This window comes from Halomonas salsilacus, assembly GCF_051216275.1.
Classification (GTDB): Bacteria; Pseudomonadota; Gammaproteobacteria; order Pseudomonadales; family Halomonadaceae; genus Halomonas.
On sequence record NZ_JBPKAQ010000005.1, the window covers coordinates 1 to 55,080 of the forward strand.

Genomic DNA, 55,080 nt, shown 5'->3' on the forward strand with positions numbered 1-55,080 from the left:
AAACGTGTCACTACAAAGGGTTCGGCCAAAATTGGCTAAGTGGCTGAATTCTCAGACCACGGGTGCCAATTTCGGGCCGAAATCGGGCTGGAAGTGTCGAACTCGGGGGATCACGATGGCATCGCGCAGCGGACCCCGTAATCCTTTGCCAAACCACGACACCACGCGACCAAGTAGAAGCAGGGGCCAGCCGACCGCGAGCGCGATCAAAACCTGCCCGACCGGGGTCAGCCCGTAACCGATCAGCACCAGCAGCTTGCGATGCCCCAGTTTGTCCGCGATGTAACCCGACACTATCTTGGTGAAAGCGGCGATGGCATCGGCAATGCCCTCGATGAGGCCCAGCACGGCGGCCGGAATGCCCAGCACAGCTAACAAGCCGGGCAGGATAACGGTCGTGGTTTCGTAGCAGAAATCCCCTAACGCACTGGTGATGCCCGCACCTATTACGGGACGGTTCAGCCAACGTTTTTCCGGTGATGCCGTTTTTTTCGATTCGCTGACGACAGCATCACTTGTGTCCAACTGGGGGTCGGAATCCGGGCGTTGGCCGCTCATTTCCTACATGTCCTCTCATGATGTCCCAACTGGCGTCATGAGTGTGGGCTTGGACGCCGAACAGAGTGACGCGATGTCCCGTCGGCGCTGGCGCCGGCCGGCTCTCTCCCGGCAGGAGAGAGCCTACGAGCGCATTCACCAGGGCACGACAGCACCGTCGGTGCGCGGTTCGGTGCCACCGGAGAGCACGCCGGTATCGCGATCACGCAGGATGATCTGGCCACGACCGAAGCTGATCGAGTCGGCGACCTTGACGATGTCGTGGCCACGCCGAGCCAGGGCAAGGGCGAGGTGGTCGGGAAAGTGCGGCTCGACCTCCACGGTCCTGCCCTTGGTCCACTTCCAGCGCGGCATGTCGAGAACCGCCTGGGGGTTGAGGTGGTCCTCGAGCATGCCGGTCACCACCTGCACATGGCCCTGGGGCTGCATGAAGCCACCCATTACCCCGAAGGGTCCCACCGCCTCACCGTCCCTGGTGATGAAGCCGGGGATGATGGTGTGATAGGTGCGCTTGCCCGGCGCAAGGGCGTTGGGGTGCGTCGGGTCCATCGAGAATGACCAGCCACGGTTCTGCAGGCTGATACCGGTGCCGGGTACCACGATCCCCGAGCCAAAGCCTTTAAAGTTGCTCTGGATGAACGACACCATGTTGCCGTCGCCATCGGCGGTGGCCAGGTAGACGGTGCCGCCGGTAAGTGGGTTGCCATGCACCGGGTCAAGGGCCTCATGGCCGATCAGCCCGGCCCGGGCCTGCAGGTAGTCGTCGGCCAGCAGCTGATCGACGCTCGGCCGCATGGCGCTGCCCTCGGTGATATGGGCGAAGCCGTCCACATAGGCCAGCTTGGTGGCTTCGATGCGCCGGTGCAGGGTCTCCACCGGATCGCGCCCCTCGGGCCCAAGGCGCTCCAGCATGCCCAGCGCCTGCAGCACGATCAGCCCGCTGCCGTTGGGCGGAATCTCCCAGATGTCGTGACCCTTGTAGCGCACGCTGATCGGGTCGACCCATTCCGGTTCGAAACGGGCCAGGTCCTCCTTGCACAGCAAGCCGCCATGCTCGCGGAAGAAGGCGTCGATGCGCTCGGCCAGTTCGCCTTCGTAGAAGTCGCGGCCTTGAGTCTCGGCGATGCGGCGCAGGGTGCTGGCATGGTCGGGCGAGGACCACAGCTCGCCGGGGTGCGGGGCCCGGCCCTCGGGGGCGAAGGTCTCGAACCACGGCTTGAAGGCGGCATCGTCGTAGGCGGAGTAGCCGTGGAAGGCGTCGTTCCACATCTGGTGAATGACCGGCGATACCGGAAAGCCCTCCTCGGCCAACGCCACGGCCGGCGCCAGGAGGTCGGCGAAGGGCAGCTTGCCGAAGCGCTCGGCGAGCACGGCCCAGGCGGCCGGGGCGCCCGGCACGGTGACCGGCAGCACCCCGTGGTTGGGCACGCTGTCATGGCCGAGCGCCCGCATGGCCTCGATGTTCGCTGCCTGGGGGGCCGGGCCGCTGGCGTTGAGGCCATGCAGCTTCCCATCCACCCAGACGATGGCAAAGACATCGCTGCCGATGCCGTTGGAGGTGGGTTCCACCACCGTCAGGGCGGCGGCGGCGGCGATGGCGGCATCCACGGCGTTGCCGCCCTTCTGGAGGATGCTCATGCCCACCTGGGCGGCCAGCGGCTGGGAGGTTGCCACCATTCCTTTATGTCCATATGTTACTACCCTTTTTGAAGGGGTCGGATAATAAAGGGAATCACTCTTCATTTTTTTGCATCCTTTGGGGTTTTTTAAACGTCATTATCTTTTGTTAAAATAGGGATTTTTTTCTTTACCTTTTTGCCTTGATAAATGGAAAACAATATCGAAGCAACTGTAAGCAACAGAAACGTAGCAGAAAGCGGTCTTGTAAAGAATGTTAACAAACTACTATCCAGCTCTAATGCACGAAACAACTGGTTTTCAAGGGTTTCACCTAGAACAACTCCAAGGATTAGCGGTGGTAGGGGAACTCCACTTTTCAACAAAAGGTATCCAAGAATACCGAAAAGGAATAGGACCCATACGTCAAAAAGGTTATTATTGAGTGCGAAGGCGCCAACAGCACATAATGTCAAAACTAATGGTATTAGTATCGGCTGTGGGATTGAAGATATTTTGGTGAACCAACGACAGAGAAAAATTTGGCTAATTAAAGTCATGAAGGCAGCAATCATCAAAGCTACATAAATAGAGCTTACGAGCACAGGATTTTGCTCAAACATTAATGGCCCTGGCTGTATTCCGTGCAATATAAAAATCCCCATCATAATAGCCATAGTCAAATCGCCCGGAATACCTAGTGCCAATGTAGGAATAAAAGCTCCTCCTGGAGAAGCGCTATTTGATGCTTCAGACGCCACAATACCGTCAGAGATTCCTGTGCCGAATTTCTCCGGATGCTTGGATGCTTTTTTAGCCTGATCATAACTAATGAAGTTTGCGACTGTGCCGCCTGTACCTGGCAGGGCACCTATAAGACTTCCTATAACCGATGACCTCACAATATTTATTTTTTGGAGTGAAATATCTTTTATTACAGACCTAATTGGAAAAGATAAGCTTGAAGCCGTTAATCCTTTGTTACTTTTTGATCCCCTTTTATCTTCAATGTTGCTCATTAACTGGGTAAATGCAAACACACCAATCATGACTGGCAGCATTTCAAATCCTGAAGAGAGAGATGGGATATCAAAATCAAATCTAGTATTACTATTTCTATCGTACCCTACTGTGGTAATAAAAATACCTATTGCAGCAGCCAATAACCCCTTTAAAATTTGTCCATTGGAAAGCCCAGACACAAGCGTTAGTGCAAATATTATTAATCCTGTTATCTCCCAAGGCCTGAAATTCATACTATATCGAGCAATAATAGGCCCAAACATTATAAGTATGATGCAGCCAATGATTGCTCCGAAAAATGATGCTAGCATTCCAATGCCCAAAGCGCGCCCAGGCTCACCTTTTTGCGCCATTGGGTAACCATCATAAACAGTCGTAATTGAAGACGGAGTTCCTGGTATCCCAAGCATAACGCCAGAAACTATCCCCCCCGAATAACCACCAACTAATACAGCGGTCATAAGTGCAATAGCATCCACCGGATTCATTGCAAAAGTAAAAGGAAACACCACCAATATTGCCATGGTTATTGTGAATCCCGGTATACTTCCCCCTATGATGCCGAAGATTACACCAATTAGTATCAATGACAGTGTGTAAAGATTACCAATTTCTGCTATAGATAGTGATAGCGAATTCAGCATTTATTGATTCCTTCTCATGGGAGCCATATTTTTAGTCCATGCCGGAATATTAAGTAAATTGTCGGCACGACGCCGAACGTGGTTAATAAAATAGTTATTATTTTGTTTAACGTGTTAAATCCCATCAAAAGCGCTTGAGAAGCAGCCATAAAGCACAATGTAGCAAGCAGGTATCCTGCGTGAGGAAGCAATAACGCATAGGTACCAAATAATACGAAAAGCCCAATGCTTTTCGATTTTTCATTAATCTTTACTAAAAAAGATTTAACATTAAACTGGGTTTCAAAACCATCTTTAACCATAGATTTAATAAATATTATTACTGACAAAATAGCAATGATGCCTAACAGAATCCTCGGAAATAGAGCCGAACCGTGTGGTTGCCAGCTTGTCCTTTGCGGTATATTACCTGATTCATAAAAAAGCATTGCCACAATTAACATCATTACTACGGAAAAAAAACGATCTTTAGTAATCATGGGTATTCTCACAAAAAAACCGCGGCCAGCTTTTTTATCTATAAAAAAGTTAACCGCGGCAATAATTACTTGTTAAAACCTATTGTTTCAGCAGCTGCTGACAAGTCTTCTTGGCTCTGATTAAGGTAGTCAATATAATCTACCCGAGGAATGAAATTGACAAGCGAACCAAGCTCGCTCTCTATGCGTAATTGCAACTCTTCGTTCGCCATCGCTGATTCGAAAGCACTTTCCAAGATAGCAAGGGCTTCCTCAGGTGTGCCTTTCGGAGCGAAGAGCCCGCGATTTGTATAGTGAACCATATCAATTTCCAACTCGCCAAAAGTTGGTGTATCTGGGAGATTATTTAACCTTTCATGATGAGCAACACCAAGTGGTTTCAAGTTTCCAGATTCGAAGAAAGAGGCAGCCGTAGGCATATCTAACATTGCAAAATCAATTTCTTTTGCAAGGAGTGCTTCGACTTGATCGCTGGTACCCGGATAACCCACAAGCCTGACATCCTCCATTGAAATGCCTACAGTGTTAAAAAATTGTGCCCAGAAGAAATGATCTGTCGAGCTTGGAGTCATGCTAAAAGTCACTTCCCCAGCGTTGTCAGCGACATATTGAGCAATTTCGTCAGCACTACTAACTGGATGTTCCGAATAAGTACCAGCCATATTGATTGTCTGTGTCAGAAGCGCTATGGGCTCAAAAGCATCATACGAATAGTCAACAGCTCCTGAAAGATAAGAAGTAGCTATTGTGTCGTGACTGCCCAAAATGGTATGTCCGTCGGGATTGGCATCTTTTACATGACGGGAACCAAGCGTGGCCCCAGCCCCTGCCATATTGACTGGAAGAATTGATTCAGAAAGCTGCTTTTCTGCTTCTTGTCCAGCTAGACGAAAAATGACATCTGTGGCACCACCAGGGCTATATGGGATAATGACACGAATCTCCCTTTCTGGGAAAGGTTCAGCTGCCTGAACATTGGTCGTCAATGCTAGAGCAGATGCAATGCCTGTCATCCCCACGGTTACTGCTAACTTTACGAATGTGTTATTTATGCGCTTCATATTTATTCACCTTAGGTTTTATGATTGTCGAAAGCCCTCGCTTGGTTGAGAAGGCTTTCAGTGAGAGCGCGCTCCATAAACAATATATTTATAATTATATTTAATCCTTAAGGATTATTTTACCCTAAAACTATTCCTCCATAGACGAGCGCCCCCAGCACCACGAAGGCGGGGTGGGTGCGGAAACGCAGCAGGGCGATGGCGGCGGCGGTGCCGATCACCAGGGTGTGGAGCAGGCCGGCACCGCCAATCCCTTCCAGGAAGAAGCCGAGGGTCAGCCAGCCCATCATCAGGGCGATGACCGGGCGGACCCACTGGCTCATGCGCTTGACCCGGGGGGATTCCCGGTGGCGATAGAGCAGCCCCAGGGCGCCCAGCATCAGCAGCAGCGACGGCACCACCGTGGCCAGCACGGCCACCAGGGCGCCGCCGGCGCCCGCCACCTCAAAGCCGACCTGGCCGGCCATCTTGGTGGCGATGGGGCTCGGCAGGGCGTTGCCGAGCGCCAGAGTCTCGGCGAATGCCTGAGCGCTCATCCAGCCGTAGCGCCCGACCACCTCCGCCTCGATCAGCGGGATGATGGCCGGCCCACCGCCGTAGCCGATGATGTTGGGGATGAAGAAGGCCAGGAACAGCTCCCAGTAGATCACGGGTTGGCCTCCGCGGCCTTGCGGCCCGGGCGAAGCAGGGCCGCGGCCAGCAGGGCGCCGATCACCCAGCCCGGATGCAGGCCCAGGCCATAGATCAGGCCACCGGCGACGACCACCATGGCCAGGCTGATGGCCCAGCCCAGCGCCAAGCACGACTTGTTCCAGAAATCCAGGGTCAGCTGGGCGAGCATGACCATCACCACCGGGACCACCGCCTGCCCCATGCCATGGATCCAGGCGACGTCGCGGTAGCGACTGAAGACGCCAAGCAGCAGGATCATGGCCAGGATCATGGGCACGATCACCGCGCCGACGGCGATGGCGCAGCCGGGGATTCCGGCGACCCGATATCCGATGTAGCCAGGCATCTTGGTGGCGATGGGGCCGGGCAGGGTGTTGGCGATGGCCAGGACGTCGGCAAATTCCTCGTCGCTCATCCAGGCGTGGCGCTTGACCACCTCCTGCTGCACCAGGGGGATCATCGCGGGGCCGCCGCCGAAGCCGAGAAGGCCGATGCGGGTAAAGGCCCAGAGGAGGTCGCCCCGTGGCGCCTTGCGCTGGGCGGTCATGGGCGTCGAAGCTCCGGGTCGGCGACGGCATCAACCATGGATTAAAGCCTCATTAATCGTGCTGGATTTAAAAAATCGATTATAGTTTCGACTATAGGTCGACGATCGAGACGGCGTCAACTCGGGATGTCGCCGTCATTCACGGAGCGAGACACGGGAGGGGGTATGGGAGCACCCAAGCGCAAGGGCGGGGCAACGCGGGCCAGTCTCATCTACGACACCCTGCGCCAGGACCTCGTCAACGGACGTTTCCGGGCCGGGGAAAAGGTCGCAATCAGTGCCCTGAAGGCGCACTACGATGTGGGGTTGAGCCCGCTGCGCGAGGCGCTCAACCGCCTGGCGGCCTACGGGCTGCTGATCCAGGAGAACCAGCGCGGCTTTCGCGTGCCGGTCATGAACCGCGAAGAGCTGGATGATATCGCCGAGATGCGTCGCCAATTGGAGGGCATGGCCCTCAAACGGGCCATCGAGCGAGGCGATGCGGAGTGGGAATCCGAGCTGCTGGCCGCCGCCCATCGGCTCAAGCGTGCCGATGAGGCCCCGGAGCCGGTCGACGAATGGGAGCGGTTGCACGGGCGCTTCCATCGCACCCTGCTGGCCCCCTGTGGATCTGCCTGGCTGCTGCGCTTCATCGAGCAGCTTTATGACCAGTTTGATCGTTACCGGCGCCTGGCGCCTCCTGCCCCTCAGATGCGCGAGCACCTCAACCGGCAGCATGACCAACTGGTGGCCCTGGCACTGGCCGGGAAGGTAACCGAAGCCCAGGAAGTGATGCAAGACCACATCCACCGCTCCTATCTGGTGGCGCTGGGGGCCTGCCAATAGGACCAGGAAATTACCGAACAAGATGAGATTCCCTGTGTTCCACGGCCATCACACCGCCGCCCTCCTTCGGGAACGCCGGGCTGTGGCTCAGTCCAGGGCACCAATGGCGTCGCCCAGGACATTTACCAGCCGATCGATTTCCTCGCATTCGACGATGAACGGCAGGCCGAGCTGGATGGTGTCGCCGCCGTAGCGCACGTAGACGCCCTTCTCCCAGCACTTCATGGCGATCTCGAAGGGGCGCCGCGCCGGCTCGCCGGGGTAGGGCTCGATCTGCAGGGCGCCGGCCAGGCCGTAGTTGCGAATATCGCTGATGTAGCGGGCGCCCTTGAGGCCGTGCAGGGCCTCCTCGAAGACCGGGCTCATCTGCCGGACCCGCTCGATGAGACGCTCGTTCTCCAGCACGTCGAGAGCCGCCAGGGCCGCGGCGCAGGCCACCGGGTGGCCGGAGTAGGTGTAGCCATGGGGCAGCTCGAGCAGGTAGTCGGGGCCGCCCTGCTCCATGAAGGTCTGGTAGATCTCGCCCTGGACGATCACCCCGCCCATGGGCACGGCGCCGTTGGTGAGCTGCTTGGCGACATTCATGATATCGGGCGTGACGCCAAACGCCTCGGCGCCGGTCATGGCGCCCATGCGCCCGAAGCCGGTGATCACCTCGTCGAAAATCAGCAGAATCTCATGCTGATCGCAGATCTCGCGCAGGCGCTTGAGGTAGCCCACAGGGGGCGGAATCACCCCGGCGGAGCCGGCCAGAGGCTCGACGATCACCGCGGCGATGTTGGAAGCGTCGTGCAGGGCAATCAGCTCGAGCAACTCCTCGGCCTTCTCGGCGCCGCGCTCCGGCATACCGCGGGTGAAGGCGTTCTCGGCCAGCAGGGTGTGGGGCAGATGGTCGGCGTCGATGCCCTGGCCGAACAGCGCGCGGTTGGCACCGATGCCGCCCAGGCTGATGCCGCCGAAGTTGACGCCGTGATAGCCCTTGGCGCGACCGATCAGCTTGGTCTTCGTCGATATGCCCTTCTTGCGCCAGTAGGCGCGAGCGATCTTCAGCGAGGTGTCCGCACTCTCGGAGCCGGAGCCGGTGAAGAAGACGTGGTCGAGCCCCTCCGGGGTCAGCGCGCGGAGGCGGTGGGCGAGTTCGAAGGCCCCGGGATGGCCGAACTGGAAGGCCGGCGCGTAGTCGAGCTGGGCGAGCTGTCGGCTGACGGCCTCGGTGATCTCCCGGCGACCGTGGCCGGCACCGCAGGTCCATAGCCCCGACAGGCCATCGAAGATGCGCCGGCCCCGGTCGTCGGTGAAGTAGCTGCCCTGGGCACCGACGATGATGCGCGGATCGCGCTTGAACTGGCGGTTGCCGGTGTAGGGCATCCAGTAGGCGTCGAGCTGCTCGGCGGAGAGCCCGTCGGCGTGGGGAAACACTTGTGCGGTCATGGCGCGGCCTCGCGGAACGGTGTCGCTGTGGGTCGAAGTATGGTGTCGTCCCTTCAGACTAGGCCGCTCAGCGAGTCAATTAAATTCAGGAATACTTGATTTCATGTAAGCTTCTGGTTGACACAGCGTCGCGGAAACACCGCATGAGAAAGCAAGCCCCCATGGGCCCGCCGGGAGATGCCGACCTGCGTCTGCTGCGCATCTATCGCAAGGTGGTGGAGTGCGGTGGTTTCTCCGCCGCCGAGGTGGAGCTGGGCATCAGCCGTGCAGCGATCAGCATGGCCATGAAGGACCTGGAGACGCGGCTGGGGCTGCGGCTCTGCCAGCGCGGGCGCAGTGGCTTTGCGCTGACCGATGAGGGCGCCGAGGTGTACGAGGCGAGCCTGCAGCTGCTCGCGTCGGCGGAGGGCTTTCGCACTCGAGTCAATGGGTTGCACGCCTGGCTGAAGGGAGAGCTCAATATCGGCATCACCGACAACCTGGTGAGCATGCCGGAGATGCATATCACCCATGCACTGAGCGCCCTCAAGGAGCGAGGGCCGGACGTGCAGATCAATATCCGCATGATTTCGCCCAGCGAGATCGAGCTGGCGGTTCTCGACGGTCGCCTGCACGCGGGGGTGGTGCCGGCACTCAAGCCACTGCCGGGAGTGACCTATCTGCCGCTGTACGAGGAGACCTCGCGACTCTACTGCGCAGCGGGGCATCCGCTCTTCTCCGCCCGGGACATCTCCGTCGAGCAGCTGGCGGACTTCGACGCCGTGGTGCCGGCCTACGCCCAGGCGCCATCGATCAAGACCCACCACGAGAGGCTCAAGCCCACCGCCTCGGCCACCGACCGGGAAGGCATCGCCTTCCTGATCCTCTCCCGGCGCTATATCGGTTATTTGCCGACGCACTTCGCCGAACGCTGGGTCCTCAAGCATCAGATGCGCGCCTTGAACCCCGAGGATTGGCACTATGTCACCCGTTACAGCGCCATCACTCGCAAGGGTGGGCCGCCAAACCTGGTATTGGAGGCGTATCGGGAAGAGCTCAACCGCTTGATCGAGAAGCCGAAAGTCCAGAACACCGAGTAGGCCTGCAGCGCCGCGCAGATTCGTGCGATACTGCGCGCTTTGCTTCGGCCCATGCCGCCTCATCCAGCTGTCACACAGGGATGCCGACCATGCCCCAGGGTACCCTCTTCATCGTTTCCGCCCCCTCAGGCGCCGGCAAGACCAGCCTGGTGCGCGAGCTGATCGAGAGCCTCGACGGCATCCAGGTGTCGGTGTCGCATACCACCCGCGAGCGCCGCAATGGCGAAGTGGACGGCGTGAACTATCACTTCGTGGACGTACCGACCTTCGAGGCGATGATCGAGCGCGGCGAGTTCTTCGAGCACGCCCGGGTCTTCGACAACTACTACGGCACCTCGCGCCCCGCGGTGCAGGCCGCCCTGGCCGCCGGTCGGGATGTGATCCTGGAGATCGACTGGCAGGGCGCCCGCCAGGTGCGCAGCCAGCTGCCCGATGCGGTGTCGATCTTCATCCTGCCCCCCTCCCGGGAGGAGCTGGAGCACCGCCTGGCCAGCCGCGGCACCGACGAGCACGCGGTGATCGAGCGGCGCATGCGCGATGCGGTGAGCGAGATGTCCCACCACGACGAGTACGACTACCTGGTGATCAATGACGACTTCACCACCGCCCTGCGCGAGCTGCAGGCGCTGGTGATCGCCCAGCGACTGGGTCGCGACCGGGCGGTCCAGGCCCACGCCCCGCTGCTGCAGGCACTGCTCTCCTGAGCCACACGGGCGCTGCACTGCAGCGCTTGTCACGGCAACCGGGCGTCGAGTAACCTATCGGGTCTACCCATATGTGGAATCCGTCCACCCGCGCACCGCCGCGCGTGCTCCGCCGGGTTCCCGCAAGCATTCAGGAAGGCATCCCCATGGCGCGAGTCACAGTTGAAGATTGTCTGGAAAATGTCGAGAACCGCTTCCAGCTGGTGATGATTTCTACCGCGAGAGCGCGCCAGCTGGCCCGCGGCTCCCGCGACGCCCTGGTGCCCTGGGAAAACGACAAGCCCACCGTGGTCGCCCTGCGCGAGATCGCCGCCGGCCTGGTCGATGCGAGCGTTCTCGACGAGCCGGTAGAAGCCGCGGTGCGTCCGGTGCGCGAGCCCTACTACGGCGGCGCCGGCGAGGAGTGATCCGCGACGGCGCCTCGGCGCCGTCATCCTTCCCGGGAGACTCACGCAGGAATCAGGGCGCGCCGCATGTTCACCATCGATGACCTGGCCGACCGTCTCGGCGGCTACCTCCCCCAGAGCGAGATCCAGCAGGTCAAGCGCGCCTTCTACTATGCCGAGCAGGCCCACGACGGCCAGCGCCGACGCTCCGGCGAGCCCTACGTCACCCACCCGCTCGCCGTCGCCAACATCCTCGCCAACATGCACATGGACCATCAGAGCCTGATGGCCGCCATGCTGCATGACGTGATCGAGGACACCGGGGTCGGCAAGGAAGCGCTGGCCGAGCAGTTCGGCAAGCCGGTGGCGGAGCTGGTCGACGGGGTCTCCAAGCTGACCCAGATCGCCTTCGAGGACAAGGCGGTCGCCCAGGCCGAGAACTTCCAGAAGATGGTGCTGGCGATGTCCCGCGACATCCGTGTGATCATCGTCAAGCTCGCCGACCGCCTGCACAACATGCGCACCCTTGGCGCCCTGCGCCCCGAGAAAAAGCGCCGCATCGCCCGCGAGACCCTGGAGATCTACGCCCGCATCGCCAGCCGACTGGGCATCAACACCATCCGCGTGGAGCTGGAGGACCTCTCCTTCCAGGCGCTGCACCCGATGCGCGCCGAGCGCATCAAGCGCGCCGTCTCCAGCGCCCGGGGACACCGCCGCTCGGCGATCCGCCAGATCCAGAACACCCTGCAGCAGAGCCTCGACGACGAGGCGCTGTCCGGCACGGTGATCGGCCGCCAGAAGCATCTGCTGTCGATCTACAAGAAGATGCGCGACCAGCGCAAGTCGTTCGCCGAGATCATGGACGTCTTCGGCTTTCGCATCATCTGCGAGGACGTCGACAGCTGCTACCGCATCCTCGGTGTGGTGCACAATCTCTACAAGCCGGTACCCGGGCGCTTCAAGGACTACATCGCCATCCCCAAGGCCAACGGCTATCAGAGCCTGCACACCTCCCTGTTCGGCTCCAACGGCATGCCCATCGAGGTGCAGATCCGCACCCGCGAGATGGAGGCCATGGCCAACAACGGCATCGCCGCGCATTGGCTCTACAAGGCGGGCCAGACCCAGCACCCCATCGCCGAGGGCAGCCATGCCCGGGCCCGCTCCTGGATCAAGGGCCTGCTGGAGATGCAGCGCTACGCCGGCGACTCGCTGGAGTTCATCGAGCACGTCAAGAACGACCTCTTCCCCGACGATATCTATGTGTTCACCCCCAAGGGCGACATCATGGAGCTGCCCCAGGGCGCCACGGTGATCGACTTCGCCTATGCGGTGCATACCGATATCGGCAACGGCACCATCGCCTGCCGCATCGACCGCCACCTGGCCCCGCTCTCCACCCGCCTGGAGAGCGGCCAGACCCTGGACATCATCACCGCCCCGGGGGCAAGGCCCAACCTGGCCTGGCTCAACTTCGTAACCACCGCCAAGGCGCGCTCGGCGATTCGCCACGCGCTCAAGCACCAGCAGCATACCGAGGCGGTTCAGCTCGGCCGGCGGCTGCTCAACAAGTCCCTGGCGCAGTTCGAGACCAGCCTGGAGGAGCTGCCTGAAGGGCCGCTGGCCGGACTGCTGGTCGAGCTCGGCCTGAAGAACAATGAGGCCCTGCTGGAGTCCATTGGCCTCGGCACCCGGGTCGCCCATGTGGTGGCGCGCCGTCTGCTCGACCTGCAGCAGGGCGAGTCGCCCGCGGGCAAGGGCGAGCAGCGCGCCCATGGCCCCATCCTGATCAGCGGTGCCGAAGGCATGGTGATCAAGTTCGCCCGCTGCTGCCACCCGCTACCCGGCGACCCGGTCATCGGCCACCTCTCGGTGGGCAAGGGCATCGTGGTGCACCGCGCCGAGTGCCGCAATCTGGGCGAACACAGGAGCGACCCGGACAAGCTCTTCGCCTTGGAGTGGTCCGACGACATCGCCGAGGACTTTCCGGTGGCGCTGCGTCTGGAGGTGGAGAGCCGCCGCGGCCTGGTGGCCGAACTGGCCGGCCTGGTCACCGATGCCGAGGCCAACATCGAGCGCATCGGCATCGAGGAGCGCGATGCCCGCCTGGTCACCGTGAATCTGACCCTCTCGGTGCGCAACCGCGTCCATCTGGCGCGCATCATCAAGCGCCTGCGCAACCTCCCCCACGTCGAGCGCATCACCCGACTCGGCAACTGAACCTCGCCCGCCGGTCCGACAGCTCGCCAGGGCGGCCGGGCCGTTTTCCTTTTTCCCGAGCAGCACCCCATCCAACGGAGCACACCATGAGCAACAAGGCCGTGATCAACACCGACCAGGCGCCCGCCGCCATCGGCCCCTACTCCCAGGCCATCAAGGCCGGCAACACCGTCTACCTCTCCGGCCAGATCCCCCTGGACCCGGCCACCATGGAGCTGGTCTCCGACGACTTCGAGGCTCAGGCCCGCCAGGTCTTCACCAACCTCAAGGCCGTCTGCGAGGAGGCCGCCGGCTCGCTGGGCGAGATCGTCAAGCTCAACCTCTACCTGGTCGACCTGGGCAACTTCGCCGTGGTCAACCAAGTGATGGAGGAGGTCTTCGAGAAGCCCTACCCGGCCCGTGCCGCGGTGGGCGTCAAGGCGCTGCCCAAGGGCGCCCAGTTCGAGGCGGAAGCCGTGATGGTCATCGGCGACTGACAGGCCAATGAGGCTCTTCCTGGCGCTGATACCGCCGCCCGCGCTGCGTGAGCGGCTCGGTGAACTGGCCGATGCCGCCCATTCCCGCTGCGGCGGGCGGCGCACACCGGACGAAAACCTGCACCTGACCCTGGCCTTTCTCGGCAAGGTGAGCGAGGAGAGGGCTGCCGCGCTGGTGGACTGGATGCACGGCCTGGCGGTGCCGCCCGGTAAGTGGCAGCTGGATGCCTGGGGCCACTTCAGGGGGCCGGGCATCGTCTGGGTGGGTGGCAGCCGGCCGGATCCGGCGCTCCAACGGCTGCACGAGACGCTGTGGGACCGCCTGGAAGCCCACGGCATCCCGGGCCGCCCCTCACGCTATGTGCCCCATATCACCCTGCTGCGCCGCGCCGGGCGGCTGGATGCCGATGGACTGCCTGCCCCGGCGCTGGCATGGCGCTATAATCGACTCGAGCTGATCCATTCGATCAACAATGGGCAGGACGTCCGCTACACCCCTCTGGCGCGCTCGCAGGCGACCTGAGCCATCACTGACATGCGGGGAGAAGGGAATGTCTCTCGAATCGAGCCGGGCGGCGGCCGCCCTGGCACTGCTGCTGGCCGGGGGGCCGGCCATAGCTGACCTTCAGGTCGCCGTTGGCGCCACCAGTGAATCCACGGTCGCCCTCAAGGTGGAGATCGACCGGGCCTTTCCCCTGGCGAGCCTGCCTCCCGGGCTGGACCTGCGGCTGGCCACCGGCCTGCTGCTGCTCTCCAGCGAGGAGCAGGAGGGCAACGCCGCGCTGCTGCTGTCGCCGGCGCTGCGCTGGACCTTCGCCGGCGACCGGGAGTTGTTCCTGGAGGGGGGGATCGGCGCCGCGCTCTTCCTCAAGACCCGGGTGGAGGCGCGCAACCTCTCTACCGCCTTCCAGTTCGAGGATCGCCTGGCGGTGGGGATGCCCTGGGCCAACGGTGAGCTGTCGCTGGCGCTGACCCACTACTCCAATGCCGGCATCAAACGGCCGAATGATGGCTTCGAGACGCTGACGCTGGGCTACCGGTTCCCGCTCTGAGCCCGAATCGCCGCCAAGGGCATCAAGCGACCGCTCTCGCCCCTGATCACGTAATGGCGATCAGGCCTTCTCGGGCAGGAAGCCGCCCTCCTTGAGCACCTGGGCGTAGCCCTCGCGGTAGCTGGGATAACGGAACGCATAGCCACTGGCGAGCAGGCGGGCATTGCTGCAGCGCTTGCTGGCGCGGCGACGCAGCGGCGACTGGATGGTCTCGGTGGCTTCTACCTTGAGCTGCCTTGCCAGCCAGCTCATCACCTCGTGGAGCGGGGCCGGCTCGCAATCGCTGGCCAGGTAGAGGTCGTCAACCGCCTCACCGGCCAGGCTGCGCTCGATCAGGTGGGCCAGTACCCCGGCGCAGTCGTCGCGATGGATGCGGTTGGTGTACATGGCGGGACTCGCCGGGGCGATGCGGCCTTCGCTCACCTGGCGAATCAGGCGGTCGCGGCCGGGGCCGTAGATGCCCGAGAAACGCACGGCGGTGCCGGGCAGCTCATGGTCGAGCAGCACCTGCTCCGCCTCGCGCATCAGCGCCCCGGCGAAGCCCGTGGGCTCGGCGGGGCTCGCCTCGTCGACTTCCTCGCCGGCCTGCTGGAGATAGACGCTGGTGGAGGAGACGAAGAAGACCCGCTTCGGCACCCGCTTGCGCGCGCCGAACTCGGCCAGCGCCGCCTTGAGCCCCTCTGGGTAGGCGGCGCGGTAGGCCTCCTCCTCAAAGCGGTCGGCGCTGGCCACGTAGACCAGCACGTCGGCGTCCGGCAGGGCGGCGAGGCTGGCGGGATCGGTGAGGTCCGCGCCGACGGCAACAAGGCCGCTGTCGGCCAGCGCCGCCGCATTCCGGCGCACGCCCACCACCCGCTGGCCGGCCGCCTTGAGGCGCTGGCCCAGCCCAATCCCGATATCCCCACAGCCCAGAATCAGCGTTGTTGTCTTCACCTTTTCCCTGCCCCCTGATAAAAAGTCCCTATTGGAATTTCAAGAGGATGCCTGCAAGGCAACCCCAATGACTCTAACAGAACTTCGCTACATCGTGACACTCGCCCAGGAGCGCCACTTCGGACGCGCCGCCGAGCGCTGCTTCGTCTCCCAGCCGACCCTCTCCGTGGCGGTCAAGAAGCTCGAGGAGGAGCTCGGCATTGCGCTGTTCGAACGTTCCAAGTCCACCGTCCAGGTCACGCCGCTGGGCGAGAAGATCGTCGAGCAGGCCCAGCGGGTGCTCGAACAGACCAGCGTGATCAAGGAGCTGGCCAACGCCGGCAAGGACCAGCTGGCGAGCCCGCTGCGCCTCGGCGCCATCTACACCATCGGTCCCTACCTGTATCCCCACCTGGTGCCCGAGCTGCGCCGAGGCGCCCCGCAGATGCCGCTCTACCTCGAGGAGGGCTTCACCGGCAACCTGCGCCGCAAGCTGAGAAGCGGTGAGCTGGACGCCATCATCATCGCGCTGCCCTTCACCGAGACCGATGTGGTCACCAAGGCCCTGTACGAGGAGGAGTTCGAGGTGCTGATGCCCGCCGACCATCCCTGGGCCGAGCGCGAGGTCATCCGCAAGGAGGAGTTGCTCGAGGAGCGACTGCTGCTGCTCGGCGAGGGCCACTGCTTCCGGGACCAGATCCTCGAGGCCTGTCCGGCCATCAGCCAGAAGCTCGCCAGCCCCAACAACACCCTCACCGCCGAGGGGGGATCGCTTGAGACCATCCGCCACATGGTGGCCTCCAAGCTGGGCATCACCGTGCTGCCACGCTCGGCCATCGGCACCGTCCACTACGAGAGCGGCCTGCTGGTCAGCCGCCCCTTCGCCCCACCCGCCCCGGCTCGCACCGTAGCCATCGCCTGGCGGGCCAGCTTCCCGCGGCCCAAGGCGATCGACGCCGTGACCGAGGCCGTTGCCCGCTGCCGCGAGGCCGACCCCGTGACCACATGAGCGCACTCGACGCGCCGGTCACGTCGCTCAAGGGGGTCGGCGAGGCGCTGGCGCTGAAGCTGGCCCGGCTGCGCATCGAGAGCGTGGCCGACCTGCTCTTCCATCTGCCCCTGCGCTACCAGGACCGCACCCGCATCACCCCCATCCGCACCCTGCGCGCCGGCCACGAGGCGGTGGTGGAGGGCGAGGTGGTGGCCGCCGAAGTGGTGCGCGGTCGTCGCCGCAGCCTGCTGGTGCGGCTGCGCGACGGCTCGGGCCTGCTCAGCCTGCGCTTCTTCCACTTCTCGCCGGCCCAGCAGCAGCAGTTCCAGCCCGGCACCTGGCTGCGCGGCTTCGGCGAGGCCCGCGCTGGCGCCACCGGGCTCGAGATCTACCACCCCGAGTATCGACTGCTCAAGGCCGACGCCCCGCCGGTGGAGGACCACCTGACGCCCATCTACCCCGCCACCGAGGGGTTGCACCAGACCCGCCTGAGGGCCCTGATCGAACAGGCCCTGGCGCTGCTGGAGGCCCACCCCGAGGCGCTGCCGGACTGGATCAGCGAGGACCTGCGCGCCCGCTTTCGCCTGCCCGAGCTGCACCACTGCTTGCATGTGCTGCACCAGCCACCGCCGGAGGTGAACCCCGAACAGCTGGCCAGCGGTCGTCATCCGGCCAGCCGTCGCCTGGCCCTGGAGGAACTGCTGGCCCACCGCCTCAGCCTCCAGGCAGTTCGCCAGCGCATCCAGGAGGATGGCGCCCCGGCGCTGCCCTCCGGGCGCGGCCTGCAGGCACGCTTCCTCACCCAGCTGCCCTTCTCGCTGACCGGCGCCCAGCTCCGGGTACTGGACGAGATCGGCGCCGACCTGGCCCGGGAGGTGCCCACGCTGCGCCTGGTACAGGGCGACGTGGGCTCCGGCAAGACGGTGGTGGCCGCCATGGCGGCGCTCTCCGCCATCGCCGGAGACTGCCAGGCGGCAATGATGGCGCCCACCGAGATCCTCGCCGAGCAGCACTACAGCGCCTTCCGGGCCTGGTTCGAACCGCTCGGCATCGAGGTGGCCTGGCTCTCCGGCAAGCTCAAGGGCAAGACGCGCCTGGACACCAAGGCGGCCATCCGGGACGGCCGCGCGCGCATGGTGGTGGGCACCCACGCCCTGTTCCAGGGCGACGTCCACTTCCAGCGTCTGGGCCTGGCCATCATCGACGAACAGCATCGCTTCGGCGTGCACCAGCGCCTGGCGCTACGTGAGAAAGGCAAAAAGGGCGAGAAGGGCGAGGCCGGCGGCCTGACGCCTCACCAGCTGGTAATGACCGCCACCCCCATTCCCCGCACCCTGGCGATGAGCGCCTACGCCGACCTGGACGTCTCGGTGATCGACGAGCTCCCCCCCGGACGCACTCCCGTGAAGACGGTGGCAATGCCCGACGAGAGGCGTCCCGAGGTGGTGGCGCGAATTCGCCACGCCTGCGTCGAAGGCCGCCAGGCCTACTGGGTCTGCACCCTGATCGAGGAGTCCGAGGTGCTGGAGTGCCAGGCCGCCGAGGCGACCCGCGACGAGCTCACCGAGGCCCTGCCGGAACTCACCATCGGCCTGGTCCATGGGCGCATGAAGGCGACCGAGAAGGCCGCGGTGATGGACGCCTTCAAGGCCGGCGAACTGGATCTGCTGGTGGCCACCACGGTGATCGAGGTGGGGGTCGATGTGCCCAACGCCAGCCTGATGATCATCGAGAATCCGGAGCGGCTCGGACTCTCTCAACTGCATCAGCTGCGCGGGCGCGTGGGGCGCGGTTCCACGGTGAGCTTCTGCGTGCTGCTCTATCATCCGCCGCTGTCGGCCCACTCCAAGGAGCGCCTGGCGGTGATGCGCGAGACCAACGACGGCTTTCGCATCGCCGAGAAGGACCTGGAGCTGCGCGGTCCCGGCGAGGTGCTGGGCACCCGCCAGACGGGCCTGGCCCAGATGAAGATCGCCGACCTGGAGCGCGACGCCGACCTGCTGGAACGGGTCGCTCCCCTGGCCGCGGCGCTGCTGGCCACGCACCCGGAGGCGAGCCGGCCGCTGATCAGGCGCTGGCTGGGCGAGGAAGCGGGCCGCTATGGGCAGGTGTGACAGGGCCAAGGGCCAAGGGCCAAGGGCCAAGGGCCAAGGGCCAAGGGCCAAGGGCCAAGGGCCAAGGTCTTAAGGATAAGCCGGTCAGGTACCGGGCGATCAAGGGCAATCCACGACATCACTCAAGCGTCAGCGTCATCTAGCCGCTGGTTCCTGGGTCCTTCATAGATGTTTCAGCAACCGCTGCAGTTTCTGCAGGTCGGCGGAATCGCCGACCAGGCGCACGGTGCCTTCCATCATGCCGTCGAGGAAGGCCTGCTGGGTGGGCTTCTTGAGCACCTTGAGCGCGGTGGCCTCATCCTCGAAGCGCAGTTCGAGGTCGAGGTCCACCGGCAAGCCGCGCCCGCTCTGGACACCGCCGGGGGACATGCGGTAATGGCGGGCGATGGCGAGGTCCTCGGTGGCGATCCCCCAGTCCAGCCCACGCATCTCGGAAAGGAGCTCGCGGAAACGGGCCTTGCGGCGCAGGGCGCGCTTGAGCAGGAAGGCCAGTAGCCAGAGCATCAGTCGCAGCTTCATGTCGTCTCGCCACCGGAACCAGGGAGGGGTAAGCCACCGCGGCCCACCGGAGCGGGCCGCCTGGCGCATTGCGTCGCTTTACTTGGCCACGGCGTCCTTGAGGCCCTTGCCCGGCTTGAAGGCCACGGTCTTGCTGGCCGGGATGGTCAGCGGTTGGCCGGTCTGGGGGTTCTTGCCGGTCCGCGCCGCCCGCTCACGCACGGTGAAGGTGCCGAAGCCGATCAAGGACACGTCCTGCCCCTGGGCCACGCTCCCGGTGATCTCGTCGAGGATCACGTTGAGCACCTGGCTCGCCTTGTCCTTGGAAAGATCGGCACGATCGGCAATCGCCGCGGCGAGTTCTGGCTTACGCATACTGCCCTCCTGGTATTGGCATCCTCCCCGGGCGCCTGTCGCCGGGGTCTTGTTGTCGAGACCTAGCCTAGCAACGGCGGCGCAACCCGCGCCAGTTCAACTTTCCGACGGACACAGGCCCCTGTCAACGCAAAACCGATCAAACGTCCGTCTTCCGATTCTGCCAGGGCGGCGAGGTCGCCGGCCTTGCCCTCGATGCGCCAGCGTGCCGGCGGTCGGGCCGGCGGCAGGGCCACCACCGGCAGCAGCGGCGTCTTGACCACCACCGGCCAGGGCCCGTAATGGACCGGCGTAGGCGTACCGGTGAGGGTGCGCGCCAGTGCCTTGGCGCCGGCCTGCAGGGGCTGCACGTACATGGCGTTCACCCCGTCGACACAGGCCGCATCGCCCAGGGCATGAACGCCGGGCGCCGCGGTCGCCAGGTGACGATCGGTAGGGATGCCCGCGGCGCTGACCGCCAGGCCCGCCGCCTCGGCCAGGGCCGTACGCGGCTTGAGGCCGGTGGCCACCAGTATCAGGTCGGCCTCGCACCGGTTGCCGTCGCCCAGGGCCAGGGCCACCTTGGCGCCGGCCGTCTCAATCGCCCTGACCCCGACACCCATCGCCAGCCGCATGCCGGCCTCCTGGAAGGCCTCGCCCAGGGCGCGCCCCAGGGGCTCCGGCAGGAGGCGCACCAGGGGGGCGGCCTCCGGCGCCATGAGGCTCACCTCGTGGCCGCCGGCGAGCAGATCGTTGGCAAACTCGCAGCCCACCAGGCCGGCGCCGACGATGGCCACCCGGCCCGGCCGCCCCAGCGCCGCCAACGCACCATGGAAGGCGCGGTAGTCGTCCAGGTCATTGACGGTGAAGACCCGGCCAGCCAGCGTGTCAGGGACCGAAAAGGGCACGGCCGGCGCCGCGCCGGTGGCCAGCACCAGCTCGCTCCAGGGCAGCTCCTCGGCGCCGATCTGCAGGGTGCGCGCCGCGAGGTCGATGGCCTCGACCCGAGTGTGGGTGCGCACCACGGCGCCCAGTTCCTCGGCTACCCGCAGGGCGCTGCGCGCCGCCAGGCGATCCGGCGGAAGGCGCTTGGCGAAACCGGCGGAGAGCAGAGGCTTCGAGTAGTCGTCGCCGCCGTCGGCGGTGATCAGGGTGACGGGGCGCCCGGCATCGAGGGCGCGCAGGGCGCGCAGCAGGCCGAGGCCCGCCATGCCGGAGCCGATAATGGTCAGCGGAGCGCTCATGGGCCTTCTCGGTCAGGGTGGGAATGACACCACATGTTACACTACCCGCCCCTGAATCGACGCGGAGCCCGACGGTGTCCGACCTGCCGCCTGCCGACACCCGCGCCCCGGCGCATTGGATTCCCCTGGCCGCCGCCCGGCCCGCCATGAGCCCCGCCTGGCGACGCTGGGTCGGCTCCCGGGACTCCCTGACCCTGCGCCTCACCGAGGCCGGCGCCCCGCGCCCCTTCCGCGTTCAACTGCTCGACCAGCGCCTCGGCACCCCGCGACGCGACGAGGCCCGGGCGCTGGGCGTCGCCCCCAGCCAGCGCGCCTGGCTGCGCGAGGTGGCGCTCTGCCTGGGGGAGTGCCCCTGGGTGGTGGCGCGCTCGGTAGCCCCTCTGACGGGCCTGCCCGAGCATGAACTGGCCCACCTCGGCGAGTGCTCCCTGGGCAGCTGGCTGTTTCGCCAGCCGGATCTCGAGCGCGGCGATATCGAGGTGACCTCGGCTCCTGCGGGCTTCCACGACGCCCGCGGCCCCTGGGGGCGCCGCTCGGTGTTTCGCCACGGCGGCTTCCGGGTGCTGGTCCAGGAGTGGTTCCTGGACGCCATGGCGGATGACCTCGGGCTTCCTTCGCGCTAGGCTCTGGGCCAGTTCCTGAAACCAGCAGCAGGGGGCGCCGGAGACAAGCCGAAGAGGAGGTCCTACGCCAGGGATGGCGTCGGTAGCGCACAGGGAGGTATTCACAGTGTCTCCTTGCAAGCTTGTCACCGGAACAGCCCCTCTCCAGCGAAATGCCTGCCGATAAGTCAATTTTCACGAGGTAGAGATGGACCGTTCCCTGATGCGCCCCACGGGACTCGCCCGGGTGCCCGATTTCCTGCAGCTGATGCGCCTTAACCGCCCCATCGGCACCTGGCTGCTGATGTGGCCCACCCTGTGGGCGCTGTGGGTCGCCGCCGAGGGAATTCCCGGCCGCAACGTGCTGCTGATCTTCATCGCCGGGGTCTACCTGATGCGCGCCGCCGGCTGCGTGGTCAACGACTACGCCGATCGCCACTTCGACGGCCACGTCAAGCGCACGAAGAACCGCCCCCTGGCCACTGGCCGCATCGGCGAAGGCGAGGCCCAGGCGCTGTTCCTGATCCTGGTGATGGCCGCCTTCGGGCTGGTCTGGTTTACCAACCTGTTCACCGTGATGCTCTCCCTGGTGGGCGTGGTGCTGGCCTTCATCTACCCGTTCATGAAGCGCTACACCCACCTGCCCCAGCTCTTCCTGGGCGCCGCCTTCTCCTGGGCGATCCCCATGGCCTTCGGTGCGGTGCTAGGCCATGTGCCCTTCGAGGCCTGGCTGCTGTTCCTGGCCAACGTGGCCTGGACGGTGGCCTACGATACCGAGTACGCCATGGTCGACCGCGACGACGACCTCAAGATCGGCATCAAGTCCACCGCGGTGCTGTTCGGCCGCGCCGACCGGTTGATGATCGGCCTGCTGCAGGGGCTCACCCTGCTGCTGCTGGCCTGGGCCGGGCTGCGCCTGGGGTTCGGCGGTTTCTTCTGGCTGGGCCTCGCCGCCATGGCGGCCACCTTCGTGCACCAGCAGTTCCTGATCCGCGAGCGCGGGCGCGACCCCTGCTTCCAGGCCTTCCTCAACAACCACTGGTCGGGGCTGCTGGTGTTCGCCGGCATCGCCCTGAGCCTATGGCCGCCGTCTTGAGATTCATCGGGCGACGCGGGGTTGGAGCTTCCCGACCGTCGTAATCACCCACGCCAAGCATCGATACACCGGGCACGGAGACAGAGATGCGTCGACCTTCACTCTGGTATGGGATGGCCCTGTGGCTTCTGGGCATGACCTCGTCGGTTGCCGATACCCTGCTCACGCAGATGCAGGAGGCGCAGGAGCCCCAGGCCAACCTGCAGGCACGCATCGATGCCGCCGACGACGGGGTACGTCAACAACTCGAAGCGCTACGGCGATGGGAACGCGAGACACGCAGGCTCGATGCCGAGAGCGATCTGCTGTCACCCTACCTGGCCAGCCAGGAAGAGCGCCTGGACCAGCAGGAAGCGGCACTTGCCACCCGCGACGAGACCCAGGCGGCACTTCCGGACCTGCAGCGCCGCCTGGTGGCGCGCCTGGCCGAGTGGATCGATCGGGATCTGCCCTTCCTCGGCGATGAACGTCGGGCCCGGGTCGCCAGCCTGGAGGCGACGATCGTCGATCGAGACATGCCCATCGATAAGCGACTGGAGCGGATCTTCGCCGCCTGGCGCGCCGAGTTCGACTACGGACGCGAGTTCGATACCTGGCGGGGCTATCTCGAGGCGGGCGACACGCGCCGCGAGGTGGAATTCCTCCGTCTCGGCCGGGTCGCGCTCTACTACCTGACCTTGGATGGCCGCGCAGGGGGGGTATGGCGCGCCGGGGAGTCGCGCTGGGCAGCCCTCGATGAGGAAGAACGCCGTGAGGTTCAGCGTGGCCTGTTGATCGCCCGCGACCAGCGCACGCCCCAGCTGCTTCGCCTGCCGATGTCCCGTGACCTGGTCTCCCAACGGACATGGGACCAAGAGGTCCAGCCATGATGCTCTCGGCCGGCTGGTACAGGCTTCTGCTCGGCACTCTGTTGCTGCTCCTGACGGGTCTTGCCTGGGCCCAGGGTAACCCCCTCGACACGTTGCGCGCCGAACGTCTGGCCGCCGAAGCGCGCGACGTGGCACGCCTGCAGGCACTGCTCGATGACACCCAGGCCCTGGAGACTGCCCTGGCCGAGGCCCGGGAGGCCAATGCCCTGGCGCAGGCTCGGCACGCGGCCCTGCAGGTTCGTGACGCCGAGTTGACCGAGCGTCGTGCCATCCTGGCTCGGCGCCATGACGAGCAGGACGGTGAGTTGGCGGCGGCGCTCGGCGTGCTGGCCAGGCACAGCGGCGAATTGCGCAATGTGCTGGCCGGACGCTGGGTGACGGCAGGCGGCGCCTCGCCGCCGCCACGGCTCGACGATGTCGAGACCCTGACCCGGGAGCATCTGGAAACCTTCGCTGATGCGCTGATGGCGGTGACCGCCGAAAGCGGGCGCATTGTGCGCTTCACCGCCCCGGTGGCCGATGGCAGTGGAGCCCTCGCCCCCCGCGAGGTTGTTCGCCTGGGGGATCTGGCGGCCTTTAGCGATGGCGCCCTGCTTCGGCATGGCGCCGGAGAGGGCACCCTGGCCACCCTGGAACGGACCCCTCGCCGAGTGGCGCAGAGCCTGCTGGCCTTCCAGGCCGGCGAAGACGCGACCCTGATGGTGGACCCCACCGGCGGGCAGGTCATCGAGGCGCTGGCTCAGCGTCCCACCCTGGTGGAGCGCTTCCATCAGGGGGGGGGCGTGGGCTATGTGGTGGTGGGCCTGGGAAGCCTGGGGCTACTGGTGGCGCTGACCCAGTACGCCTACCTCCTCAAGGTGAGCGGGAAGATGCGTCGCCAACGACGCCACCTCGACCAGCTGCGCACTGACAACCCCCTGGGTCGCGTGCTGACGCGCTTCCAATCCTTGCCGGATGACCCGGTACCCGAGGCACTGGAGGCGCGCCTCGATGAAGCGGTGCTCGCTGAACTGCCGAGACTGGAACGTGGCCAGTCACTGGTCAAGCTGACCGCCGCGGTCGCCCCCCTGCTGGGGCTGCTGGGGACTGTGACCGGCATGATCGCCACCTTCCAGGCGATCACCTTCCATGGGACCGGCGATCCCCAGCTGATGGCCGGCGGCATCAGCCAGGCGCTGGTCACTACCGTACTTGGGCTGATGACCGCCGTGCCGCTGCTGTTCGCCCATACCGCCCTGGTGGCGCGAAGTCGACAGCTGACCGGTGTGGTGGAAGGGCGCGCCACGGCAGCATTGGCCCAACGACTCGAAGAGCACGCCGCTCCCGGCGCCGCCACAAGGGGTTGATCACCATGAAACCGCCGTGGATCGAGCCCCTGGAACAGCTGATGGAGGCGGGCGGCGCCCTGCTGGTCATCATCGCCATGGTGGCAGCGCTGCTGTTCAGCCTGGCCCTGGAGCGGGGGCTGTTCTTCCACATTACCTATCAGCGCGCCCGAAGGCGGCTGATCAACCGCTGGGTAGCACACCCCGATCACCACAGCTGGAGCGCCCTGACCCTGCGTGAGGTGTGGACACAGGCGCTGATCAATCGGCTTAGACGCCCGTTACCCTGGCTCAAGCTGCTGGTAGCGCTCTGCCCGCTGCTGGGGCTGTTGGGTACCGTGACCGGCATGATCACCGTTTTCGACAGCCTGGCACTGAGCGACACCAGCCAGGCTCGGGCCATGGCCGACGGTGTCGCCCGGGCGACGCTCCCGACGCTGGCCGGCATGGCCGTCGCCGTGGTGGGCCTGCTGTTCATCAGCCGTCTCGAACAGGTCATTCGGCGCGAAGACCAATGGCTGCACGACCAACTGGCCAAGGCCCTGGAGGATAGGCATGCGCAAGCGCCGTCGTCCCGGTCCCCTTGAGGGGGATGCCAGTGAGATCAATCTGACCCCGATGCTGGACGTGGTCTTCATCATGTTGATCTTCTTCATCGTCACCACCAGCTTCATCAAGGAGAGCGGTGTCGAGATACAGCGCCCGGAGTCCAGTGCCGCCACCCCCCAGCTGGAGACTCAACTGCTGGTGGCGATTACCCGTGACGGCGCCGTCTGGCTGGATGGCCAGGCGGTCGACGCCCATCGGGTGGGCGAACGCGTCGCTGCCCTGATCAGCGATGACGGCGGGGTAGTAATCCAGGCGGATCGCGAGACCACCACGGGCCTGCTGATCGAGGTGATGGACCGTATCCGCGAGGCCGGGATCGAGGAGATTGCGGTGGCCGCAACCCGGAGAGAACCGTGATTCGCGGACTCACCGCGGCGCTGGCCGGCACGCTCATGGCACTGCTGCTGTTCTGGCTACTGGCGCTGATCGTGTCGCCTCAAGAGGCGGGTCATGATGCGGCCGACGAGCCCATCAGGCTGAGCATCGTCGAGACGCCTGTCACGGCGGAGGAGCCAGCGCCGGCACCCGCCGACACCCTCGCGTTGGATACCATGCTGCCGGAGCTCGCCGAGGCGATACCGGAGCCCACACCGGAGCCAGTGCCCGAGCCCGCGCCGGAGCCAGTGCCGGAGCCAGTGCCGGAGCCAGCGCCGGAGCCAGCGCCGGAGCCGGAGCCAGCGCCGGAGCCAGCGCCGGAGCCAGCGCCGGAGCCAGCGCCGGAGCCAGCACCGGAGCCTGACCTACCGTCACCACCCGACCCTGTCGCCCCCCCCGCCGAGTCAGCGCCAGAGCCGGCAAGAGAGGCTCCTTCCACGACGGCCTCACCCATCGCATCAGCCTCCTCATCGGCTGTCAGCCAAGCCGATACCGGGTCGACCGAGTCGGCCGGCCGCGGACCCGTGGATGTCGGAGCACTGGCACCGACCCACCTGGTCCCACCCGAGTATCCGGCACGGGCCCGGCGCCGGCGCATCGAGGGTCACGTAACGCTGGAGTTCCTGATCCTGGCCGATGGCGGCGTCGACCCGCAAAGCCTGCGAGTGACCGCTTCCCAGCCTCCCGATGTCTTCGATGAGGCCGCTCTGCGTGCCGTGGCGCGCTGGCGCTTCGAGCCGGCCGAGGGACGACGGCGCGCCTTTCAGCATCTGGAATTCCAGTTGAGGTGATCCCATGTCATGGACCGATAGTGGGGAGGACTGGCTGCCTCTCGGGCGTCTCGCCCATGTCTGGGCACGCCCCCTGCCGCGGTCGCCAGGCGTGATTGTCATGCGAGTGTCATACTGACGTGGTGATATCGTCATCGATTCATCACTGCTCCGAGGCTTCCGGATGACCGCCAAGACCGTTCTGATCGTCGATGATGAGGCGCCGATCCGCGAGATGATCGCGGTGGCACTGGAGATGGCCGACTACCGCGTGCTCGAGGCGGACAGCGCCCAGGACGCCCACGCCATGATCGTCGACCACCAGCCCGACCTGGTGCTGCTTGACTGGATGATGCCGGGCACCAGCGGCATCGAACTGGCCCGCCGCCTGAAGCGCGAACCGACCACCGCCGAGCTGCCGATCATCATGCTCACCGCCAAGGGCGAGGAGGACAACAAGATCCAGGGACTCGAGGCCGGTGCCGACGACTACATTACCAAGCCCTTCTCGCCCCGCGAGTTGGTCGCCCGCCTCAAGGCGGTGCTGCGACGCGCCACGCCCCAGGGCATCGAGGAGGCCGTGGAGGTGGACGGCCTGCTTCTCGACCCGGTAAGCCACCGGGTCAGCGCCAGCGGCAAGGCCGTGGAGATGGGCCCCACCGAGTATCGCCTGCTGCAGTTCTTCATGACCCACCAGGAACGCGCCTACACCCGCAGCCAGTTGCTGGATCAGGTCTGGGGGGGCAATGTCTACGTGGAGGAGCGCACCGTGGACGTCCATATCCGTCGCCTGCGCAAGGCGCTGGGTGACCGTCACCAGCACCTGGTACAGACGGTGCGTGGCACCGGCTACCGGTTCTCCGCCAAGGGCTGACGTGGGCCTCTGGAAGCGGGAACTGTGGCGTTTCATCCTGCTGGCCGGCAGTGGCCTGCTGATCGGCTGGCTGGTTTCCCATACCTGGGAGGGTCTGGCCGTCGGCCTGGCCGCTTGTCTGGCCTTTCATCTGCGCCAGCTCTACCGCCTCCACCGCTGGCTGACCCTCACGCCCCAGGACGCTCCGCCTGCCACCACGGGCGTGTGGGGCGAGCTGTTCGACCGCCTCTACCGCTACCAGAAGGGGCAGCGCCACACCCAGGAGCGGCTGCTGGGCATCATCAAGCGCATCCAGGAGTCCTCCGAGGCGATGCGCGACAGCGTGGTGATGCTCGACCGCCACGGTGACCTGGAGTGGTGGAACAGCGCCGCGGAACGCATGCTGGGACTGCGCACCGCCCATGATCGCGGCCACCACATCACCAACCTGCTGCGCGACCCACGCTTCATCGACTATTTCCACGCCCGCGACTACCGCGAACCGTTGACCCTGCCCTCGCCCATCGACGAGCAGATGGTGCTGCAGTTCCAGATCACCCTCTACGGCGACGATGAGCGGCTGCTGATGGCTCGCGACATCACCCGCCTGCACCGCCTGGAGGAGATGCGCCGCGACTTCGTGGCCAATGTCTCCCACGAGCTGCGGACCCCCCTCACCGTGCTGGCCGGCTACCTCGAGACCTACGCCACCTACGCCGACCAGCTGCCGCAGCGCTTCGCCCGGGGGCTGCCCCGGATGCAGGAGCAGACCAGCCGCATGCAGAACCTGGTGAGCGATCTGCTGCTGCTGTCGCGGTTGGAGATCGACCGAGGCGGCCAGGACCACGCTCCCCTGGCCATGGATACCCTGCTGGCGAGCGTGCACCGCGACGCCACGGCACTCTCCGCCGGCCGCCACACCATCGAGGTGGAACTGGTGGAGCCCAAGGCGCTGCTCGGCAGCGAACAGGAGATCCGCAGCGCCCTCTCCAACCTGGCCTTCAACGCGGTGCGCTACACCCCCGAGGGCAGCCGTATCGTACTGCGCTGGCTACCCAGGGGAGACGGCGCCAGCCTGGAGGTGGAGGATAACGGCATGGGCATCGACCCGGTGCACCTGCCACGGCTCACCGAGCGCTTCTATCGGGTCGACAAGGGGCGCAGCGCCGCCACTGGCGGCACAGGGCTCGGCCTGGCCATCGTCAAGCACGTGCTGCTGCGCCACGACGCCCGCCTGGAGATCGACTCCCACCCCGGCCGGGGCGCCCGCTTCCGCTGCCTGTTTCCCGCCGAGCGACTCAGGGCTGAGACCGCCGAGAAGGCCTCAGCGGGGCGCTGAGACCGCCAGCTCCCGGTAGTGCTGGTTCCACATCAGCACCGCCGCGGAAACGGCACCCGGCAGCAGAAAGAGGTTGGCCAGCGGGATCCAGGTCACCAGGGTCACGCAGCCACCGAAGGTGAGGCTCTGCCACCAGCGGGCGCGCAGGCGCCTTCGCATGTCGGCGAAGCTCACCTTGTTATTGTCCATGGGATAGTCCAGGTAGGCGATGGCCATCACCCACGCGGAGAACAGTGCCCAGAGCAGCGGGGCGAGGAGGTTGAGGCCGGGAATCCAGCTCACCACCAGCAGCAGCAGGGCCCGGGGCGCGATATAGGCCAGCTTGACCAGCTCGCGCCCCAGGGCATCCACCGCCGTCTTCATGAAACCGCGATCGTCCAGGGGGGGGCGCCCGGTCGCCGCCACCTCCACCCTGGCCGCCAGGAAGCCGTAGAAGGGCGCGGCGATCAGGTGGGTCACCAGGGTGAAGGTGAAGAAGACGATGATCACCAGGCTGATCACGAACAGCGGCCAGATCAGCCACTCCAGCCAGGCAAGCCACTCGGGCACCAGCGCCATCCAGCCCTCCAGCCAGCCGCCGAAGTTGGCCAACACCACGCGCAGTACGACGATGTAGACCAGCAGATTGACGACGATGGGCGCGAAGACATAGCGGCGCAGGCCAGGGGAGTAGGCCAGGCGGGTACCCCGGGTCAGGGCGGTCACGGCATCGAGCATGGTGATTCCTTCAGACGATACGACACAGGCCGCCGCCGAGGGCGGTGGCCTGCGTCATTGACGGCCAATCCCCGCGTCAGGTCAATCCTTGCGGGTGAGTGCCTGTTCGTCGAGGTCGTCCGGATCGGTGTGGCGGATATCGAGGCCCTTGACCAGGTAGACCACGTACTCGGCCAGGTTGTTGGCATGATCGCCGATGCGCTCCAGGGCCCGCAGGATCCACATCAGGTTGAGAATCGGCGAGATCAAGCGGGCGTCCTCCATCATGAAGGTCATCAGCGAGCGCATGGCGCTGCGGTACTCCTCGTCCACCTTCTCGTCCTCATGGACCAGCTCCAGCGCCAGCTCGATGTCGAAGCGCGCGAAGGAGGTCAGCGCATCGCGTACCATGCGGCGGACGTGCTCGCTGATCATGCGCACCTCGACGAAGCCGCGAGTACCGTTGTCGGCTTCGATCAGGTCGCCGGCGTTGCGGGCAATCTTGCTCGCCTCGTCGCCGATGCGCTCCAGGTCGGAGGCGGCGCGGATCACCGCCAGCACCAGGCGCAGATCGGAGGCCGCCGGCTGGCGGCGCGCCAGCACCTGGGTGCACTCCTCGTCGATCTTGATCTGCATGTCGTTGACCGCGCGGTCGTTCTCCACTACCCGGCGGGCCAGCTCGGAATCCCCTTCGAGGAGCGCCTCCACGGCCTCCTGGATCTGCTTCTCCACCAGACCACCCATGGCCATCAGGTGGGTCTTGAGCTCCTCGAGCTCCTGATTGAACTGCCGCGAGATATGGCGGCTGTGGATATCGCTGGTAATGTCCATGGTGCTCTCCTCCTGGGGATGGGCCTGGGGCACGCCATCAGGCCATGCGCCCGGTGATGTAGTTCTCGGTTCGCGCGAGGCGCGGATTGGTGAACAGGGTGTCGGTGGCGCCGTACTCCACCAGCTCGCCCTCGTGCAGGAAGGCGGTGTAGTCGGAAACCCGCGCCGCCTGCTGCATGTTGTGGGTGACCAGCACCAGGGTCAGCTGCGACTTCAGGTTGCGGATCAGCTCCTCGATCTTCAGCGTCGAGATCGGGTCCAGCGCCGAGGCCGGCTCGTCGAGCAGCAGCACTTCGGGGCCCACCGCCAGGGTGCGGGCGATCACCAGGCGTTGCTGCTGGCCACCGGAGAGCGCCCAGGCCGAACCCTTAAGGCGGTCCTTGACCTCGCCCCACAGGGCCGCCGACCGCAGCGCCCACTCGACGACGTCGTCCAGCTGCCGCTTGCGAATCCCGCCCTGCAGGCGCAGCCCGAAGGCCACGTTGTCGTAGATCGACATCGGAAACGGGTTCGGGACCTGGAAGACCATCCCCACCCGCCGGCGCAGTTCCGCCACCTCCACCTCCGGGGCGCGGATATCCTGCCCTTCGAGGCGAATCCTTCCGCTCAGCTGCACCTCATCGTTGAGGTCGTGTAGCCGGTTCAAGGCGCGCAGCAGCGTCGACTTTCCGCATCCCGAGGGCCCGATGAAGGCGGTGACCCGATGACGCGGAACACGCAGCGTCAGCTCACGCAGCGCCGGCGTCTCGCCGTAGGCCAGGCTCAGCCCTTCAATCTCCAGGCAGCAGGCGGCCGGGTCGAAGTCGATGATCGGGCCGCCGTCGGCCGACCGCGGCGAGAAGACGGGCATCGGGTTCACACTCCTCGGACGGTGCCACTAACCGCGCGGCAGCGCTCCATGACGCGCCCTGAGATGATGGCGCAGAAATATTGCAGTCAGGTTAAGCACCAGGATCACCAGCACCAGCAGCAGGGCGGTGGCGTAGACCAGCGGCAGGGCCGCCTGGACATCGCCGCCGTGGAAGGCCACGTCGTAGATGTGGTAGCCCAGGTGCATGAACTTCCGCTCAAGATGCAGGAAGGGGAAGTCACCGTCCACCGGCACCTGGGGCGCCAGCTTGGCGACCCCCACCAGCATCAGCGGCGCCACCTCGCCGGCCGCCCGGGCCACGGCCAGGATGACCCCGGTGAGCATGGCCGGCGCGGTCATCGGCAGCACTACCCGTGTCAGCATCTCCACTCGGGTAGCGCCCAGCGCCAGGGCCCCCTCGCGCTGGTGGTTCGGTACCCGGGCCAGCCCCTCCTCGGTGGCCACGATCACCACCGGCAGCGTCAGCAGGGCCAGGGTCAGCGAGGCCCACAGCAGCCCCCCGGTACCGAAGGTGGGCGAAGGCAGCTGGTCGGTGAAGAACCACTCGTCCAGGCTGCCGCCGATGCCGTAGACGAACACCCCCAGCCCGAACACGCCATAGACGATAGAGGGCACCCCGGCCAGGTTGCGCACCGCGATACGCACCAAATGAGTCAGGCGTCCCTGGTGGGCGACCTCGTTGAGATAGATGCCCGCCAGCACACCGAAGGGCGTTACCACCACCGACATCAGCAGCACCATCAGCACGGTGCCGAAGATCGCCGGCCACACCCCGCCGGCGCTGTTGGCGGCGCGGGGCCCCTCGGCGAGGAAGCGCCATACGCCGACTCCCCAGGCGGCGACCTTCGCCGGGGGCGACATGGCGTTGGGCCGCCAGGCACGCAGCACCTGCTCCAGTGGCTGCTCGAGGCGGCGGCCATCGACGCTTTCCAGCAGCAGCCTGCCGCCAGTGATGGCCGCCTGCAGCTCGAGGATCCGCGCAGTGGCGCGCGCCAGCTCGGCCTCGGCCTCGGCCCCGGGGTCCTGCTCCAGGCGTCTGACCAGCGGCACCACTCTCTCGTCGCGCAGGCGATCACGCTCGGACCTGAGCCCCGAGAGCGCTTCCAGGCGTGCCTGCAGCGCCGTCCAGGCGGCCTCGCCCTGGACACGCTCGCCGCCCTCCTCCAGCGCCAGCAGGCGGCCCTGAAAGGTTCCCCAGCGGGTGCGCTCCAGCACCATCAGGTCGTGGGGATGGCTCTCGGCGGCGATCTCGTCCACGGCCACCCAGCGCCAGATCTCGCCGTCCAGGTCACGGTTGCCGGTCAGGTAGAGCCGTTCGCGACCCACTGTGTTCGGGTGGCGCTCCTCGCGCACCGCCTGGCCGGCCAGCTGGCGGCCGTCTTCCAGGGTCACCAGAGTAAGGGGCGACGGCCAGAAATGCCCCATTCCCCGTACCGCCAGCAGGGACAGCAGCCCCGCGAGCATCAACAGCGAGAGGGCCACGCTGCCGGCGGTGAGCCAGGGCCAGGCCCCCTCGCCGCGGGGCAGCCGGGCGAAACCGCGACCGATCATGACCTGCCCCCCAGGCGCCGGTAGCGACTGCGCAGCCGCGCGTGGACCAGCTCCGCCAGGGTATTGACCAGGAAGGTGAAGACGAACAGCGCCAGCGCCACCAGGAACAGCAGGCGGTAGTGGATCCCGCCCGGCATCGCCTCGGGCAGCTCGATGGCGATGGTGGCGGCCATTGAGCGCATCCCCTCCAGGGGGCTAAGGGTCATCAGACCCGTGTTGCCACTGGCCATCAGCACGATCATGGTCTCGCCCAGGGCACGGCCGGCGCCAATCATCACCGCGCTGAGCACGCCGGGAGCCGCGGCCGGCAGCACCACCTTCCACAGGCTCTGCCAGCGGGTCGCGCCCAGCGCCTGGGCCCCCTCACCGAGATTCGCCGGCACGCCGGCGAGCGCGTCCTCGGCCAGGGCATAGATGCCGGGAATGACCGCGAAACCCATGGCCAGGCCGACGATCAGCGCATTGCGTGAGGCGTAGCCGAGACCGAAGTGCGCCTCCAGCCAGCCGCGCAGGTCACCGCCGAACAGCAGCGCCTCGAGCCAGGGGGAGAGCCACAACACCGACCCCACCAGCAGCGCCAGCCAGGGCATCAGCCACAGGCCTGCCCAGCCCTGGGGGAGTCGACGACGCCAGGTTGCCGGCAGCCGCCGCCAGGCCAGGCCGGCCAGCAGCATGCCCACCGGCAGGCAGATCAGTAGCGCCAGGGCACCGGTCAGGTGACGGTCCACCCAGGGCGCCAGCACCAGGCCGGCCACGAAACCCACCACCACGCCGGGCATCGCCTCCATCAGCTCCAGGGTCGGCTTGAGACGGCTGCGCAGCCTGGCCGGCATGTAGAGAGCCGAGTGGATGGCGGCTCCCAGCGCCAGCGGCACGGCGAACAGCAGCGCCCAGAAGGCGGCCTTGAGGGTGCCCCAAGCCAAGGGCTGCAGCCCGTAGTAGGGGGTCTCACCGGCCAGGGTGCCGGGCTGCCAGCGGGGCTGCCACAACTCCCGCCAGCCGACGCCCTGGCCCACCTCGAGAAACAGCGGTACCACTTCCAGGGCCAGGAAGACGCCGATGGCCAGCACCGCCACGACCACGCCGATACCACCGGCCGTGATCAGCAGGGTCGCCAGCCGGTTCCGCAGGTGCCGCCACCCCTGGTGGCGCGGCGGGTCCCTGGGCGGCAGGGGGTCGATCATGGCCACTCCAGGTCGATCATCGGCAAGGGGGATGGCAGCACGTTACGACATCCTGATGACAGTTGGGTGACAACTTCAGCGACCACCATGGCCTTCTAGCCGGTGCCACTGGCGCTCACGCTCGGCCGGAGTCAGGGGGACGAAGCCGACCTCCTCCACCACCGTCTGGCCCGCCTCGGAGAGCACCAGCTCGAGGAAGGCGCGCTCAGGCCCCGGTAGCGCCATCCCCGGCGGCCGATTCACGTAGAGGTAGAGGCTGCGCGACAGCGGATAGTCGCCGCTGCTCACCATGGCGGCACTCGGCGGGTGGAGTTCCCCGGTCTCGCTATCGCGCCGGGCGACCGCGCGCACCGCCGGCGTCAGGTGATTGAGGCCGACGTAACCGATGGCGGCGGGCTCCGCCGCCACCGCCGCCACCACCGCGGCCGAGCCGGGATGCTCGCTGACGTCGAGACGGAAGCGACCGCCACAGAGTCCTCGCAGGCGGAAGAAATCATGGGTGCCCGAGGCCACGTTGCGGCCATGCAGCGACACGCTCCCCCCCGGCAGCTCGACGCCGAGCTGTGACCACCGCTCGATGGGGCTCGCGGCGCCGCAGCGCAAGCTATTCGAGAAGAGGGCATCCAACTCGGCCAGGGTCAGGCTCTCCAGCGAATTATGACGATGCACCACCACCGCCAGGGCATCCCGGGCCACTTCCAGCTCCAGCGGCGGATAGCCATGACGCTGAGTGAAGGCCGCACGCTCGGCCTCGTGCATGGGACGCGACATGGGCCCCAGGCGGGTAGTGCCGGCGATCAGCGCCGTGGGGGCACTGGCCGAGCCGCTGGCCTGCAGCTGCAGGCGTACCGCGGGGTACTGCTCGGTCAGCGCCTCTCCCCAGCGCAGCATCAACCCCGCCAGGGTGTCGGAGCCTACCGCCCCCAGGGTACCGGCCACCTCATCGGCGTCCGCCTGGGCCAGGTCCGACAGAACCAATAGCAGCAGGGCCAACCCACACCCCCCGACCCAGCGTCTCACCGACCAGCATCGCACCGGCCTGCAAGGGCTGCGCAACCCCTGGCCGCAGGCCGAGGTACCGCGCTGGTGGGCAGCGGCCTGTGCATATACCATGGCCACCGATTCAGACATCCGTATGCCTCTTGTTGCTTACGGCCACAATAACAAGCCAGGATGATGACATCTTGATGACAGACCTCGACGAGATCCCCGCTCCCAGGGGCGATCTCACCCTGAAACTGCTGGCCAGCCGCCAGGATACCAACCTGCACGGCGATATCGCCGGCGGCTGGCTGGTGGCCCATATGGACCAGGCCGCCGAGTTGGCCGCCGGCCGTGAGGCCCATGGCCGCACCGCTACCGTGGCCATCGAGGCCATGGACTTCCTGTGTCCGGTGCGCGTGGGCTCAATGGTCAACATCTATACCACCCTGCGCGAGGTCGGCCATAGTTCGCTGCACATCGACGTGGAAGTGTGGATCCGCCAGCCCCAGGAGCGCGATCCGAAGGAGTTGCACAAGGTGACCGAGGCGAGCTTCGTGATGGTGGCCCTGGACGACAAGGGCCGCATCCGCGCCGTGCACCAGTAGCCGGTACATTCCCCCCTATGCATCGGGGGCGCCAGTTGGCGCCCCCGGTGTCGTTTCAACCGTCGCCGCCGGAGAGCGGTATCAGGCACTCAGCGCCGCACGGGCCTTGAGGTACTCGAACTCGCCGGCGTCATTGAACGGGCGGACCAGTTTCTGGAAGGCCAGGTAGGACTCGTAGGCCTTTGCCGAGTCGGGATCGCCATCGACCTGCTCCTGAATGACCTCCCGGGAAGCCTCGAAGAGCGCGGCCATGACATCCTCCGGGAAGGTGCGCAGCTGCACGCCGTGCTCGTCCACCAGCGTCTCCAGGGCCTGGGCGTTGCGGTAGGTGAACTCGCTGATCATCGCCAGGTTGGAGGCGCGGGCGGCTTCCGTGACCACCGCCTTGAGGTCGTCCGGCAGGGCGTTCCAGGCATCCAGGTTGACGGTACCCTCGAGCACGGCCGAGGGCTCGTTCCAGGGTGAGGTATAGTAGTAATCGGCCACCTGGTGCAGGCCGAAGGCCAGGTCATTGTAGGGACCGACCCAGTCCGCGGCGTCGAGCACGCCGGTCTGCATGGAGGTAAAGATCTCGGAACCCGGCATGTTCACGGTAGTGACGCCGATGCGGTTCATCGCCTCGCCGGCCAGCCCCGGCAGGCGCAGTCGAATGCCCTGCATGTCGGCCAGAGAGTTGATCTCCTTCTTGAACCAGCCGGCCATCTGCGCGCCGGTGTTGCCCACCGCGAAGGGCTTGAGGTTGTGCTTGGCGTAGATCTCGTCCCACAGCGCCTGACCACCGCCGTGGTAGAGCCAGGCGTTGGTCTCGGTGGTATTCATGCCGAAGGGCACCGCGGTGAAGAACTGTGCCGCGGCGACCTTGCCGCGCCAGTAGTAGGCGGCGGAGTGGCCCATCTCGGCGGTACCGGCGGCCACGGCGTCGAAGACCTCCAGGGCCGGCACCAGCTCACCGGCACCGTGCACACGGATGCGCATGCGGCCGTCGGAGAGTGCCTCGACGCGCTGGGCGAACTCGTTGGCCCCGGTGCCCAGCGCCGGGAAATTACGCGGCCAGGAGGTCACCATGTCCCAGGTGAGGACCTCCTGGGCCTGGGCGGTAGAAACGAAGGGGGCCGCGGCAATGCCGGCGGCACCGGCACCCAGGGTCTTCAGGCTGTTCTTGAGAAAGCGACGGCGTTGCATGAGGGCGTGACTCCGAAAGGCTTGTTGTATAGAGCCGCGCGGCATGACAACGCGCGGAGGGGTTCAAGAGCCAGTATGTGCCAAGGCCGAATTGACCCACAAGGCAGCGACATGACGGAAACGTCAACGGAAATCCGCCAAACGCCCCCGATCAGAGTGGCGTCAGCTTGGCGAAGCCGAGCACCAACCACTTGTCGCCCTCCCCCTCGAAGCTGACATGCACCCGGGCGCGCTCTCCTTCCCCCTCGGCGTTGAGGATCACGCCCTCGCCGAACACCGGGTGCCGGACCCGCTGGCCCAGTGACAGGCTGGGCAGGTCGCTGCCCCCCTGGACCGAGGTCTGGCGAAGCCCGCGAACCGGCCGGCTCGCGGTCACCGGCCGCGAGATCTGGCCGCGCAGCCGCACCTCTTCCAGGTACTGCTCGGGAATCTCGCGCAGGAAACGCGAGGCGCGCTGGAAGGTCTCCTTGCCGTGCAGGCGACGGATCTCGGCGTGGGTCAGGTAGAGCTTCTTCATGGCGCGTGTCAGGCCCACGTAGCAGAGCCGACGCTCCTCCTCCAGGCGGCCAGGTTCCTCCGCCGACATGCGGTGTGGAAAGAGCCCCTCCTCCACCCCGGCGATGAAAACCACCGGAAACTCCAGCCCCTTGGCGGCGTGCAGGGTCATCAGCTGAACGCTGTCCTCGAACTCATCCGCCTCATGCTCGCCGGCGTTGAGCGCCGCCTCGGAAAGGAAGGCCTCCAGCGCCACGGCGCCCTCTCCGGCCACGGGCGGGTCGAAGGACTCCCCCTGGGTGAAGGCGCGGGCGGCGTTGACCAGCTCCTCCAGGTTCTCGACCCGGGCCTGGCCCTTCTCGCCGCGCTCGCTGCGGTGGTGCTCGACCAGCCCCGAGGCCTCAAGGGCCTGGTCGATGATCTCATGCAGCGCCAGCCCCGCGGTGTCGTTGTCGAGCCGTTCGATCAGCTCGGCGAAGGTCGCCACGGCGCTGCCGGCACGGCCCTTGAGCGAGCCGTCGGCCAGGCCATCGTGCAGCGCCTGCCACAGCGAGACGCCCGCCTCCCGGGCCCGTACGCGCAGGATCTCCACGGTGCGGGTGCCGATGCCCCGGGCCGGCACGTTGATCACCCGCTCCAGGGAGGCGTCGTCGTCGCGGTTGAGCAGCAGGCGCAGGTAGGCCAGGGCGTTCTTGATCTCCAGGCGCTCGTAGAAGCGGTGGCCGCCGTAGATGCGGTAGGGCACGCCCTGACGAATCAGGGACTCCTCGATGACCCGGGACTGGGCGTTGGAGCGGTAGAGGATAGCAATCTCGCGGCGATTGAACCCCTCCTCGACCTTCTCCCGGATGGTGTCAACGATGAAGCGCGCCTCATCCAGGTCATTGAAACCGCTGAAGACCGAGATCGGCTCGCCCCGGGAGCCGGCGGTCCACAGCTCCTTGCCCATGCGCTCGGTGTTGTGGCTGATCAGGGCATTGGCGGCCTCGAGGATGGCGCTGGTGGAGCGATAGTTTTGCTCCAGGCGCACGGTCTTCGTCGCCGAGAACTCCCGCTCGAAGCGGCGGATGTTCTCCACCCGGGCGCCGCGCCAGCCGTAGATCGACTGGTCGTCGTCGCCCACCACGGTCATCGGCGTGCGCATGCCGGTGAGCAGCTTCAGCCAGGCGTACTGCAGGGTGTTGGTGTCCTGAAACTCGTCCACCAGCACATGGGCAAAGCGCTCCTGGTAGTGGGCCAGCAGGGCGGGGTTGTCGCGCAACAGCTCCAGGCTCCTGAGCAGCAGCTCGCCGAAGTCCACCAGGCCACCGCGCTCGCAGGTGAGCTGGTAGCGCTCGTAGAGCTCCACCATCTGCCCCAGGTAGGCGTCGCCGTGGACGTCCACCTGGTGGGGGCGCAGCCCCTCCTCCTTGCAACCGGAGATGAAGGTCTGCACCTGGCGCGGCGGGAAGCGCTCGTCATCGACGTCATGGTCCTTGATCAGGCGCTTGACCAGGCGCAGCTGGTCGTCGGAATCGATGATCTGGAAGTGCTGGGGCAGGCGGGCGTCCTGCCAGTGGGTGCGCAGCAGACGGTGGGCCGTGGAGTGGAAGGTGCCCACCCAGACGTGGCGCAGTGAGAGGCCGAGCAGCGCCTCCAGGCGGGTGCGCATCTCACGGGCCGCCTTGTTGGTGAAGGTCACGGCAAGCACGGCGTAGGGGGAGAGCCCGTCGGCCTGCATCAGCCAGGCGATGCGGTGGACCAGCACCCGGGTCTTGCCGGAGCCGGCCCCGGCCAGCACCAGCATGTTGCCCTGGGGGGCGCTGACCGCCTCGCGCTGGGCAGTGTTCAGGTGGTCGAGGATCGCCGTGACGTCGTCCATGGGGAGGGCATCGCTGCTCGGAAAATGGGCGATCAGCTTAGCATATCGCCCGCCTCTCCTCTTTCGGCTTGCACCGGCGCCCCTCGCCTTCCCGGCTCGGTGCCAGCTACTCCTCCTCGGGGTAACGCAGCGGGATCAGGCTCTTCTTCACTGTCGTGAGCTGCTCGGCCAGCTTGGGGCCGCGGGTCTTGGCCACGCCCACCGCCAGCACGTCAACCAGCACCAGGTGGGCGATGCGGGAGCTCATGGGGGTGTAGATCTCGGTGTCCTCGTGGACATCGATGTAGAGCGGTAGTGTCACCTCCTCGGCCAGCGGCGACCCGCTGGGACACAGGCCAATGACCGTGGCACCGGCCTCCCTGGCCAGGCGCACGCTGGCCACCAGCGCCCGGGTGCGGCCGGTCTGGGAGATGGCCACCACCACGTCGCCCTCCTTGAGGGTCACCGCCGACATGTTCTGCATGTGCGGGTCGGCGTAGGCCGCGGTGGAGATCTGCAGGCGGAAGAACTTGTGCTGGGCGTCGAAGGCCACCGCACCGGAAGCGCCGAAGCCGTAGAACTCCACCCGGTTGGCCATGGCCAGGGCGTTGATCGCCTGACTCAGCGCCTCGTTATCGAGGCGGTCGCGCACCGACAGCAGAGTGCCCACGGTGGAATCGAAGATGCTCTGGGCAAATTCCGCCACCGAGTCACTGTCGTTCATGGAGAACTGGGCGAACTGACTGCCGGTCGCCAGCATCTGGGCCAGCTTGAGCTTGAAGTCCTGGAAGCCGTTGCAGCCCAGGGCCCGGCAGAAGCGCACCACCGTCGGCTCGCTGACCTTGGACTCGGTGGCCAGGTCGACGATGCGCATGTGGATCACTTCCTCGGGATTACGCAGTACGAAGCGCGCCACCTTCTGCTCGGAGCGGCGGAAGTGCTCCATGCGGCGTCTCATCTCATCGAAAAGGGCGCTGCTCACTGGGAACTCCTCGAATGGGGTATCGCCCCGGGCAGTGACGATAAATGGAAAGGATGTCGTCACAGTATGCCCAAGGAGCCGGACGTTGTGCAGCGCAAGATGTCGGTACGGCCTATCGACGCCTGCGTTTACACTTCGTTGTCGCGAAAAACCCTGAACGTCATCATTCTGTCAAGTGCGATATAGTAAGAATTGCAGTGTCGCGTAGTGACCCAAGGAGAGTCGATCATGCGCAATGTCGAACGGTTAACCTCCCTGAAGAGTGAGCTCCTCGACATCTTCATGAGCATGGAAGTGGTCGAGCACGAGCAGCGCAGCCGCACCGCCGCCCAGCGCAACCTGCGGGCCCGGCGGGGCATCGAACTCCACGAGGAGTTCAAGCAGCTGTCCCGTGACATCGCCGAGCTGCCCGTGGACGAGCTCGACGAGATGCACTGACCGCGGCCCGGCGGCCGGGGTGCACCCCCTACAACGACGCGAGCCCCGCTCAAGCGGGGCTCGCCAGGCGTCTTGCCCCTTTCGATCGTCGCCTAGAGCAGGCCGGTGACGAACACCACGATCACCCCGATGGGCGCCACATAGCGCGCCACGATGTGCCACAGGCGCTCCCTGCCGCCGGCAAGGTTGAGCTCGTCGGCCACGCTGCTTCGCTCCAGGCACCAGGCCACGAACAGGATGGCGCCCAGGCCGGTCAACGGCAGCAACACCTTACTGGTGAAGGTATCCAGCAGATCGAAGATGTTCATGCCGAAGATCAGGAAGCCCTCCCAGACGTTGAACGACATCAGCGCCGCGATGCCCAGCGCCCATACCGCCACGCCACCCACCAGGGTCGCCGCCACGCGGGAGAGCGGGGTGCGCTCCTCCACCAGTTCCACCACCGGCTCCAGCAGCGAGATCGCCGAGGTCAGCGCGGCGAAGGTGAGCAGCAGGAAGAACATCAGGCCGAGGAGGGTGCCGCCGGTCATGTTGCCGAAGGCCACCGGCAGGCTGACGAAGATCAGGCCGGGCCCCTCACCGGGGCTCATGCCGTTGGCGAAGACGATGGGGAAGATCGCCATGCCCGCCAGCAGAGCGATGACCGTATCCAGGATGATTACGGTGCGGGCGGTGCTGATGAGGTTGACCTCCTCGCCCAGGTAGGAGCCGTAGGCCATCATGATGCCCATGCCCAGCGACAGGGTGAAGAAGGCTTGTCCCATGGCCGCCAGCACCACGCCACCGGTCACCGCGCTCCAGTCGGGACGGAACATGAAGGCCAGCGCCTCGCCGAAGTGTCCGGTGGTCATACCGTAGCCGACCAGCACAAGCATCAGGATGACCAGGGCCGGCATCATGGTTCGCACGGCGCCCTCGAGCCCCTTGGTAACGCCACGCGCAACGATGAAGATCACCAGCGCCATGAAGGCGGTGTGCCACAGGGTCAGGGTGACGGGGCTGCCCAGCAGGCCGCCAAAGAGGGCGCCGATGCCGTCGGCGTCCTGTTCTGTGAAGGCGCCGGTCACCGAACTCAATGTATAGGAGAGCGACCAGCCACCGATCACGCTGTAGAAGGAGAGGATCAGGAAGGCCGCCAGCACGCCGCTGGCACCGACCAGGGCCCACGCCGGCAGCCTGCCGTGCTTGCGGGCCAGATCGGCCATGGCGTTGATGGGGTTCTCCTGGCCGCGGCGGCCAATCAGCCATTCGGCCACCAGGATCGGCAAGCCCACCAGGGCCACACAGGCCAGGTAGATGAGCACGAAGGCCGCGCCCCCGCTGTCGCCCACCATGTAGGAAAAACGCCAGATATTGCCCAGTCCCACCGCAGAGCCCGCGGCGGCGAGCACGAAGGTCATCTTCGACGACCACTGTGCATGCACGAGTTTAGACATGATTCACCCTGAGTGTACGTGTCGCCATCGGCCGGTCCGGCGCGATGACGGCTTGTGCTTGTCATTGCCACGTCGAGGACACCATGGATCGCATGGCGCCTTCCAGTGCATGACAGGATCCAGCAGGATCACTGCCGTTGCGGGGCGTAAAACTATCCGATCAAACGCTGGATGACCAGTCGAAGCTGACCCGTCAGACCGCTGGGCTGCCATGAATCACGGGGCGTCAGAAGAGGGCCGTCTGTGCCTCGCCCGGGAAGTCCGTCAGGGACGGCAAGGAGCACGCCTCGGCGAGCCGTGCATGGAGGGATCTCGCCAGTTCCGGCGCCTGGCGGTTGTCCGGTGTATGCACCATTAGATAAGGAGTTTTCCCCTGTTTTATCCACAGGGCAAGCCTCGGAATCCAGTCGCCAAAATAGCGTTCGTTGATCACCGGATCGAGATGGCCGATAAAGCGCACCAGCGGCCGATCTGCCGTGGAAAGCACGTGTAAAGGCCGTCTTGGCTTTTCCCGTTGGGCCTTGAGCAGGCCGGGATGATCGCCGGAGGAGGTCGAGAAGAGCGGACGGGCGTCGAGCATCACCCGGTCGACGCCGTGACTTATCAACAATCTGTTGAGGGCGATCTCAGCCGCTCCCTTGTGGAAGAATTCACTGTGGCGTACCTCCACCGCACAGGGAATTTCCGTAGGCCATCGGCCAAGCAGGGATTCCAGCCGCGGCAGCTCCTCTACGCCAAAATCCCGAGGCAGCTGGACCATCATCGGCCCTAGCCGATCATGCAGCGGAGCCATCGCCGCCAGGAAGCCATCCAGCGCCGCCTCGATGCCTGCCAGGCGGCGCTCGTGGGTCAGCGCCGCCGGCAGCTTGAAGCAGAAGCGGAAATCCGCCGGTACCTGGCGTGCCCAGGTGGCCACTGTCTCGGCGCGGGGGGCGCCGCTGTAGAAGGTAGTGTTGCCCTCCACGCTGTTGAACACCCGGGCATACTCCTCCAGCCCACCGCCATGGGGCGGATAGAGGTTGCCGCGCCAGTCTGGGTTGGCCCACATGGGCAACCCCAGGTGCAGGCGCGGCGTCCCGGCGGTCGGGGTCACTCCACCGTCACGCTCTTGGCCAGGTTGCGCGGCTGGTCCACGTCGGTGCCCTTGAGCACCGCCACATGGTAGCTGAGCAGCTGCAGCGGCAGGGTGTAGAGGATCGGCGCCAGGGCCTCGTGCACATGGGGCAGGTGAAGCACATGCACGCCCTCCTCCTCGGCCATCGCCACCTCCTCGTCGGCGAAGACGAACAGCTCCCCGCCGCGGGCGCGCACCTCCTGAAGGTTGGACTTGAGCTTGTCGAGCAACTCGTCGTTGGGGGCCACGGAGACGACCGGCATCTCGCTGTCCACCAGCGCCAGGGGGCCATGCTTGAGCTCCCCGGCCGGGTAGGCCTCGGCGTGGATATAGGAGATCTCCTTGAGCTTGAGCGCGCCTTCCAGGGCGATGGGGAAGTGCGCCCCGCGGCCCAGGAAGAGGGCGTGGTGCTTCTCGGCGAAGGCCATGGAGAGCGCCTCGATCTCGGGATCCAGCGCCAGCACCCGCGCCACCAGCCGCGGCAGGCCGCGCAGGGCCGTTACCAGTTCAGCCTGGATGGCCTCGTCGAGCCCCTTCACTCGGCCCAGCGCCAGGGTAAAAAGCATCAGGGCGGTGAGCTGGGTGGTGAAGGCCTTGGTGGAGGCCACGCCGATCTCGGGACCCGCCTGGGTCATCAGGGTGAGGTCGGACTCGCGCACCAGGGAGCTGCCCGGCACGTTGCAGATGGCCAGGCTGGCCAGGTAGCCCCGCGCCCGGGCGAAGCGCAGTGCCGCCAGGGTGTCGGCGGTCTCGCCGGACTGGGAGAGGGTGACGAACAACGTGCCCTCGGGCACCACCACCTGGCGGTAGCGGTACTCGGAGGCCACCTCCACCTGTACCGGGACCCCGGCGAAGCGCTCCAGCCAATAGCGGGCCACCATGCCAGCATGATAGCTGGTGCCGCAGGCGACGATGTGGACCTGGCGGACGCGACCGAACAGTTCCTCGGCGTCGGGGCCGAAGCTCTCCACCAGCACCGAGCGCTCGCCCAGGCGGCCCTCGAGGGCCGCCGCGATCACCGCCGGCTGCTCATGGATCTCCTTGAGCATGAAGTGGCGGTAGTCGCCCTTGCTGGCCGCGCCGTCGCCGTGCTCGAAGGTCTGCACCTCGCGCTCCACCGGGGTGCCGGCGGCATCGAAGACCTCGATGCGGCCACCGCCGGAGAGGCGCACCATGTCGCCCTCCTCCAGGTAGATGAAGCGGTCGGTGACCTGCAGCAGCGCCAGCGGGTCGGAGCCCAGGAAGGCCTCGCCGATGCCCACGCCCACCACCAGCGGGCTGCCCTTGCGGGCGCCGATGATCACGTCGGGCTCGTCGGCGCTGACCACCCCCAGGGCATAGGCGCCCTCGAGCCGAGCCAGCACGCGGCGCACCGCGGCCCGCAGGTCACCCGCCTCGCGGCTCTCTTGCGCCAGCAGGTGGGCCACCACCTCGGTATCGGTCTCGGAGGTGAAGTCGTAACCCGCCGCCTTGAGCTCCCGGCGCAGGGTTTCGTGGTTCTCAATGATGCCGTTGTGAACCACCGCCAGCCGCTCACCGGACTGGTGGGGGTGGGCGTTGGCCTCGCTGGGACGACCGTGGGTGGCCCAGCGGGTATGGGCGATGCCGCAGCGCCCCGGCAGCGGCTCGGCCGCCAGGCGGTCGGCCAGGGCGGCCACCTTGCCCACCGCACGGCGGCGCTTCAGCTGCCCTTCCGGCGAGAGCACCGCCATGCCGGCGGAGTCATAGCCGCGATACTCTAGCCGTTTCAGCCCCTCGAGGAGGATGCCCTCCACGTTGCGCTCGGCAACGGCCCCGACGATTCCACACATGGTGACTCTCCTTAGCTGTTCTTGCTGGGGCGCGGCCAGTCGGCCTTGCTGACCTGGCGGCCGCGGGATACGGCCAGGGCGTTGTCCGCCACGTCCTTGCTGATGGTGGAGCCGGCGCCCACGGTAGCGTTGCTGCCCACGCTCACCGGGGCCACCAGGGCCGTGTTGGAGCCGATGAAGGCGCCATCGCCGATCTCGGTGAGGTGCTTGTGGGCACCGTCATAGTTGCAGGTGATGGTGCCCGCGCCAACGTTGACGTCGCGGCCCAGACGGGCATCGCCCACGTAGCTCAGGTGGTTGATCTTGCTGCCTTCGCCCACCTCGGTGTTCTTGGTTTCGACGAAGTTTCCGACCTTCGCGCCCACCGCCAGGCGGGTGCCGGGGCGCAGGCGCGCGAAGGGCCCGACCCGTCCACGCCCGGCGATGACCGCGCCCTCGATCACGCTGTGGGATTCGATCACCGTCTCGGCGCCGATATGGCTATCGCGGATCACGCAGTGGGGACCGATGCGCACCCCTTCGCCGAGCTCCACCTCGCCCTCGAAGACGCAGCCCACGTCAATCTCCACGTCGTGGCCGCAGCTCAGGCTCCCGCGGATATCGATCCGCGCCGGGTCGAGGAGTGCCACGCCCTCGGCCATCAGCCGCTCGGCGATGGCGAACTGGTGGGCACGCTCCAGGCGTGCCATCTGGGCCCGGTTGTTGACCCCCTCCACCTCGAGCGGGTCGGTCGGCTGGACGGTGACGATTTCCACCCCCTCGGCGGCGGCCATGGCGATGATGTCGGTCAGGTAATACTCGCCCTGGACGTTGTCGGCGGAGAGGCTGGGCAGCCAGCGGCGCAGCTGAGCGGCGGTCATGGCCATGATGCCGGTATTGCACTCGTCGACCGCCCGCTCGCTCTCGGAGGCATCCTTGTGTTCGACGATGGCCACCGCCTGCCCTTCGTCGTTGCGCAGGATTCGCCCGTAGCCGGTGGGATCCTCCAGGGTCACCGTCAGCAGCCCCAGGTGGTCGTCATCGACGCCTTTCAGTAGCCCCGTCAGGGTCTCGCGGCGAATCAGCGGCACGTCGCCGTAGAGCACCAGCACCTTGCCCTCGCCGAGGCCGTCGAGGGCCTGGGCCACGGCGTGGCCGGTGCCCTTCTGCTCGGCCTGTAGTGCGTAGCGGACCTCGCAATCGGCCAGCGCCTCGCGAACCCGCTCCGCACCGTGCCCCACCACCACGTGGGTGCGCTCGGCACACAGGCCACTCGCGGTATCGATCACGTGGCGTACCATCGGTTTGCCGGCCAGGCGGTGCAGCACCTTGGGCAGGGTCGAGCGCATGCGGGTCCCCTGACCCGCCGCGAGAATTACCACATCCAGCGTCATCATGACTCCTTGTCCAGGTTCGTCGATCTCTAGATTCCAGGGCTCGGTACATTCTAGGACTCAGTGGACCTCCAGGCCCAGTTCCGCCACCCGCGCCTCGCCGAAGGCGTCGACGAAGGCGGGGCTGACCCGGCTCGTCCAGCCGCCCTCCTCCTCGCGGACGATCATCAACACGCTGAGCTCCTGCTCCCGTGCCAGGGCCATGCCCTCTTCCTCGCCGAGGACCATCAGCGCCGTGGCCCAGGCATCCGCCCAGGCGTTGGAGGGATGCAGCACGCTGACCGAGGCCAGGCGGTGCGTGATCGGCCAGCCGCTGCGCGGATCGAGAGTGTGGGAGAAGCGCTGCCCCTCTTCCTCGAAATAGTTGCGGTAGTCGCCGGAGGTGGCCAGGGAGATGTCGCCGATTGGCAGCACGTACTGGGCCTCCTGGCGGTCGTCCAGCGGCGCCTCCACGCCAATGCGCCAGCGCTCGGCCTCGCCATCGGCTCCTTCGCTGGCATCACGATAGCCACGAGCGATCAGGTCGCCGCCCAGGTTGACCAGATAATGCGCGACGCCCTCGCGATCGAGGAAGGCCGCGACCCGGTCGGTGGCATGGCCCTTGGCCACCCCGCCCAGGTCGATGAAGACATCCCGCGTGCGGCGCGCCTGCAGACCGTCCGGATCGAGCTCCAGCGCATCAACCCCGATGATCTCCAGTCGCTCGGCCAGACGTTCATTATCGGGGATCTCCCGGGGGCGCGCCTCGGCGCCGAAGCTCCACAGGTTGACCAGCCCACCAACGGTCACATCGAAGGCGCCATCGCTCTGGTCGGCCACCGCCTGGCTGATCGCCAGCACTTCCATCAGTTCGTCGGAGAGGGGCTGCCATTCGCCCACGGGCAGCTGGTTGAAGGCCGAGAGCTCCGAGTCGTCGATATAGGTCGACATGGAGAGATCCACCGCCTCGAGCACCTCGAGGATGCCCTCCTCCAGCGCCCGGGCCTGGCCCTGGGTCAGGGGGTCGGCGATGGTCACCTGGTAGAAGCTGCCAAACACGGCACCCTCGAAGCGCACCGGCGAGTCCAGGGGACGGTCGCGCTCCGAGCAGCCGGCCAGCAGCAGTACGAGGCAGAGAAACAGCAGGGAAGCCGGGGCTTTCATGATGCAGGCACTCTCCATGAGGAAAGGGGTAACAGGTCTACCAGAATAGCCACAGCAGCCACGCGCCTAGCAACAAGCGATAGACCACGAAGGGCTGCATGCCGACGCGCTTGATGAAGATCAGAAAATAATGGATGCAGAGGTAGGCGCTGATACCGGACAGGACTGCTCCCACGACTACGGTCGACCAGTCCACCTCGTGGGCTTCGCGGATCAGGCCAACGATCTCGAGCCCGCCGGCCAGGGCGATCACCGGGATAGAAAGGAGGAAGGAGAAGCGCGCCGCGCCCTCCCGGCTCATGCCCAGCAGCAACGCCGCGGTGATGGTGATGCCGGAGCGCGAGGTGCCCGGAATCAGCGCCAGAACCTGGGCGCCACCGATAAAGAGCACATCCTTGAGACCCAGCTGGTACTCGCTGCGCCCGTCGTGGCGGCGGCGCCAGTCCGCATAGCCCAGCACCAGGCCGAAGCCGATTAGGCTCACGCCGATGATGATCGGCGAGCGCATGCCCAGCGCGACGACATCACGGAAGGCGAAACCGATGACGCAGACCGGCACAGTGGCCAACAGCACCCACCAGCCGAGCCTGGCGTCCTGGTCCATACCGCCCCCGCGCAGCGAGCCGGCCCAGCTGATACTCATGCGAATCAGTTCGTGGCGAAAATAGAGGATGACAGCCGCCAGGCTGCCGATATGCAGCGCCACGTCGAAGGCCAGGCCCTGGTCCTCCCAGGCGGTCAACACCGGCACCAGGATCAGGTGGGCGGAGCTGGAAATGGGCAGAAACTCGGTGAGACCCTGCACAATGGAGAGTACGGCAACCTGCAGCCAGTCCATGCTAGACCCCCGCCAGAATTGCCGTGGCGATGCTGAAATAGATCAGTACCCCCGAGGCGTCGATCAGGGTAGTCACCAGCGGCGCCGAGGCGGTGGCCGGGTCCCAGCCCAGGCGGTCGAGCAGGAAGGGCAGGCACATGCCCAGCAGGCTGCCGAACAGCACGATGATCACCATGCTCATGGCCACCACTATGGCCACCGCCTCGCCGCCGCGCATCACCCCGATGGGAGCCACCGCCAGCGCCATGGTCAGGCCCAGCGACCCGGCCACCAGTAATTCGCGACCCAGCAGGGTCCCCCAGTCCTTGACTCCGACATCGCCGGTTGCCATCCCGCGCACCATCAGCGTGGCGGCCTGGGCACCGGCGTTGCCGCCGCTGCCGATCAGCAGCGGCAGGAAGAACACCAGCGCCACCTGGGCGGCGATGGTCTCCTCGAAGTAGGCGATACCGGCGCCAGAGAAGAGGTTGGCGAACACCAGCAGCACCAGCCAGGTCACTCGTTTGCGGTAGAGGCTCCAGAGTGGCACCCGGCTGACCCCATCCTCCAGGGCGCCGATGGACATCCCCTTGTGGAAATCCTCGGTGGCTTCCGACTCGGCCACGTCCATGGCGTCGTCGTGGGTGACGATGCCCACCAGCCGCTCGTCGGCATCCAGCACCGGCAGCGCCAGCAGGTCATAGCGGGCCACCACCCGGGCGACCTCCTCCTGCTCCTCGTCGACCGCCATGCTGATCACGTCCTTGATCATGATGTCGTCGACCTTCGCCCCAGGGCGCGCCACCATCAGCTGGCGCAGCGACAGGGTGCCGGCCAGGCGACCCTCGGCGTCAATGATGTAGAGCTGATAGACCGTCTCGGCGTCGGGGGCCGTCTGGCGAACCCGCATCATCGCCTGGGAGACGGTCATGCCGGTGGGGATGGCCACATAGTCCGAGGTCATGATCGCCCCGGCGGTGCCCTCCTCGTAGCTGGCCAGGCGCTTGAGGTCCTCGCGCTCCTGGTGCGCCATGCGCCTCAACAGCGCCTCGCGCCGGTCCTCGCCGAGCAGGTTGAAGAGGTCGGCGCGTTCGTCGGAGCCCATCTCCTCGAGCAGCGAGAGCAGCGTTTCGTCGGACATGGCCGCGGTGATCTCGACCTGCTCCTCACCTGGTAGATAACCCAGCACGTTGGCCCGCCGCTCCAGTGGCAGGCGTTCGAGCAGGCCCATGGCCACCGGCAGATCGTCGTCCTCCTCGAGGATCTCCTCGAGAATCTCGGCGATGTCCGCGGAACGCAGCTCCGACAGCATCTCGCCGAGGCGCTCGTGGGCCTCCTCGGCGAAGGCCGACACCAGCGCCTCCTTCTGTTCCTGCAGGCTATCGTTGAGTGACATGGCATCCTCCTGACGCCGTGGGCGCAGAGATGGGTGAGCGGAACCATCGGCGCGGGGCCGGCGCTCATGATAGCAGAGACGAAAACGCCCCCCGAAACCGGTTTTTCACGGGATCGGGGGGCGCCGTCACGGCTGGGGCAGGTTCAGCCCTTGCCGGCCTTCTTGCGCAGCTGCTGGATGGTTCTGAGCTGCGCCACGGCCTCGGCGAGTTCGGCGGCAGCGCGAGTGTAGTCCAGCTCCGCCGACTTGTCGCTGAAGGCCTTCAGCGCATGCTGTCGGGCCTCCTCGGCGGAGGCCTCGTCGAGGTCACCGGCCCGGGAGGCCGCATCGGCCAGGATCGTCACCACGTCGGGCTGCACTTCCAGGAAGCCCCCCGAGACGTAGAAGTTCTCCTCACGCCCGCCGTCATGGATCACGCGGACCGGACCCGGCTGAAGCTCTGTCAGCAGCGGAGCATGGCCGGGCAGGATACCCAGATCCCCCATCAAGCCGGACGCGACCAGTTGCTCGATCTCGCCCGAGAAGATGGCCGCCTCGGCGCTGACGATATTGCATGTGAAGCTGTTCGCCATAGCGAATCCCCCTGATGGACGGGATTACTTCATCTGGTTGGCTTTCTCGACGGCTTCGTCGATGGTGCCGACCATGTAGAAGGCCTGCTCCGGCAGATCGTCGTGCTCGCCGTTGAGGATGCCCTGGAAGCCACGGATGGTGTCCTTCAGGGACACGTACTTGCCGGGCGAACCGGTGAAGACCTCGGCCACGAAGAACGGCTGCGACAGGAAGCGCTGGATCTTGCGCGCCCGGGACACGGCCAGCTTGTCCTCATCGGACAGCTCGTCCATGCCCAGGATCGCGATGATGTCCTTGAGCTCCTTGTAACGCTGCAACACGTTCTGCACGCCGCGAGCGGTGTCATAGTGCTCGTCGCCGACGACCAGCGGATCCAGCTGGCGCGAGGTGGAATCCAGCGGATCGATGGCCGGATAGATGCCCAGCTCGGCGATGGAACGCGCCAGAACCACGGTGGCATCCAGGTGCGAGAAGGTGGTCGCCGGAGAGGGATCGGTCAGGTCATCCGCGGGCACGTAGACGGCCTGTACGGAGGTGATCGAGCCGGTCTTGGTGGAGGTGATGCGCTCCTGGAGCACACCCATCTCCTCGGCCAGGGTCGGCTGGTAGCCCACCGCGGAGGGCATGCGGCCGAGCAGTGCGGAGACCTCGGTACCGGCCAGGGTGTAACGGTAGATGTTGTCGACGAACAGCAGCACGTCGCGGCCTTCATCGCGGAACTTCTCGGCGATGGTCAGGCCGGTCAGGGCCACGCGCAGGCGGTTGCCGGGCGGCTCGTTCATCTGACCGTAGACCAGCGCTACCTTGTCGATAACGTTGGATTCGGTCATCTCGTGGTAGAAGTCGTTACCCTCACGGGTCCGCTCGCCCACGCCCGCAAACACCGAGTAACCACTGTGCTCGGTGGCGATGTTGCGGATCAGTTCCATCATGTTGACGGTCTTGCCCACGCCGGCGCCGCCGAACAGGCCGACCTTGCCGCCCTTGGCGAACGGGCAGACCAGGTCGATGACCTTGATGCCGGTCTCGAGCAGCTCGTTGGACGCTGCCTGATCCGCGTAGCCCGGTGCCTTGCGGTGAATCGGCATGCGCTCCTGCTCGCCGATGTCGCCGGCCTCGTCGATCGGCTCGCCGAGCACGTTCATGATGCGACCCAGCGTCTCCTTGCCTACCGGCACAGAGATGGCCGCACCGGTATTGGTGACGTCCATGCCGCGCTTGAGCCCCTCGGTGGAGCCCATGGCGATGGTGCGCACCACGCCGTCTCCCAGCTGTTGCTGAGTTTCGAGCACTGTCTCGACAGTCGAGACTTTCAGCGCGTCGTAGACCTTGGGAACATCGTCCCGCGGAAACTCTACGTCAATCACCGCGCCGATGATTTGTACGATACGTCCGCTCATCTTGCGATCCTCTAAAAAACCTGCAAATGAAGCCTGTGTGCCGGGAGGGCCTCGCCCTCCCCGGCGCTATACGGCGGCGGCGCCCCCGACGATCTCGGAGATCTCCTGGGTGATGGCGGCCTGGCGGGCCTTGTTGTAGACCATCTCCAGGTCGTCGATCAGTCCGCCGGCGTTGTCGGTGGCACTCTTCATGGCGATCATCCGCGCGGCCTGCTCACAGGCCGCGTTTTCGACCACCGCCTGGTACACCTGGGATTCGATGAAACGAACCAGCAGGCTGTCCAGCAGCGCCTTGGCATCCGGCTCATACAGGTAGTCCCAGCTACCGGGACGATGATCATCTTCGTCATGCGTATCCAGCCCCATGTCCGCAGACAGGGGCAGAAGCTGCCTGACCACCGGCTTCTGGGTCATGGTGTTGACGAACTCGTTGTACACCACGTAAAGCCGATCCAGACGGCCTTCGTCAAACGCATCCAGCATGACCTTCACGCTGCCGATCAGATCCTCGACCTCGGGCGACTCGCCCAGGCCGCTCTTCGCCGCCACGAGGTTGCCCCCGTACTTGCGAAAGAAGCCGCCGGCCTTGTTACCCAACGCGCAGAAGTCCAGCTCGGCGCCCGATTCACGATGCCCCATCGAATCCTTCAGCACCGCCTTGAACAGGTTGACGTTCAGGCCACCGCACAGGCCGCGGTCGGTGGAGACCACAATGTAGCCCACCCGCTTGACCTCACGATCGACCATGTAGTCGTGCTTGTACTCGGGGTTGGCATCGGCAATATGGGCAACGACGTTGCGGATCTGACGCGCATAGGGCTGGCTGGCCTTCATCAGGTCCTGGGCCCGGCGCATCTTCGACGCAGCCACCATTTCCATGGCGCTGGTGATCTTCTGCGTGTTCTTGATGCTCCCGATCTGGGTGCGTATCTCTTTTGCAGCTGCCATAGCGATCTACTCCGTTCGTGGCCCTCAGAAAGCTCCAGGGCCCGCCCCGAAGGCGGGACGGGCCAGCGGGATTACCAGCTCTGAGTGGCCTTGAACTTCTCGAGACCCGCCTTCAACCCGCTCTGGATCTCGTCGCTGTAGTCGCCGGTCTGGTTGATCTTGTCGAGCAGCTCGGCATGCTCGGACTTCATGTAATCATGCAGGGCACGCTCGAAGTCCAGCACCTTGCTCACATCGATGTCGTCCAGGAAGCCTTCGTTGGCGGCATACAGGGACACCCCCATCTCGGCCACGGACATCGGCGAATACTGTTTCTGCTTCATCAGTTCGGTGACGCGCTGACCATGCTCCAACTGCTTGCGAGTGGCCTCATCCAGGTCGGAAGCGAACTGGGAGAAGGCCGCCAGCTCGCGGTACTGGGCCAGGGCCAGGCGCACGCCGCCGCCAAGCTTCTTGATGATCTTGGTCTGGGCCGAACCGCCGACACGAGACACCGAGAGGCCGGCGTTGATGGCCGGACGAATGCCTGAGTTGAACAGATCGGTCTCGAGGAAGATCTGACCGTCGGTGATGGAGATCACGTTGGTCGGAACGAAGGCGGACACATCGCCACCCTGGGTCTCGATGATCGGCAGCGCGGTCAGTGAACCGGTCTTGCCCTTCACTTCGCCATTGGTGAACTTCTCGACATAATCTACGTTGACCCGAGCCGCACGCTCCAGCAGGCGGGAGTGCAGGTAGAAAACGTCACCGGGGTAGGCTTCACGACCGGGCGGACGACGCAGCAGCAGGGAGACCTGACGATAGGCCACGGCCTGCTTGGACAGGTCATCGTAGACGATCAGGGCGTCTTCGCCGCGGTCGCGGAAGTACTCGCCCATGGTGCAGCCGGAGTAGGCGGCGAGGAACTGCATCGGGGCCGGATCGGCAGCGCCGGCGGCGACCACGATGGTGTGCTCCATGGCGCCATGCTCTTCCAGCTTGCGCACCACGTTGGCGATGGTGGACTGCTTCTGGCCAATGGCGACGTAGACACAGGTGACGCCCTTGCCCTTCTGGTTGATGATGGCGTCGATGGCGATGGCCGACTTGCCGATCTGGCGATCGCCGATGATCAGCTCGCGCTGGCCGCGACCGATCGGCACCATGGCGTCGATGGACTTGAAGCCGGTCTGGATCGGCTGGTCGACCGACTGGCGGGTGATGACGCCTGGAGCGACCTTTTCGACGGCATCGGTCATCTTGGCGTCGATATCGCCCTTGCCATCGATGGGATTACCCAGGGCATCGACGACGCGGCCCTTCAGCTCGGGGCCCACCGGCACCTCGAGGATACGACCGGTACAGCTGGCGGTCATGCCCTCTTCGAGCTGCTGGTAGTCACCGAGGATGACAGCACCCACGGAGTCGCGCTCGAGGTTGAGCACCATGCCGAAGATGCTGCCGGGAAATTCGATCATCTCACCGAACATCGCATCCTCGAGCCCGTGAATCTTCACGATGCCGTCGGATACGCTGACGATGGTGCCCTGGTTGCGGGCTTCGGATGCGACGTCAAGCTTCTCGATACGCTGCTTGATGATGTCGCTGATCTCGGAAGGATTCAGTTGCTGCATGCCATGTCCCTCAGACTCAGGCGGTAAGGGCTTCGGCGAGGCGGTTCAATCGACCGCGCACCGACCCGTCGATGACGGTGTCGCCGGCGCGCAGAATCACGCCACCGAGAAGCCTGGGATCCACCTGAGTGGTAATGGAGATTTCGCGATTCAGGCGCTTCTTGAGCGCACCGGCGAGCTTCTGCTGCTGCTTGTCGTCGAGCTCGAAGGCCGACACCACGGTCACGTCGACGCGCTGCTCATGGTCGGCGCGCAGCCGCTCGAACTGGCCGGCGATGGCGCCCAGCGCCGGCAGACGACGCTGGTCGGCCAGCTCATCGAGGAAGCGACGCGACGCGTCGTCCACCTTGATGTCGGCCACCTCGACCAGCAGCGCCACCTTGCGCTCGGTGGTGAGCTTCGGACTGGCAATGAGTGCCTGGACGTCCCGGATGGCCATGATCTGACCCAGGGTGCCCAGCATCTCGGACCAGGTATCCAGCGCCTGGTGATCGCGTGCGTACTCGAACGCCGCCTTGGCGTAAGGCCGAGCGACGGTAGACAGTTCCGCCATGGATCACCTCCTCACAGTTCGGCAGCAAGCTTGTCGAGCAGCTTGCGGTGTGCCTTCTCGTCGATGGAGGCTTCCAGAACACGCTCGGCACCCGTGACCGCGAGGGTCGATACCTGGGCGCGAAGCTCTTCCTTGGCGCGATTGATTTCCTGCTGGATCTCGGCGCGGGCGCTGGCGACCAGGCGCTCGCCCTCGGCGCGGGCCTGATCGCGGGCTTCCTCGACCATCTGGGAAGAGCGCTTGTTGGCCTGCTCGAGAATCTGGGAAGCCTGCTCCTTGGTCTCGCGCAGCGTCTGAGCGGCCTGCTCCTGGGCAAGCTCGAGGTCACGTGAGGCACGGCTTGCCGCGTCGAGGCCATCGGCAATCTTCTTCTGGCGCTCGTGGAGCGCAGCGCTGATAGGCGGCCACACGTACTTTATGCAGAACCAGACAAAGATCGCGAAGGCGATCGTCTGCCCGATCAGCGTCATGTTGATATTCACAGGACTGTACCTCTGACAGGTTCGTGGCGACCGG

The 55,080-nt window shown here is 65.6% G+C and carries 55 protein-coding genes; 21 read left to right on the plus strand and 34 right to left on the minus strand.

The genetic code is table 11. The features are described 5' to 3' along the window. Nucleotides 1-51: 51 nt before the first annotated feature. The 7 genes from ACR80S_RS08710 to ACR80S_RS08740 form a co-directional block, all read right to left on the minus strand. Complete coding sequence (locus ACR80S_RS08710) at nucleotides 52-558, minus strand: MFS transporter (protein ID WP_435403028.1); 507 nt, start codon at nucleotides 556-558, stop codon at nucleotides 52-54. Nucleotides 559-693: 135 nt separating this feature from the next. Continuing rightward, nucleotides 694-2,301 (minus strand): gamma-glutamyltransferase family protein, encoded by a 1,608-nt coding sequence (locus tag ACR80S_RS08715; protein WP_435403029.1) that lies wholly within the window; start codon nucleotides 2,299-2,301, stop codon nucleotides 694-696. A 23-nt stretch (nucleotides 2,302-2,324) separates the two neighbouring features. Continuing rightward, nucleotides 2,325-3,842 carry a tripartite tricarboxylate transporter permease gene (locus ACR80S_RS08720; RefSeq protein WP_435403030.1) on the minus strand — a complete coding sequence of 506 codons (1,518 nt, stop codon included), beginning with the start codon at nucleotides 3,840-3,842 and terminating at the stop codon, nucleotides 2,325-2,327. Between the two features lie 14 nt (nucleotides 3,843-3,856). Beyond that, on the minus strand, nucleotides 3,857-4,321 hold the full coding sequence (locus ACR80S_RS08725) for a tripartite tricarboxylate transporter TctB family protein (protein ID WP_435403031.1): 465 nt from the start codon (nucleotides 4,319-4,321) through the stop codon (nucleotides 3,857-3,859). 65 nt (nucleotides 4,322-4,386) lie between these two features. Continuing rightward, nucleotides 4,387-5,382, minus strand: coding sequence for a Bug family tripartite tricarboxylate transporter substrate binding protein (locus ACR80S_RS08730; protein WP_435403032.1), 996 nt, complete (start codon nucleotides 5,380-5,382; stop codon nucleotides 4,387-4,389). 119 nt (nucleotides 5,383-5,501) lie between these two features. Next, on the minus strand, nucleotides 5,502-6,032 hold the full coding sequence (locus tag ACR80S_RS08735) for a chromate transporter (RefSeq protein ID WP_435403033.1): 531 nt from the start codon (nucleotides 6,030-6,032) through the stop codon (nucleotides 5,502-5,504). Then, nucleotides 6,029-6,601: a chromate transporter gene (locus ACR80S_RS08740; RefSeq protein ID WP_435401122.1), complete on the minus strand. Its 573-nt coding sequence runs from the start codon at nucleotides 6,599-6,601 to the stop codon at nucleotides 6,029-6,031. Before ACR80S_RS08740 ends, ACR80S_RS08735 begins: the two co-directional genes overlap by 4 nt. A gap of 165 nt (nucleotides 6,602-6,766) precedes the next feature. Between ACR80S_RS08740 and ACR80S_RS08745 the strand changes: the two genes are divergently transcribed. After that, nucleotides 6,767-7,426: a GntR family transcriptional regulator gene (locus tag ACR80S_RS08745; protein ID WP_435401121.1), complete on the plus strand. Its 660-nt coding sequence runs from the start codon at nucleotides 6,767-6,769 to the stop codon at nucleotides 7,424-7,426. Between the two features lie 87 nt (nucleotides 7,427-7,513). On the opposite strand, the gene aptA is transcribed toward ACR80S_RS08745, so the two are convergent. Further along, nucleotides 7,514-8,857 (minus strand): omega-aminotransferase AptA, encoded by a 1,344-nt coding sequence (gene aptA / locus ACR80S_RS08750; protein WP_435401120.1) that lies wholly within the window; start codon nucleotides 8,855-8,857, stop codon nucleotides 7,514-7,516. A gap of 143 nt (nucleotides 8,858-9,000) precedes the next feature. Here aptA and ACR80S_RS08755 point away from each other — a divergent pair, with 143 nt between their 5' ends. The 7 genes from ACR80S_RS08755 to ACR80S_RS08785 all read left to right on the plus strand — a co-directional run bounded on the left by ACR80S_RS08755 (nucleotide 9,001) and on the right by ACR80S_RS08785 (nucleotide 14,774). Next, entirely contained in the window at nucleotides 9,001-9,936 is a 936-nt protein-coding gene (locus ACR80S_RS08755) for a LysR family transcriptional regulator (protein WP_435401119.1), read from the plus strand. An 89-nt stretch (nucleotides 9,937-10,025) separates the two neighbouring features. Beyond that, nucleotides 10,026-10,640, plus strand: coding sequence for a guanylate kinase (gene gmk / locus ACR80S_RS08760; protein WP_435401118.1), 615 nt, complete (start codon nucleotides 10,026-10,028; stop codon nucleotides 10,638-10,640). Between the two features lie 146 nt (nucleotides 10,641-10,786). Then, nucleotides 10,787-11,047: a DNA-directed RNA polymerase subunit omega gene (rpoZ, locus tag ACR80S_RS08765; protein WP_290906664.1), complete on the plus strand. Its 261-nt coding sequence runs from the start codon at nucleotides 10,787-10,789 to the stop codon at nucleotides 11,045-11,047. 66 nt (nucleotides 11,048-11,113) lie between these two features. Further along, nucleotides 11,114-13,246, plus strand: coding sequence for a RelA/SpoT family protein (locus ACR80S_RS08770; protein WP_435401117.1), 2,133 nt, complete (start codon nucleotides 11,114-11,116; stop codon nucleotides 13,244-13,246). A gap of 86 nt (nucleotides 13,247-13,332) precedes the next feature. Then, the gene (locus ACR80S_RS08775; RefSeq protein ID WP_435401116.1) at nucleotides 13,333-13,722 is read left to right on the plus strand and encodes a RidA family protein; all 390 of its coding nucleotides are present in this window, start codon (nucleotides 13,333-13,335) and stop codon (nucleotides 13,720-13,722) included. Between the two features lie 7 nt (nucleotides 13,723-13,729). Continuing rightward, nucleotides 13,730-14,245 (plus strand): RNA 2',3'-cyclic phosphodiesterase, encoded by a 516-nt coding sequence (gene thpR, locus ACR80S_RS08780; RefSeq protein WP_435401115.1) that lies wholly within the window; start codon nucleotides 13,730-13,732, stop codon nucleotides 14,243-14,245. Nucleotides 14,246-14,273: 28 nt separating this feature from the next. Continuing rightward, complete coding sequence (locus ACR80S_RS08785) at nucleotides 14,274-14,774, plus strand: acyloxyacyl hydrolase (protein WP_435401114.1); 501 nt, start codon at nucleotides 14,274-14,276, stop codon at nucleotides 14,772-14,774. Nucleotides 14,775-14,834: 60 nt separating this feature from the next. Here the strand turns inward: ACR80S_RS08785 and ACR80S_RS08790 are convergent, their stop codons facing one another. Continuing rightward, nucleotides 14,835-15,707, minus strand: a complete 873-nt coding sequence (locus ACR80S_RS08790) for an SDR family oxidoreductase (protein WP_435401113.1) — start codon at nucleotides 15,705-15,707, stop codon at nucleotides 14,835-14,837. Between the two features lie 67 nt (nucleotides 15,708-15,774). Here ACR80S_RS08790 and ACR80S_RS08795 point away from each other — a divergent pair, with 67 nt between their 5' ends. After that, a complete protein-coding gene (locus ACR80S_RS08795) occupies nucleotides 15,775-16,695 on the plus strand; it encodes a hydrogen peroxide-inducible genes activator (protein ID WP_435401112.1) in 921 nt (306 codons plus the stop codon). Beyond that, nucleotides 16,692-18,791: an ATP-dependent DNA helicase RecG gene (recG, locus tag ACR80S_RS08800; protein ID WP_435401111.1), complete on the plus strand. Its 2,100-nt coding sequence runs from the start codon at nucleotides 16,692-16,694 to the stop codon at nucleotides 18,789-18,791. The genes ACR80S_RS08795 and recG overlap by 4 nt, the downstream gene beginning before the upstream one ends. A 162-nt stretch (nucleotides 18,792-18,953) precedes the next feature. Here the strand turns inward: recG and ACR80S_RS08805 are convergent, their stop codons facing one another. The 3 genes from ACR80S_RS08805 to ACR80S_RS08815 form a co-directional block, all read right to left on the minus strand. Beyond that, complete coding sequence (locus tag ACR80S_RS08805) at nucleotides 18,954-19,310, minus strand: hypothetical protein (protein WP_435401110.1); 357 nt, start codon at nucleotides 19,308-19,310, stop codon at nucleotides 18,954-18,956. A 78-nt stretch (nucleotides 19,311-19,388) separates the two neighbouring features. Beyond that, the gene (locus ACR80S_RS08810) at nucleotides 19,389-19,664 is read right to left on the minus strand and encodes an HU family DNA-binding protein (RefSeq protein WP_290906644.1); all 276 of its coding nucleotides are present in this window, start codon (nucleotides 19,662-19,664) and stop codon (nucleotides 19,389-19,391) included. A 62-nt stretch (nucleotides 19,665-19,726) separates the two neighbouring features. Continuing rightward, entirely contained in the window at nucleotides 19,727-20,887 is a 1,161-nt protein-coding gene (locus ACR80S_RS08815) for an FAD-dependent oxidoreductase (protein WP_435401109.1), read from the minus strand. 74 nt (nucleotides 20,888-20,961) lie between these two features. On the opposite strand from ACR80S_RS08815, the gene ACR80S_RS08820 reads away from it, so the two are divergent. The 9 genes from ACR80S_RS08820 to phoR all read left to right on the plus strand — a co-directional run bounded on the left by ACR80S_RS08820 (nucleotide 20,962) and on the right by phoR (nucleotide 28,725). Further along, complete coding sequence (locus tag ACR80S_RS08820) at nucleotides 20,962-21,510, plus strand: chorismate--pyruvate lyase family protein (protein WP_435401108.1); 549 nt, start codon at nucleotides 20,962-20,964, stop codon at nucleotides 21,508-21,510. Between the two features lie 187 nt (nucleotides 21,511-21,697). Further along, nucleotides 21,698-22,585 (plus strand): 4-hydroxybenzoate octaprenyltransferase, encoded by an 888-nt coding sequence (ubiA, locus tag ACR80S_RS08825; RefSeq protein ID WP_435401107.1) that lies wholly within the window; start codon nucleotides 21,698-21,700, stop codon nucleotides 22,583-22,585. A gap of 86 nt (nucleotides 22,586-22,671) precedes the next feature. Further along, nucleotides 22,672-23,454, plus strand: a complete 783-nt coding sequence (locus ACR80S_RS08830) for a DUF3450 domain-containing protein (RefSeq protein WP_435401106.1) — start codon at nucleotides 22,672-22,674, stop codon at nucleotides 23,452-23,454. After that, nucleotides 23,451-24,800, plus strand: coding sequence for a MotA/TolQ/ExbB proton channel family protein (locus ACR80S_RS08835; protein ID WP_435403034.1), 1,350 nt, complete (start codon nucleotides 23,451-23,453; stop codon nucleotides 24,798-24,800). Before ACR80S_RS08830 ends, ACR80S_RS08835 begins: the two co-directional genes overlap by 4 nt. Before the next feature lie 5 nt (nucleotides 24,801-24,805). After that, the gene (locus ACR80S_RS08840; RefSeq protein ID WP_435401104.1) at nucleotides 24,806-25,366 is read left to right on the plus strand and encodes a MotA/TolQ/ExbB proton channel family protein; all 561 of its coding nucleotides are present in this window, start codon (nucleotides 24,806-24,808) and stop codon (nucleotides 25,364-25,366) included. After that, entirely contained in the window at nucleotides 25,335-25,745 is a 411-nt protein-coding gene (locus tag ACR80S_RS08845) for an ExbD/TolR family protein (RefSeq protein ID WP_435401103.1), read from the plus strand. The genes ACR80S_RS08840 and ACR80S_RS08845 overlap by 32 nt, the downstream gene beginning before the upstream one ends. Continuing rightward, the gene (locus ACR80S_RS08850; protein WP_435403035.1) at nucleotides 25,742-26,554 is read left to right on the plus strand and encodes an energy transducer TonB; all 813 of its coding nucleotides are present in this window, start codon (nucleotides 25,742-25,744) and stop codon (nucleotides 26,552-26,554) included. The genes ACR80S_RS08845 and ACR80S_RS08850 overlap by 4 nt, the downstream gene beginning before the upstream one ends. Before the next feature lie 163 nt (nucleotides 26,555-26,717). Further along, entirely contained in the window at nucleotides 26,718-27,407 is a 690-nt protein-coding gene (gene phoB, locus ACR80S_RS08855; protein ID WP_435401101.1) for a phosphate regulon transcriptional regulator PhoB, read from the plus strand. Nucleotide 27,408: 1 nt separating this feature from the next. Further along, entirely contained in the window at nucleotides 27,409-28,725 is a 1,317-nt protein-coding gene (gene phoR / locus ACR80S_RS08860; protein ID WP_435401100.1) for a phosphate regulon sensor histidine kinase PhoR, read from the plus strand. Here phoR and cysZ read toward each other — a convergent pair. From cysZ to ACR80S_RS08890, 6 genes are all read right to left on the minus strand, one after another. Then, the gene (cysZ, locus tag ACR80S_RS08865) at nucleotides 28,711-29,442 is read right to left on the minus strand and encodes a sulfate transporter CysZ (protein ID WP_435403036.1); all 732 of its coding nucleotides are present in this window, start codon (nucleotides 29,440-29,442) and stop codon (nucleotides 28,711-28,713) included. The genes phoR and cysZ overlap by 15 nt on opposite strands. A gap of 81 nt (nucleotides 29,443-29,523) precedes the next feature. Continuing rightward, a complete protein-coding gene (phoU, locus tag ACR80S_RS08870) occupies nucleotides 29,524-30,252 on the minus strand; it encodes a phosphate signaling complex protein PhoU (protein ID WP_435401098.1) in 729 nt (242 codons plus the stop codon). A 37-nt stretch (nucleotides 30,253-30,289) separates the two neighbouring features. After that, nucleotides 30,290-31,102 carry a phosphate ABC transporter ATP-binding protein PstB gene (gene pstB, locus ACR80S_RS08875; protein ID WP_435403037.1) on the minus strand — a complete coding sequence of 271 codons (813 nt, stop codon included), beginning with the start codon at nucleotides 31,100-31,102 and terminating at the stop codon, nucleotides 30,290-30,292. A 27-nt stretch (nucleotides 31,103-31,129) separates the two neighbouring features. Continuing rightward, on the minus strand, nucleotides 31,130-32,674 hold the full coding sequence (pstA, locus tag ACR80S_RS08880; RefSeq protein ID WP_435403038.1) for a phosphate ABC transporter permease PstA: 1,545 nt from the start codon (nucleotides 32,672-32,674) through the stop codon (nucleotides 31,130-31,132). Further along, nucleotides 32,671-33,858: an ABC transporter permease subunit gene (locus ACR80S_RS08885; protein ID WP_435401095.1), complete on the minus strand. Its 1,188-nt coding sequence runs from the start codon at nucleotides 33,856-33,858 to the stop codon at nucleotides 32,671-32,673. The genes pstA and ACR80S_RS08885 overlap by 4 nt, the downstream gene beginning before the upstream one ends. A 75-nt stretch (nucleotides 33,859-33,933) precedes the next feature. Beyond that, nucleotides 33,934-34,851 (minus strand): PstS family phosphate ABC transporter substrate-binding protein, encoded by a 918-nt coding sequence (locus ACR80S_RS08890; protein ID WP_435403039.1) that lies wholly within the window; start codon nucleotides 34,849-34,851, stop codon nucleotides 33,934-33,936. Nucleotides 34,852-35,045: 194 nt separating this feature from the next. Here ACR80S_RS08890 and ACR80S_RS08895 point away from each other — a divergent pair, with 194 nt between their 5' ends. Beyond that, on the plus strand, nucleotides 35,046-35,447 hold the full coding sequence (locus ACR80S_RS08895; protein ID WP_435401093.1) for an acyl-CoA thioesterase: 402 nt from the start codon (nucleotides 35,046-35,048) through the stop codon (nucleotides 35,445-35,447). Between the two features lie 81 nt (nucleotides 35,448-35,528). On the opposite strand, the gene ACR80S_RS08900 is transcribed toward ACR80S_RS08895, so the two are convergent. From ACR80S_RS08900 to hexR, 3 genes are all read right to left on the minus strand, one after another. Next, nucleotides 35,529-36,629, minus strand: a complete 1,101-nt coding sequence (locus ACR80S_RS08900; protein WP_435401092.1) for a TRAP transporter substrate-binding protein — start codon at nucleotides 36,627-36,629, stop codon at nucleotides 35,529-35,531. Between the two features lie 151 nt (nucleotides 36,630-36,780). After that, complete coding sequence (uvrD, locus tag ACR80S_RS08905) at nucleotides 36,781-38,985, minus strand: DNA helicase II (protein WP_435401091.1); 2,205 nt, start codon at nucleotides 38,983-38,985, stop codon at nucleotides 36,781-36,783. Nucleotides 38,986-39,091: 106 nt separating this feature from the next. After that, nucleotides 39,092-39,946, minus strand: coding sequence for a transcriptional regulator HexR (hexR, locus tag ACR80S_RS08910; protein ID WP_435401090.1), 855 nt, complete (start codon nucleotides 39,944-39,946; stop codon nucleotides 39,092-39,094). A 228-nt stretch (nucleotides 39,947-40,174) separates the two neighbouring features. On the opposite strand from hexR, the gene ACR80S_RS08915 reads away from it, so the two are divergent. Then, complete coding sequence (locus ACR80S_RS08915) at nucleotides 40,175-40,384, plus strand: PA3496 family putative envelope integrity protein (protein ID WP_435401089.1); 210 nt, start codon at nucleotides 40,175-40,177, stop codon at nucleotides 40,382-40,384. A gap of 92 nt (nucleotides 40,385-40,476) precedes the next feature. Here the strand turns inward: ACR80S_RS08915 and ACR80S_RS08920 are convergent, their stop codons facing one another. From ACR80S_RS08920 to ACR80S_RS08980, 13 genes are all read right to left on the minus strand, one after another. Further along, a complete protein-coding gene (locus ACR80S_RS08920; RefSeq protein ID WP_435401088.1) occupies nucleotides 40,477-41,820 on the minus strand; it encodes a sodium-dependent transporter in 1,344 nt (447 codons plus the stop codon). A gap of 226 nt (nucleotides 41,821-42,046) precedes the next feature. Further along, a complete protein-coding gene (locus ACR80S_RS08925; protein ID WP_435401132.1) occupies nucleotides 42,047-42,868 on the minus strand; it encodes a DUF72 domain-containing protein in 822 nt (273 codons plus the stop codon). 41 nt (nucleotides 42,869-42,909) lie between these two features. Next, on the minus strand, nucleotides 42,910-44,745 hold the full coding sequence (gene glmS / locus ACR80S_RS08930; protein ID WP_435401087.1) for a glutamine--fructose-6-phosphate transaminase (isomerizing): 1,836 nt from the start codon (nucleotides 44,743-44,745) through the stop codon (nucleotides 42,910-42,912). A gap of 11 nt (nucleotides 44,746-44,756) precedes the next feature. Further along, nucleotides 44,757-46,118, minus strand: coding sequence for a bifunctional UDP-N-acetylglucosamine diphosphorylase/glucosamine-1-phosphate N-acetyltransferase GlmU (gene glmU / locus ACR80S_RS08935; RefSeq protein ID WP_435401131.1), 1,362 nt, complete (start codon nucleotides 46,116-46,118; stop codon nucleotides 44,757-44,759). Nucleotides 46,119-46,178: 60 nt separating this feature from the next. Beyond that, a complete protein-coding gene (locus tag ACR80S_RS08940) occupies nucleotides 46,179-47,261 on the minus strand; it encodes an FAD:protein FMN transferase (protein WP_435401086.1) in 1,083 nt (360 codons plus the stop codon). 37 nt (nucleotides 47,262-47,298) lie between these two features. After that, nucleotides 47,299-48,099, minus strand: coding sequence for an undecaprenyl-diphosphate phosphatase (locus ACR80S_RS08945; protein WP_435401085.1), 801 nt, complete (start codon nucleotides 48,097-48,099; stop codon nucleotides 47,299-47,301). A 1-nt stretch (nucleotide 48,100) separates the two neighbouring features. After that, nucleotides 48,101-49,474: a magnesium transporter gene (gene mgtE, locus ACR80S_RS08950; protein WP_435403040.1), complete on the minus strand. Its 1,374-nt coding sequence runs from the start codon at nucleotides 49,472-49,474 to the stop codon at nucleotides 48,101-48,103. A 143-nt stretch (nucleotides 49,475-49,617) separates the two neighbouring features. After that, a complete protein-coding gene (locus tag ACR80S_RS08955) occupies nucleotides 49,618-50,046 on the minus strand; it encodes a F0F1 ATP synthase subunit epsilon (RefSeq protein ID WP_435401083.1) in 429 nt (142 codons plus the stop codon). 24 nt (nucleotides 50,047-50,070) lie between these two features. Next, complete coding sequence (atpD, locus tag ACR80S_RS08960; RefSeq protein WP_435401082.1) at nucleotides 50,071-51,447, minus strand: F0F1 ATP synthase subunit beta; 1,377 nt, start codon at nucleotides 51,445-51,447, stop codon at nucleotides 50,071-50,073. A gap of 66 nt (nucleotides 51,448-51,513) precedes the next feature. After that, the gene (gene atpG, locus ACR80S_RS08965; RefSeq protein WP_435403041.1) at nucleotides 51,514-52,395 is read right to left on the minus strand and encodes a F0F1 ATP synthase subunit gamma; all 882 of its coding nucleotides are present in this window, start codon (nucleotides 52,393-52,395) and stop codon (nucleotides 51,514-51,516) included. A 71-nt stretch (nucleotides 52,396-52,466) separates the two neighbouring features. Continuing rightward, nucleotides 52,467-54,011, minus strand: a complete 1,545-nt coding sequence (gene atpA, locus ACR80S_RS08970; RefSeq protein ID WP_435401080.1) for a F0F1 ATP synthase subunit alpha — start codon at nucleotides 54,009-54,011, stop codon at nucleotides 52,467-52,469. A gap of 16 nt (nucleotides 54,012-54,027) precedes the next feature. Continuing rightward, the gene (locus ACR80S_RS08975; protein WP_435403042.1) at nucleotides 54,028-54,564 is read right to left on the minus strand and encodes a F0F1 ATP synthase subunit delta; all 537 of its coding nucleotides are present in this window, start codon (nucleotides 54,562-54,564) and stop codon (nucleotides 54,028-54,030) included. A gap of 11 nt (nucleotides 54,565-54,575) precedes the next feature. Next, a complete protein-coding gene (locus ACR80S_RS08980; protein WP_290907507.1) occupies nucleotides 54,576-55,046 on the minus strand; it encodes a F0F1 ATP synthase subunit B in 471 nt (156 codons plus the stop codon). Nucleotides 55,047-55,080 lie beyond the last annotated feature (34 nt).

What these genes read in the sequence shown, in the direction of transcription:
- mgtE (WP_435403040.1), bottom strand. Translation starts at nt 49,474, where the DNA reads ATGTCACTCAACGATAGCCTGCAGGAACAGAAGGAGGCGCTGGTGTCG.
- ACR80S_RS08895 (WP_435401093.1), top strand. Translation starts at nt 35,046, where the DNA reads ATGACAGACCTCGACGAGATCCCCGCTCCCAGGGGCGATCTCACCCTG.
- aptA (WP_435401120.1), bottom strand. Translation starts at nt 8,857, where the DNA reads ATGACCGCACAAGTGTTTCCCCACGCCGACGGGCTCTCCGCCGAGCAG.
- glmU (WP_435401131.1), bottom strand. Translation starts at nt 46,118, where the DNA reads ATGACGCTGGATGTGGTAATTCTCGCGGCGGGTCAGGGGACCCGCATG.
- ACR80S_RS08845 (WP_435401103.1), top strand. Translation starts at nt 25,335, where the DNA reads ATGCGCAAGCGCCGTCGTCCCGGTCCCCTTGAGGGGGATGCCAGTGAG.
- ACR80S_RS08940 (WP_435401086.1), bottom strand. Translation starts at nt 47,261, where the DNA reads ATGAAAGCCCCGGCTTCCCTGCTGTTTCTCTGCCTCGTACTGCTGCTG.
- cysZ (WP_435403036.1), bottom strand. Translation starts at nt 29,442, where the DNA reads ATGCTCGATGCCGTGACCGCCCTGACCCGGGGTACCCGCCTGGCCTAC.
- ACR80S_RS08835 (WP_435403034.1), top strand. Translation starts at nt 23,451, where the DNA reads ATGATGCTCTCGGCCGGCTGGTACAGGCTTCTGCTCGGCACTCTGTTG.
- ACR80S_RS08730 (WP_435403032.1), bottom strand. Translation starts at nt 5,382, where the DNA reads ATGAAGCGCATAAATAACACATTCGTAAAGTTAGCAGTAACCGTGGGG.
- glmS (WP_435401087.1), bottom strand. Translation starts at nt 44,745, where the DNA reads ATGTGTGGAATCGTCGGGGCCGTTGCCGAGCGCAACGTGGAGGGCATC.
- ACR80S_RS08715 (WP_435403029.1), bottom strand. Translation starts at nt 2,301, where the DNA reads ATGAAGAGTGATTCCCTTTATTATCCGACCCCTTCAAAAAGGGTAGTA.
- ACR80S_RS08885 (WP_435401095.1), bottom strand. Translation starts at nt 33,858, where the DNA reads ATGATCGACCCCCTGCCGCCCAGGGACCCGCCGCGCCACCAGGGGTGG.
- gmk (WP_435401118.1), top strand. Translation starts at nt 10,026, where the DNA reads ATGCCCCAGGGTACCCTCTTCATCGTTTCCGCCCCCTCAGGCGCCGGC.
- atpA (WP_435401080.1), bottom strand. Translation starts at nt 54,011, where the DNA reads ATGCAGCAACTGAATCCTTCCGAGATCAGCGACATCATCAAGCAGCGT.
- ACR80S_RS08815 (WP_435401109.1), bottom strand. Translation starts at nt 20,887, where the DNA reads ATGAGCGCTCCGCTGACCATTATCGGCTCCGGCATGGCGGGCCTCGGC.
- ACR80S_RS08775 (WP_435401116.1), top strand. Translation starts at nt 13,333, where the DNA reads ATGAGCAACAAGGCCGTGATCAACACCGACCAGGCGCCCGCCGCCATC.
- ACR80S_RS08720 (WP_435403030.1), bottom strand. Translation starts at nt 3,842, where the DNA reads ATGCTGAATTCGCTATCACTATCTATAGCAGAAATTGGTAATCTTTAC.
- ACR80S_RS08830 (WP_435401106.1), top strand. Translation starts at nt 22,672, where the DNA reads ATGCGTCGACCTTCACTCTGGTATGGGATGGCCCTGTGGCTTCTGGGC.
- ACR80S_RS08710 (WP_435403028.1), bottom strand. Translation starts at nt 558, where the DNA reads ATGAGCGGCCAACGCCCGGATTCCGACCCCCAGTTGGACACAAGTGAT.
- ACR80S_RS08745 (WP_435401121.1), top strand. Translation starts at nt 6,767, where the DNA reads ATGGGAGCACCCAAGCGCAAGGGCGGGGCAACGCGGGCCAGTCTCATC.
- ACR80S_RS08840 (WP_435401104.1), top strand. Translation starts at nt 24,806, where the DNA reads ATGAAACCGCCGTGGATCGAGCCCCTGGAACAGCTGATGGAGGCGGGC.
- ACR80S_RS08925 (WP_435401132.1), bottom strand. Translation starts at nt 42,868, where the DNA reads ATGTGGGCCAACCCAGACTGGCGCGGCAACCTCTATCCGCCCCATGGC.
- thpR (WP_435401115.1), top strand. Translation starts at nt 13,730, where the DNA reads ATGAGGCTCTTCCTGGCGCTGATACCGCCGCCCGCGCTGCGTGAGCGG.
- ACR80S_RS08805 (WP_435401110.1), bottom strand. Translation starts at nt 19,310, where the DNA reads ATGAAGCTGCGACTGATGCTCTGGCTACTGGCCTTCCTGCTCAAGCGC.
- phoU (WP_435401098.1), bottom strand. Translation starts at nt 30,252, where the DNA reads ATGGACATTACCAGCGATATCCACAGCCGCCATATCTCGCGGCAGTTC.
- ACR80S_RS08725 (WP_435403031.1), bottom strand. Translation starts at nt 4,321, where the DNA reads ATGATTACTAAAGATCGTTTTTTTTCCGTAGTAATGATGTTAATTGTG.
- ACR80S_RS08755 (WP_435401119.1), top strand. Translation starts at nt 9,001, where the DNA reads ATGAGAAAGCAAGCCCCCATGGGCCCGCCGGGAGATGCCGACCTGCGT.
- ACR80S_RS08795 (WP_435401112.1), top strand. Translation starts at nt 15,775, where the DNA reads ATGACTCTAACAGAACTTCGCTACATCGTGACACTCGCCCAGGAGCGC.
- ACR80S_RS08770 (WP_435401117.1), top strand. Translation starts at nt 11,114, where the DNA reads ATGTTCACCATCGATGACCTGGCCGACCGTCTCGGCGGCTACCTCCCC.
- phoB (WP_435401101.1), top strand. Translation starts at nt 26,718, where the DNA reads ATGACCGCCAAGACCGTTCTGATCGTCGATGATGAGGCGCCGATCCGC.
- pstA (WP_435403038.1), bottom strand. Translation starts at nt 32,674, where the DNA reads ATGATCGGTCGCGGTTTCGCCCGGCTGCCCCGCGGCGAGGGGGCCTGG.
- atpG (WP_435403041.1), bottom strand. Translation starts at nt 52,395, where the DNA reads ATGGCAGCTGCAAAAGAGATACGCACCCAGATCGGGAGCATCAAGAAC.
- ubiA (WP_435401107.1), top strand. Translation starts at nt 21,698, where the DNA reads ATGGACCGTTCCCTGATGCGCCCCACGGGACTCGCCCGGGTGCCCGAT.
- atpD (WP_435401082.1), bottom strand. Translation starts at nt 51,447, where the DNA reads ATGAGCGGACGTATCGTACAAATCATCGGCGCGGTGATTGACGTAGAG.
- recG (WP_435401111.1), top strand. Translation starts at nt 16,692, where the DNA reads ATGAGCGCACTCGACGCGCCGGTCACGTCGCTCAAGGGGGTCGGCGAG.
- ACR80S_RS08920 (WP_435401088.1), bottom strand. Translation starts at nt 41,820, where the DNA reads ATGTCTAAACTCGTGCATGCACAGTGGTCGTCGAAGATGACCTTCGTG.
- pstB (WP_435403037.1), bottom strand. Translation starts at nt 31,102, where the DNA reads ATGCCCGTCTTCTCGCCGCGGTCGGCCGACGGCGGCCCGATCATCGAC.
- ACR80S_RS08900 (WP_435401092.1), bottom strand. Translation starts at nt 36,629, where the DNA reads ATGCAACGCCGTCGCTTTCTCAAGAACAGCCTGAAGACCCTGGGTGCC.
- ACR80S_RS08945 (WP_435401085.1), bottom strand. Translation starts at nt 48,099, where the DNA reads ATGGACTGGCTGCAGGTTGCCGTACTCTCCATTGTGCAGGGTCTCACC.
- ACR80S_RS08975 (WP_435403042.1), bottom strand. Translation starts at nt 54,564, where the DNA reads ATGGCGGAACTGTCTACCGTCGCTCGGCCTTACGCCAAGGCGGCGTTC.
- rpoZ (WP_290906664.1), top strand. Translation starts at nt 10,787, where the DNA reads ATGGCGCGAGTCACAGTTGAAGATTGTCTGGAAAATGTCGAGAACCGC.
- ACR80S_RS08740 (WP_435401122.1), bottom strand. Translation starts at nt 6,601, where the DNA reads ATGACCGCCCAGCGCAAGGCGCCACGGGGCGACCTCCTCTGGGCCTTT.
- ACR80S_RS08810 (WP_290906644.1), bottom strand. Translation starts at nt 19,664, where the DNA reads ATGCGTAAGCCAGAACTCGCCGCGGCGATTGCCGATCGTGCCGATCTT.
- uvrD (WP_435401091.1), bottom strand. Translation starts at nt 38,985, where the DNA reads ATGGACGACGTCACGGCGATCCTCGACCACCTGAACACTGCCCAGCGC.
- ACR80S_RS08785 (WP_435401114.1), top strand. Translation starts at nt 14,274, where the DNA reads ATGTCTCTCGAATCGAGCCGGGCGGCGGCCGCCCTGGCACTGCTGCTG.
- ACR80S_RS08955 (WP_435401083.1), bottom strand. Translation starts at nt 50,046, where the DNA reads ATGGCGAACAGCTTCACATGCAATATCGTCAGCGCCGAGGCGGCCATC.
- ACR80S_RS08915 (WP_435401089.1), top strand. Translation starts at nt 40,175, where the DNA reads ATGCGCAATGTCGAACGGTTAACCTCCCTGAAGAGTGAGCTCCTCGAC.